This window comes from Actinopolymorpha pittospori (assembly GCF_014873875.1).
GTDB lineage: Bacteria > Actinomycetota > Actinomycetes > Propionibacteriales > Actinopolymorphaceae > Actinopolymorpha > Actinopolymorpha pittospori.
The window spans coordinates 1,086,087-1,140,540 of record NZ_JADBEM010000001.1; the positions used below are offsets into that span (position 1 = coordinate 1,086,087).

The following is a 54,454-nucleotide window of genomic DNA, read 5'->3' on the forward strand; positions in this document are numbered from 1 at the left end:
GGTTTTTGGTGTCTGGGCAGGCGTGGTCGCCGCCGGTGGTGGTCGGCGGTGTGAGGCGCTGTCGGGCCGGGGGTGGGGGTTGGGGTGGGTCAGCCGAAGCGGGTTCGTTCGGTGGTGTTCCAGGCGCTGAAGAGCCGGTCCAGGGCGGGGTTGTAGCCGATGAGTCGGATGGTGATGGCGCGGGCTCGGCGGGTCACCATGGCGGGGATGAGGATGATGGTGTTGAAGAAGCGCCGGAATTCCATGCGGATGTAGTCGCGGCGGTCAGCTTTGCGGTGCATCATCATCGCGAACCAGGACTTGATGTTCCAGGCGAGCGCGGCGATGACCATGTAGGCCCAGTTGGAGACCAGGTCGTGCAGCGGCACCCGCAGTGCGCCGACGCCGGACTTGAGGCTTGCGATGATGTTCTCCTGGTCGCAGCGCTGGTTGGCGCAGGCCACGACCTGTTCGGCGCTCAGGTCGGTGCGGGTGGTGATGTAGAAGAAGTAGCGGACCTCATCGATGAGCACCTGCTCACCGCGGCTGCGGCTGATGTTCTTGCGCAGCGCGACCACCCGGTAGGAGCGGTCGCACTTGCCGGGCTGGTAGTCAAAGCAGGCGACGTCTTCGTAGTTGAGCTCCAGGTTGAGGTAGCCGCGTTCGGCCACGATGGCCTGCTTGTGGTTGTCCCGGCGAGCCCGGATCTGGCCGGCGGCGTTCTGGGCGGTGGCGTTCTGGGCGGCGGCGTTCTGGCCGGCGGCGTTCTGGGCGGTGGCGTTCTGGGCGGTGGCGTTCTGGGCGGTGGCGTCTCGATGCAGCCGGGTCCAGCAGGTCTCGGCCAGCGCCTCGGCGCGGGTTCGTAGCGCGTGGTTGTTGTCCATGCCGAAGACGAAGTCGACCCGGGCCGCCCAGCGGTCGAAGTGGGCGGTCAGGGAGAAGTCGGTGTCACCGCGCAGACACACCCGTGGTGCGTGCGGTTGCACGAGGTCGATGGCCTTGTCGATCCAGGTCGCCGCGTCCTGGTGGCTGGGGGCGTTGCCGGGCCGGTTGACCAGGTAGAGCACTTCCTTGGTGTTGGCCAGCGACACGATCAGCGGCGCATACCCCCAGATCCGGTTGTAGGACATGTCCATGCCGGCCTTACGGCGCCCGGAGGTGGGGACGATCGTGCCATCGGCGTCGATGTAGGCGAGTGGGCCGAGCAGATCGCCTCCCCGACCCGCCCACAACTGTGGGCGGACCGCGTTGATCGCTTCCATCAACTCCACCACATCGGTCTCGGCGAAGCGGCGGCAGAAGTCCCCGGCCGTGGTGGGGTCTGGGATCAGGTCCGCGCCCAACGCGTTCATGTAGGCGGTGTCGTGCCGGAGTCGTTCGATGTCTTCCAGGCGGGTGCCGCCACACATCACGTTGTAGGTCAGGTTCAGCACATGGTCGGACTCGTGGTAGGGCAGGTGCACCTTCAACAGGTGCAGACCCTCGTTGATCTGGTCAACCAGGCCCAGCTTGGTCACCAGCCGGTGCACCGCGGCGATCCCGCCGAAACAAGTCGCGTCGAGGTTCCCACCGACCTCATAGGACACAGTCCCCGAGCCCAGCATCGGGGACGGCTGTTCGCCCCAGTGCCCCGCCAACCCGTGACGCGCCGCAACCCGGCGTCGTCGACGCGCCGCGTTCCGCCGACTCTGAACATGCGATATCTTCTTCACCACAAAGGCCTTTTCTTGCCGGACTGCGTTGTGAGCGCTAACCCAGCAAGATAAGGCCTTTGCCTATGAAAACGGCCATCCAGCCCAGCCGACACGCTTGGTCAAGGACTAGTGCGCACTACCACCACGAAAGGAAGGCGAGACCGTGGCCCAACCGGTGGCGAACACCGATCCGCCCTCCGTGCGGATCCTCACCGAGATCCGCCGCCGCATCGCCACGGGCGAGCTCCGTGCGGGCGACCGGGTCCCCTCGACCCGGCAGATCACCCAGCAGTGGGGCGTCGCGATGGCGACCGCCACGAAGGTGTTGACCGCTTTACGCGAGGAGGGCCTCGTTCGCGTGGTGCCCGGTGTCGGCACCGTGGTGGACGCGGCGGCCGGTCCCTCGCATCGGCGCACCCCCCCGCCGTCGCGATGGCGAGGGTTCCGAACGTGAGCTGTCCGTCCCTCGCATCGTGGCTACGGCAACCAGCATCGCCGACACCGAAGGGCTCGCGGCGGTGACGATGCGGCGGCTGGCAACCGAGCTCGACGTGGCCACGATGTCGATCTACCGCCACGTCCGCAGCAAGGACCAACTGGTGTTCCTGATGGCCGACGCCGCGTTCGGAGAGGACGTACTCCCAGCCGATCCGCCGCACGGTTGGCGCGCCCAGCTCGAACTCGTCTGCCGCGTCCAGTGGACGAGCTACCGCAGGCACCCGTGGCTCGCGCACATCGTCTCGCTCACCCGTCCCCTGCTGTCGGTCAACGCCCTGGCACACACCGAGTGGACCATGAGAGCACTCGACGGTCTCGGCCTCGACCCGGCCACCCAGCTGCACATGGCGACCACGGTGGCCAACTACGTTCGAGGTACGGCGACGAACCTCGAACGCGAGGCCCAGGCCGAGCAGGACACCGGAATCACCGACGACGAATGGATGCGGGCGAGGGGGCCGGCCCTCACCGAGATGCTCGCCGCGGGCGCCTTCCCGATCATGTCCAGCGTCGCCGGGCGGTCCAACGTCAACCTCGATCTCGGCTCCCTGTTCGAGTTCGGCCTTGCGCGGTTGCTCGACGGTTTTGCCGCTGTGATGCCGAAGTGACAGCGAGGTAGGCGCCCCAACCGCGAGGTCGTCAGGGAGTCGGTCTCAGGTGGCGGCTCAGCACCTCGGCCTCGGAGCGCAGTCGCTCGGCGGCGTCGCCGCGGCCGAGTCGCTCGTACTCCGCGGCCGCGGCCGTGCGCTCCCGTACCTCGTTCTCGATGATCGCCCGTACGTCAGCGTCGGTGAGCTGACGACGCTGCGCCTCTGCCGCTCCCACACCGATCGCCGCTCCCGCGACGTGTTCGTTCCCCGCGGCGCTGTCCACCCGTGACACCGTCCGCGCGGTGGTCGACGGGGACGGCCTCGGCGTTGTCGATCGCCGCCAGGGCGGAGCGGAGTGCCGTGATGGCGACGCGGTCGCGGGCCTTGATGGCCGCGGTCAGGTCGTCACGGAGGCTGGCGCGCATGTCGAGATTCCAATTCGAGTAGAAAACGTGGCTTTGGAGCCGCTGCACCGGCCGACCGACGGTAACAGCACGGCCCTGCCCCGGGCCTCTCCTTTTGTGCCCCAACGCACCGGCCAGCGGGCGAGCTGGCTGCACCCCGTGCGCTGCGCACTCCTCGTCCATGACCATCCGCAGACGATCGAGGACGAGTCGATCAAGCAGGGCGACCCGTTTCCGCAATGTGGTTGGAAGTGGCAGCTCCACCAGCTCTGGGGTACGTGTTGGCACCTGCGCCGGGCAGCCCGAACGGCGCTTCCAGAACCGGTGGGCGTCCTGTTACTTCGGTGATGACCCCGCTTGCCGCTTCGCGTAGCCGCCTCGCGTCGTTGCCGCAGTGGTCGCGCAGCCGGTCGAATGCCCTGGGCGCATCTCAGCGGTGCTGAGCCATCAGGGTGCCCATGGCCTGCTCGACAAGCGCCCGGGTGATGACAGCTCGCTCCACCCCTTCATAGACCTCGGCTTCGCTGGCGGTGCGTAGCCAAAGAGCGAGCCCCCTGGTGGCATCTCGCGCGCACGACTCTGCGCGGTGCACGTCGGCCACCGCGAACGCGTTCGGCCGCTCGCTGTAGAGATTGAGGGCTCCCACCGAGCGCCGGTCCACACCCTGCAGAGGAACGCTCAGAATCGAGTGGATGCCAGCCTCACGCACATGGTCGCGGTAACGCTCCCAACGCTTCAGCGCATCGTCGTCACCCGCGTTGACGACCACCCCGCTCGACATCGCCTCCAGGCACGGTCCTTCGCCATCGTCGTACTGCTGCTGGTCAGCCAACCTCGCACGCTCATCGCTGACGCAGACTGTCACCGGCCATCCGCCGTGCTGGAGCGAGGTGACCCACACCAAGCCGGCGGGTCCACGATCGTGGCCGCCATCCATGCCACTCGGTCGAGATAGGACTCCAGACTGGGAGGGCCGATAAGGAGTGACTGCATCGTCGCGAAAATCTCAGACTCACCCAAATCTGCCAACTTTCCCCTTCCGGAAAAAGATTGCGCAAGTTTGCTTACTGGCAACTAACTGAACCGCTCCACGCTAGCTCTGGCCGTCACCCTCTGGCGCGAGGCTTTTACGGATCTGCGCGGTTCGCGGCGTCAATCGGCATCCGAAGACGCCAGCCCTCCCTGGCCCCGCTCGCTCGTTCCGGCCCAGGTGGGGGGAGCAGCGCGGTACACGTTCGGGGCGAGCCACCCCTGCTCGCCGGCCTCGCCCCGGGGAAGTGGAAGGGGACTGCGGTCTCGTCCGACTGCTGCTCCTCAAGCCCGTTGGACCACTAGCAGGTCACTGGCCTCGTTCGTCTCATAGCCATGCGGACCCGCGGCCGCCGCAAGGTAACGGTTGAAGGGCTCGACATGAGCGACGGGATCGAAGTCTTCAGGGAAAGGCGAAGCTTTCATGTAAAAGACCAGCGACTCCAGATCGCAGAACCACGCGCGGAGGTTGACTTGTCCCTTCGCGACCACCCGACAGTTCAGCGCCTCAAAGCTCGCGGCGTAGGCGCGCGTGGCGACAGCGCCACCGTGCAGCGGGTCGGTAAGAAGTAGGCTGCCCGCCGCCTCGACGGCCGCGAGCACAACGACATGCCCCCACACAACGTGGACAAGAATGGAGTGAAGGCAACCGCATGACAGAGCAGAACACGGCCCGGCCATCAGACGACGTCGCCTCCGTCGACGGGCAGAAGTACGACGACCCGAACGAGGACACAACCGGCCTGGCCAAGAAGATGGCAGTGCACCACGCCGCCCGTGCGACGGCGTACCACGCGATCCTCAACGACCCAGACATCACTGCGCGAAGCGAGGTGTCCCGCGAGGCCGCCTCGCTGCTCCCGCTCGAGACAGAACTCGCCACTGTGTGGGCGGCCCTCGCCGGCGGCTGGTCCGGCTTCGAGGGCAAGAGCGCACCCGACCACGACGAGATGGCGGCCAGCATCGCCTTCTACCTGACCAACCGTGACGACATGTCCGCCATGTCCGCGTGGGTTCTCGACTGGGCGGGGATTCCCGAGACCCGCATCAAGGCGTACACGCCCGAGTCCAAGAAGCCGCGCATCGCAGTCCTGTGCGGCTCCACACGGTTCCGCGAGGAGTTCAGGAAGGTCAACGAGGACCTGACCAAGCTCAAGATGATCGTCGTCGCGCCGGCAGTGTTCGCCGACGACGGGGACGAGATCAGCGACGAGCTGAAGGCCGAGCTGGGTGAGCTCCACCTCCACAAGATCGACCTGGCCGACGAGGTGTACGTCATCAACCCCGGCGGCTACATCGGCGAATCGACCGCCCGCGAGATCGCGTACGCCGAGAAGGCCGGCAAGCGCATCTTCTACCCGTACAGCCCGCTCACCTTCGCCTGACACGGGGGACACATGGAGATCCAGAAGGACGCGAGGAGCCGCGACGACATCGTCGCAGGCGTCCTCAAGAGCTACGAGAACAAACGCTGGACCCCCCGATCCGACTGTGTCGCTGGTTGGCTGGGAGCCCACCTGCTCGAGGCGGAAGCTACTGTCGGCTGGGGCCGTCAGCTGAGCTGCTCGGCCAACGCGACGATGATCCCCTCGGGGCCGCGGACGTAGCAGAGCCGGTAGATGTCCTGGTACTGCTCCACCTCTCCAACGAGTTCCGCACCGCGAGCTCGCAGGCCGGCGACCGTGGCGTCGATGTCGTCGACGGCGAACATGATGCTCCGGAGGCCCAGAGTGTTCCCCAGTGCGTTCTTCGGCTCAGCGCTGACCGCCGCCGGGGAGTGGAACTTCGTCAGCTCGAGCCGGCCGTGGCCGTCCGGGGTCCGCACCATCGCGATGTTGACTCGGACGCCGTCGAGTGCGTTGACACGGTCCACCCAGGGTCCCTCGATCGGCGCCTCGCCCTCCAGCTCCATGCCGAGTTCGACAAAGAACGCGATGGCAGCCTCAAGGTCGTCGACGACGACGCTCACGTGGTGCATCTGCTGGATCGTCACGGTGGTTCTCCTTCTTCATCGCGGCCTGTCGTGGCCACTGGTGTAGCTGGGACGGAGCCGACACCACATTCTCGACACCCGGAAGCGTGCTGAATTCTGGGGACCTGCATCTGGCCGTCACCGCTCTGGGCGTCCACAGCGCCGAACGGCCTGGAGGTGCTGGAGATCCGTGAGCTGCCGGTACCAGCGGTTCGAGAGGGCTGGAGCCTGGTGCGGGTGAAGGGCGGGCCTGCGGGGACGGGTGAAGGGCGGGCCTGCGGGGACGCCGCCGCAAGCCGGCCGGCCGGCCGGCGATCAGCGTTTGAGGATGGTGTCGCGGATCGTGCGCGTGATGAAGGCCTGGTACTCCTCGTGCGACTTGCCGTCGAGGCGCACGAAGCGCACGTAACTCTCGACGCTGGTGATGACACAGCACGCCTCGACAAGATCGTCGAAGGCAACGTCGGTACGCAGCCAGCCGCGCTCACCGACCACCCGGAGGACGTTCTCGACCTGCCTCCTGATCCCGGCCAGCCTCTCGACAAGGTGATCCCGCAGCTCGCTGTCGCCGAGGGCCGCGCCGGTGACGGCAGTCCAGACACCGGCCGCCGGCTCGTTGATCGCGAGCATCGCCTCACCAACGAACGCCGCGAAGCCGTCCGCGTCACGGACCTCGATCATCGCTGTGCCGAGGTCGGTGGCGAAGAAGTCGACCTCACCCTCGACACCGAAGGACGCCACCTCTACCGCAGCCCACATGAGAGCTGTCTTTGGACCGTGCTTTTGCACCGTCTCGATCGACACGCCGGCCCGCTTCGCGATCTGAGCAAATGTCGCGGCCTGGTATCCGTTCTCGCTGAACACCCCAGCGGCGGCTTCGACAACGCGCCTTCGAGTCTCCGCCGCCTGACGCTGTCGCAGCTCAGAACGGTACGTGCGGGTGCGGCCCTCAGCTTCTGCCATATTGACTACCTTCATATGCAAATGAATACTGCTCCATGGGCCCCAATCCTATGCCGCCACCTCAAAGGGGCCACCGGGGGTCGTCATGTCTTCGATCTTGATCGCGGCCGTACCCATCCACGGGCACGTCACGCCACTGCTCGCGGTCGCGCAGCACTTCGCCGAACGAGGTGACCGGGTGCGCTTCCTCACCGGGTCCAGATTCGCCAGGGCCATCGAGGCGACCGGCGCCGAGCACCTACCTCTTCCCGCCGAAGCCGACTTCGACGACCGGCAGGACTGGAACCAGACCTTTCCCGAACGGGCCGCGCTGAAGGGCACGAAGGCGATCGCCCATGACATCGAGCAGATCTTCGTACGGCCCGGGCTGGCCCAGCACGACACCGCCATGGCGGCGCATGCCGCCGAGCCGGCCGACGCGGTACTGACCGACCCGGCGTTCATTGGCGGCGCCTTCCTACTCGGCCACCCGCCCGGGGTCCGGCGGCCACCCATCGTGATGTGCGGCATAACCCCACTGCCCATCTCCAGCCGCGACACGGCACCCTTCGGCATGGGACTCACCCCGCTCCGCGGCCCGTTCGGCCGGCTCCGCAACACCGCGCTCGCCATGATCACCGACAGGCTGGTGTTCCCACCGATCGAGCGGATCGCCGAGCAGATCTTCCACCAGCTCCACGGCCGCTCGATTCCGTTCGCGGTGCTCGACTGGCCGCGTTACGCCGAGGCCATCGTGCAGTTCACCGTGCCCGAGTTCGAGTATCCGCGGTCCGACGCACCCGCCACCCTGCACTTCGCCGGACCGATCTCAGCCTCCGGCTCGCAAGCGCCACTCCCCGCGTGGTGGCACGAACTCGACGGCTCGCGCCCCGTGGTCCACCTCACCCAGGGCACAATCGCCAACCACGACTACGGCCAGCTCATCAAGCCGGCGCTCGACGGGCTCGCCGACGACAACGTGCTGATCGCCATCGCGACCGGCGGACGCCCCGTGGAATCACTGCCGCCATTGCCCGCGAACGCCCGTGCGGCGGAGTTCCTGCCCTATGACGACCTCCTGCCAAAGACCGACGTCTTCGTCACGAACGGCGGGTACGGCGGCGTGCAGTACGCGCTGCGCTACGGCGTACCGATCGTGGCCGCTGGCAGTCATGAGGACAAGCCCGAAGTCATCGCCCGCGTCGCCTGGTCAGGTGTCGGTCGTCGCATCAGAACCGAGACCCCGACACCGGCCGCGCTCCGCCGTGCCATCCGTTCCGTGCTCGACGACCATCGATACCGAGGCGCCGCGCTCCGCGTCGCTGAGCACATGGCGGCCACGCGCGGAGTGCACCGACTCGCCGAGATCGTCGACAGCTTGATCGCCGACCTCCGACCGCCCGGCCTCATGCAACAGCCTGACCCATTCCGCGGCGCGGTTGGTTAGATGCACTCGTCTGGCTGGACACAGACGTGCTCATGCTGCTCGGCAGCGCAGAGGATTTCCCGACCGAGGTTGGACGCACCAAGTCAGAGGGACAGATCGCGCGACTCGCTGACCTCATCCCACGGATAGGACCACAGGAATACCCCTGCGAGCACGAAGAGAACAAGCGGGCCGATGCTTAGCCAGCCGACGACCAGCGCCAAGATCCCGCGCACAGCCATGGCGGCAACCACGAACAAGATCAGGGCTTTGAGCCACACCCTGACCTCTCCTCTCTGACGGATACCTGGCCACCTCCAGCTCGGCTACAGTCGCCATGTCAACCCGCTTCGTCCGAAAGAACCGTGCCGACGCCTCACGGAGGGAAGCAACCATGATCACTGGGATGCATGCGATCATCTACAGCCGCGATGCCGCTGCCGATCGGACGTTCTTCCGCGATGTGCTCGGCATTCCATTCATCGATGCGGGAGACGGATGGCTGATTTTCGCGGCGCCACCGTCGGAGCTCGCCTTTCATCCCACGGACAGCGACGGCAAGCATGAGCTTTTTCTCATGTGCGATGACGTGAATGCGGAAGTGGACCAGTTGGGCAAGAAAGGTATCGAGTGCAGCCCGATCACCGACCAGGGGTGGGGCCTCCTCACGTCGATTCGCCTGCCGGGCGGTGGCGACCTCGGCCTCTACGAGCCGCGCCACGCGACCGCTTCGGACGGGGCATGAACAATCGGCGCGTGCGAGCGACGCTGCGCGGCCTGAGTGTCGCCTTGCGAGGGCGGATTTGGCGCGCGCCCGGCAAAATTGGTTGCTACGCCGATGCTGTGCGAGTTGGGTACGTGCATGCTGATCAGCACACGGCCTGCGACGCTCGATGACATCGACGCCATCGTCCAGGTGCTCTGCATGGTCTCCGGCAACCCGGACCTGGCGGAGGACTTCCGACACGACGCGCTGGAGCAGGTTCGCGGCGAGATCGCTAACAGCATCACCTACGTGATCTGTGCCGCCGACGTGCGCGTCGGCCGGCTCCGCGTCGTCCGCACCACCGACTACATTGAAATCGCGGGTCTCCAAATCGACCCCACTTGGCAGGGCCAGAGCATCGGCACTGTCGTGATCAACGAGATCCTCGACGAGGGCCGTCGAGCCAGCCTGCCCGTCGAGCTGGACGTCGACAAGGACAACCCGAATGCCGAACGGCTCTACATGCGGCTCGGCTTCCACCGCGTCGGCGAAAACGGCAAGGACTACCGCATGCGCCGCGTCTAACTCGGCGGCCACAGCCCCGCGACGGCCCACTTGGGGGTTCCGGTCCCGGGCCGCCACAGACGGCCACCTCGTTTGATGCAACCGGCTACTAGTGCGGCCAAGGACTGCGCCCCCTGCTCGGCGGGACGTTGCCTTGCAAGGGGCGAGTCCAGGGCCGCCGTTTCTGCGTCGGGCGCAGATCAGCTCAGCATGTGCTCGATGAGGTCGGCCGCCCGCGCGGTGCCGCCCTCAGCACGCGCGTCGGACTGGAGTCGCGTCAGGCGGCTAGTGACCTCCGCATCAGTGTGCAGTTCGGTCAAGGCGGTCCGCAGGCTCTCGGCCGTGGCGTCGGCGGTGTCGATGCGGCGGGCCACACCCAGTTCGACGAGCCGATCGGCGTTCATGAACTGCTCCGCCGCCTGCGGGACGGCGATCATCGGGACACCGGACAGCAGCCCTTCACTGCAGCCGCCCATCCCGGCATGGGTGACAAAGGCATCGGCCTGCTCCAGGATCGCCCGCTGGGGCACCCACGAGTGCACCTCGACGTTGGGCGGGATGTCGCCGAGTTCCCGCACGTCGGCGTGCTTCCCGACCTGGAGTACGACATGCCAGCCGGGCAGGTTGCCGTAGGCCGCCAGACACTGGCGGTAGAACTCCGGCTGTCGCGTGTACGCCGAACCCAGGGAGACCAGAAGAACGTTCTCGGCATCGGCGGGACGCGTCCAGCCTTCCGCACCCCCACGCAGGTCGAAACAGGGACCGACGAACGTCACCGTCTCGGTGTCGACCTCGTCGGCGTGCGGTTGCATCGCTTCAGGGATCAGCGCCAGCGCCCGCGCGGGCCGTCCGGAGAAGTCGTCCATGTCGGTGGTGGACGCCCCGCAGTCGGCGAGCCACTGTGCGAACTTCGCCCGGTAGGCATCAGCACCCGGCAGGTGCCACAGGTGTGCCGCCATGTCCTCGCTGTAGCTCTTCCAACCGACAAAGGTCGGGGACAGTTGCAGGACGGGACGGTCCTGCGTCTCGGCGAGGGCGCGCGCGGCGTAGGCGCCGATGTCGTACAGGTAGAGGTCCGCGCGGTCCTGGTCGTAGGCGGCGCGCAGCTGGGGCAGAGCCTGAATCGCGTCGTCGAGGAAGAGCCCCATCGCGGCGATGGGATCCTCGGGCCAGTTGTTGTCGGCGACCGGCAGCACGGAGGTGCAGGGGACCAGTTCAGCGCTGGTGGATGCGATCAGGTCGGTCACGGCAGGGTCGTTGGCGTACGTCACCCGATGGCCGCGGGCCACCAGCTCGCGGATGATCTCGAGGCTGGGCAGGACGTGGCTGACGGCGGGAATGCCGACCATCGCGATGTGGGCACGGCGACGAGACATGGACGATCACTCATTTCGGGTCTACGGCGAAACAGATACAAGGAACCCGTGCGCTGACCGCCGCGAGAGGGAAGCCCTCCGGGGGGCGCACATGGGTACGCGGACGCGGACGGGAGCGTTGCCCCCGGGTCCGGGTCAGCCGTAGATCTGACAGAGCACCCCGGGACTCTAGCCCACCGCCGGTTCGCCGGGCACCTCAATTACGGCCCGCGACCGGTCAACCGGTTTGGATCTGCGCACGGACGGCTCGGGGCAGCTTGGCGACCACCAGCTCGTAGGAGTGGTCGATCATCCAGCCGAGCTCGCCGCTCTCGATGGAACCGTCGAGGTCGACGGTGTTCCAGTGCCGCTTGTTCTGGTGGTAACCGGGGCGGACCGACGGGTGACGGTCCCGCAGCTCCAGGGCCAGCTCCGGGTCGCACTTGAGGTTCACGCTGGCAGGGCTGCCCTCGAGCGGGACAAGGGCGAACATGCGGCCTCCCACCTTGAACACCGCGAGGCCCTCACCGAACGGGTAGTCCTCCACGGCTCCAGGTTGGGCAGCGCAATGCGCGAGCACGTCGTCTCGCGTCATCAGCCCTGCGGGTTGGAGTAGACGCGGCGGGGAGTGATGAGGACGGCGGCTCGTCGCTCCTGCGCCATCACCCGGTCGTAGGTGTCGAAGTCCTCGTGGGTACCGCCGGCGGCGCGGAAGATGTCCCGCAGCAGCAGCCTCAACGCTTCACTGTCAACGTCGGGATGCGGGTCGTCAGGGCCGATGATCTCGACGTCACCCTCGACGGTCGCCCACTGCCAGCCCGCCCGGGCGACGATCGTGGCTCGGGGGTTCGCACGCAGGTAGTCCAGCTTGCGGGAGCCGCCGATGGCGACGAGCGCGACAACCTGTCCTTGTCGCAGTGGATGGTCGAGAACGCCGGCGTTGACCACCGACGACTGGACACTTCCGTCGCCCCGCAACGCGCTGACCACACACAGCCCATGGTCGAGGGGTACCAGTTCAGCGAAGGCAGCAAGGTCACTCACGATCGGGTACGCCTCTCCCTAGCGTCGTTGTTGGCTATGCGGCACGTGGATCCAGCCTGCACCTTCCGCACCTGGGCCAGCCAACCAACTCCCGGGAAGTCCGCCTTCGATCGTCACGGCGCGTCGAGGCGGAGATTCGCGCTGCGCACCTCAGGACGTGAACTCCTTCAGAGCCTTGTCGACCTGGCGCGCGCTTGGTTCAGTGAACAGCCTCGCCTTACCGCCACCCTCCACGATCATCATCGACGGACAGATGGGAAGCTCCGCGTCGACGAGCATGGCCGATCCCACGCCCTTACCTGTGCGCGCCTCGTAGACGGTCACGTCGTAGGTCGCCGCATACATCGGAACCTTGCTGGCGTCGAAGAAGCAGGTCTCAACCTGCCTACCCACGCCGTTCCGCTCGAGACAGGCGATCAGCTGGACGGTGCTGCCCGGATTCTCCAGCGCGGGCGGCAGCTGCTGCTCACCGATCGTGCGCATGGTCAGGTGGTTGTAAGGGCCAGCGTCGCCGCTCTCCTTCTGCTTCTTGATCGCGACTTCAACCGGGTGAGGCCCTGGCCCGTCGTAGGCGGCTGCCGCCGGGAAGTATCCATGCTTGGCGCACGCGTCTGCGACGGTCGACTCGTCGGGGAGTCCCTCCATCGCCACCGGCTTCGACTGCGACCACCACGTGTAGCCGAGAACCCCGGCCACCAGGACGAGGACGATCACGACACCCCGAACTCGCCCGGACTCGTCACGACGTGGGTGTCTCATGGCTCAAGCACTCCTCCCACGGCGGGCGGCGACGAACGACGGATCCAACCTACGGCTGTCACACTTTGCCGGGCGACGGAGTCAAGGCGGTGTAAGCCACCATGACCGGCGAGGAGATCACCGTGGAAGCCCGACTGAACTTTTTCGGCAACGCCCTTGCGATGAAGGTCGCGAAGCACATCAACTCGGCAGGCGCGGTCCTGACCCAGTCGACGCTACCGGCCGCCACACAGGAACTGGTGAAGATCCGCGCCAGCCAGATCAACGGCTGCGCGCTCTGCCTCGACATGCACACCAAGGACGCCGTCCACGCCGGTGAAGACCCGGTTCGACTCGCCCTGGTCGCCGCCTGGCGCGAGGCCACGGTCTTCACCGAAGCCGAGCGCGCTGCACTCGAGCTCACCGAGCAGGGCACTCGCATCGCCGACGCAGCCGGCGGTGTCACCGACGAGGCCTGGGCCAACGCGGTCAAGCACTATGACGAGGACCAGCTCGCCGCCCTGGTATGCCTGATCGCCCTCATCAACACCTACAACCGCATCAACGTCACGCTTCAGCAGCCGGGCGGTGAGTACCAGCCCGGCCAGTTCGCATAGCTACCCCACTGCGTCAGGGGTGGGTTGGGCCACGTTCAGCAGCGCGGTCCCGCCCACCTGGGCGGCGCACTCATGTCGAGCCGAGCGCTGGGAGTTGGTCGAGGTAGTCGCGGGTGGTGCCTTCGCCTGCGAAGCGTTGGCGAAGGATGGCGGCAAGTTCGGCCGAGCACATCAGAAGCGACGGGACCGATCTCTTCGCCCCGTCGGTCAGGGCTCGGCCGCCCTGCCCCACGGCCTGCTCCAGTTCCCCCGCTCTGGCGGCGACCACTCCGAGCGTGATCCGGGCCTCCGCACGCCGCATCGGGGACCGGTCGTTCGTCGCACGGAGAACATTCCCCGACCGTACCGATGTACGGTCGGGGACAGTCATCAGTGCTCAGGCAAGCCCGCGAATGCGGTGGTAGGCGTGGGACGTGCTGTCCTCAAGAGCAGTCGCCGTCTTAGACCCGTTGTCTTTTACTCCTCCAGCAAGCGAGAGCCGACCTGAAGCCGTTGCCTTACCTGCGATCCCGTCCCATGCATGAGGGTCCCTGCTCCAATTCACGGATGAGAGCATCTGGACGAGGTCGGCGTGCGGGCGACGTGCACCAGTAGTCCACGACAGGCTCCGATGCGCGACTGCACCTAGAGAAGCAAGCACCGCAGGGGCCGCGATTACAGTAGACGTTCGGTTTGCGAACTGACTCTGGAAAGCCTGGAAGAGCACCCCAGCAACATGGACGATCTCATCCCTAGCATCCTCTTCCTTTAACCCAGTAGGGATGGCCTCCGGAGTAACAGCGGCACTAGTCATCTCAATGCCCGCACGCCCAAACAGCGCCGTAACCACGAACGAACGCAGGGTAGATAGAGTCATCCATTCGTCGTCCTTGGCACCCAACTGCCGCTTGTTGACCGAGACGAGAGTCTTCAACGGCACGTCAATTCGAGTCCGTGGATGCTCGACTACCACGCCCTCCATGATAGAGACAGCAATACCAGTCGCGATGTCTCGCGAATCCGAATTCAGGGCAACAGTCTTGTTCGGAATGACCCCTAGCAGGTTCCTATCATGGAAGATCTGTCGAGCAGCCGCCAGATCAATGCCGTGGTAGATCTCTACGGCGATGGTCCGGTTACTCACCTGCTCTTTCGTCATCCCGTATACCTGTGGAGCCTCGGCGAGCAGGACATGGGCGAGGTGCTGCGTCTCTGCATCCACGAGAACACCGTTGACATCGAAGGGAAGATACGCGATGACGTCCTCCCCGAACGGGCCTTGCGCAGCAACATGCTCAAGATCATTCGGAATCCACAGGGCGAACGGAGGCGTTGTCCACCCCGGGCCCAACTGACCACGGAGACCGCGAGCAATGTAGCGAGCATAGTCGCCGGCGTTCTCCCCCTTCTTCGTCCTGTTGATCATCCGCTGCACTTCGTTGCGAATTTCCGCCTGCTCACGGTCAGCCGCCGACGCGTACTGCAATGCCTTCGGGTCCTCAGCGCGGCGCGGATCCGGAACGATCCGGGACAGGCGACCCCACGGCATGGTCCCGATTGAGAGGTGCTCGTGCACCTTCATGACCCGAACAGGTTGACCTTTGTCCACTGCGATCTGCACAGGTGCCGCGGCGGCGGTCGATGCGTCTGTCATGGTAGTTCCCCCCAAGATGGGCTACATAGGAGCAACCGGATGGTTCCTGACAGCAGGAACCATAGCCCGCAGTTCGCCCATCCGCAACTAAGGGGGCAGAACTCACCCGATCCTCCCCCCGCAGTTCACCTCATCTGGCCCGCGGCACGGCTGTGGTCTTGCGCCTACATCACGCCGTAGGGCACCGGGTACCCGATCGACGAATCGGACTGACGTCCTGTCACTGCGTGCGTGCGAGGTGTTCGACCGCCCGCGCTGCAGGACGACCCCAGCTGCCCTCTTCCAAAAGACCCGCGAGGCTTGCTTTGGGATCTGTAGCCTCCTGGTTACCGATCAAGGTCCTGGGCGTTCATGTCATCACTTCCTTCGGTCGGATGCCGTGGGCGGAAGCTGACTCGTGAGGAGCCGTGACGTGACGACACCCACCAAGCGATCTGCCCAGTCCATGGTCAGACCGGCCCTGCAGGGCGCACTCGGCGTGGCATCCTTCGGCGCCGGCGTGGCCGCAGTCTTCATGACCGACAACGGTGGAGGAGCGGTAACCCTGCTGCTAGTGGGCAGCGTGCTCCTGTTCCTACTCCTGACGGACCTGGACATCAGGACCATGGAGTGGGGTGGAGCCAAGCTCACGCTGAGCCGAAAGGCGTCCGAATTGAACGCCAGGGCCGACGAAGCGGCTAGCCGCGGCGATCTGGTTCAGGCGAAGCACCTCCGCGAGCGTGCACAGGACCTACTCGAGGCCATGCGTCCGACGGCCTCGCTATACGGGACGATCCGCGAATCCATATCCCCCGGGCCTGAACGCACGCGGCTACTGGAGCAGGTTGCGGCGGATGCTCGCCAAGAGGCGGCGACGCGAACCTTCGAGAAGGAAGACGTACGTCAGCGACTCCTCGGGACCGCCGAAGGCGAGCGCATCACCGCACTCGCGATCATGCAGGAACGGCCAGAACTGCGTGACTTCGACGCGGTACTCGCCACCATCGACAAGTCCCGTAGCGCCTTCGAGCTGTACCACGCCCTGGATCTTGCCTCGATGATGCTCGGCGACCTCAGCCCGGATCAGCAGAAGAAGTTGCTCGAGGCCATTGATCGAGGAAGGTCTGGTGGCTTCATCCTTCAGGGCACGGACCGGTGGAGTCTAAGCGACACCATCCGCACGAGGCTGGCGCCATCGCGAGAGCGGACAGACGAGGCCGACTCGAACGGTAGGACCGTCGCGCGCGGTGACGGCCGTCCAGCTTCGTAGCTTGGTCCGAGCGCCTATACCCGGCCTGGCGGGAGGCGCACTCATCTCGAGCCGCGCGCTCGGGGTTCGTCGAGGACTGAGTCGGAGGGGACCCACCGTGTCGCCGCTTGACCAAGGCGTACGGCAGACGGTGATTCTGCGGTTCGAGGTGCTTTTCTCCTACGCCCGCCCCGAGCAGCAGGCTCCTCTTCTGATCCCTTCAGCCTCCCACCGGAAAGTTCGATCGAAGGAGGTTGTGTGGGTCGCGTCGGCGCTTGACGCTACGCAGGCGGGCGAGCGTGGCGGGGGTGAAGGCGTCGGCCAGGGTCTCGGTCGGGTTGAGGAAGGTGAGGGGCTTGCGTCCACTGACGGGAAGACTGTCGGCGAGGGCGCGCTGCTTGGCGGTGACTGCGTCGGCGGTCGCCGGGTCGCTGGGGACGCCGAACAGATAGAGCGCGTAGGGCTCGCTCAGCGGGCCGTGCGGGCTGTCGGACGGGCGGGTGAACGCGCCGCCCAGGTGCCGGATCTGCGCGCTCAGTAGCGGGGCGATCGGCTCAGCCAGCAGAGTCTTGACCGTGGCGTCGTCCAGGTCTGTGAGCAGCTCGCAGCGCGACATGCCCGGCCCAGGGTCGGTCGGTTCCGCGGTGATGGATCCGAGCTCGGCGACCGACATGGTCCGCCTGCTGTCAGACAGCGGCCGGGGCAGGTCCTCCAAGGGGCTCAGCAGGTCACGCGCCTCGCAGGCATCGCCGAGGTAGGTGGCGTCCACGGCGACCATGGGGTCGGAGCCGGGGAAGTGCAGCAGGTCCATCCAAACGGTCAGCTCGTCGGGCGCGGTGGTGGTGATCTGCCGGTAGGCCTCCATCACGTACGGGGCGTGCAGGGCGTCCCACAGCATCCGCCCGCCGAACAGGCGACGTGCGGGATGCAGGGAGACTTCCAGGTTGGTGACGATGGCGTAGTCGCCGCCACCACCGCGCAGGGCCCAGAACAGGTCGGGGTCGGTGTCGGCGGTGACGTGCCGCTGCCGGGCCTCGGCGTCGACGATGTCGAAGGCTGTGACGCTGTCGGCGACCCAGCCGTATGTGCGGCCGAACCAACTCAGGCCACCGCCGAGGGCGACGCCGGTGACACTGACGACCGGTGAACTGCCGGGCAGGCCGGTCAGTCCGTACGGTGCGGCGGCGGCCTGGACTGCGCCGGTGGGCACGCCTGCGCCGATGCGGGCACGGCAACCGTCCGGGTCGATCTGGAGGGTGTCCATCCGGCCGGTGCGCAGCAGGATGGCGCCGTTGGTGCGGCCGGTGGCTCCGTGCCCGTTCGGCTGGGTGGCGATGCCGAGCCCGGCGGAGCGGCTGTAGCGGACCAGCGCGGCGACGTCGTCGGCGTCGGCAGCCTCGACGACGGCCGCCACCGGTTGCTCCACGGCCAGGTTCCAAGGGCGGTGGGCCGCGTCGAAGCCGGTGTCTTCCGGCAACAGGACCCGACCCCGGACGACGGAGCGCAGCGTGTGCAATGCGTTCATGATCTCTTCTTTCGGTGTCAGGCGGGGATGCGCGGGCGGCGGGCCGGGGTGAAGCCGAGAGCGACCAGGGCGGTGAGGGCGATGCCGGCGGCCGCGACGAAGAAGGCGGCTCGCAGGCCGTCAGCGGTGGCGGCGCGCAACGCCGAACCTGTCATGCCATTGGTGGAGGCGCTCGCGATGGTGACCAGGATGGCCAGGCCGACGGCTCCGCCGATCTGCTGGGCGGTGGACGCCACTGCAGAGGCGACACCTTGTTGGTGCGCGGCGGTTCCGGCGGTGGCGGCGCCGAACATCAGCGTGTAGCCGGCGCCCTGGCCGATACCAAGGACCATCAGGCCTGGCAGCAGCGCCAGGTAGGAGCCGCCAGTGGACAGGCTCAAGCCCACCACGAGCGTCCCGAGGCCACCGACCACCAACCCGGCGATCATGGCGGTGCGGGTGCCGCGGGCGGTCGCCAGGCGTCCGGCGAGTTGGGATCCGGCGACGATGGCGGCCATCGGCACCAGGAAGGCCAAGCCGGTGCGCAGCGCGTCGTAGCCGTGGACCAGCTGGAAGTAGCTGGTCAGGAAGTACAGCAGGGTGCCGAACGTCGCCATGTACAAAAAGGTGACCAGCGCGCCGGTGCCCAGGTCCCGGCGGCGCAGCAGCCGCAGCGGCAGCAGCGGGTCCGTGCCGCGGGACTCGATGACCGCGAACGCCGTCAGTAGCAGCACACCGGCCACCGCCGCACCCAGTACCGACAACGCAGTCCACCCGTACTCGGGTCCTTGAACGAGGGCGAACACCATGAGCGTCGTTCCGGCGGTTACGGTGAGCGCTCCTGCCAGGTCGAACCTGCGCCCACTCCTCTGCGCGCCACCGCGCGGGACCAGCGGCAGGGCCAGCAGGGCGGCGGCGCCGGCCAGCGGCACGTTGACGAAGAAGACAGCGGACCAGCCGAAGGCACCGGTCAGTACCCCACCCAACAGCGACCCGAGGATCATGCCGCTGCCGCCGGCGGTGCCCCAAACCGCGAACGCCCGGTTCCGCGCACGGCCTTCGGCGAATCCCGTGGACACCAGCGTCAGCGTCGCGGGAAACAGCAACGCGCCGCCCAGCCCCTGCGCCGCGCGGGCCGCTACCAACGGCAGAGTCGCGGTGGCCAGCCCGCCGGCCAGCGACGACACCGCGTAGACCACCAGCCCCAACACGAACATCCGTCGTGGCCCGAGCAGGTCCACGGCTCGTCCGCCCGACAGCAGGAACCCGCCGAACGCGACCGCGTAGGCGCTCACCACCCACTGCAGCGTCTGCGCCGAGAAGCCAAGCGCCGAACCGATCTCCGGCAGAGCCACGTACACGATGTTGTAGTCGAGAGAAATGATCAACTGGGCGAACGCCAGCAACGTCAGCGCCGCGCCCGGGCGCCGAAACCGCCCCGCCTGGTTGCCGTTGCCGGTCATCGCCGCACCCCCGGGCCCTGCGGGACCGGCACCTTTCCGGTGCTCAGGGCGATGCGGTTCCAGGTGTTGATCGTGCAGATCAGAGCCAGCAGCCCGGCCAACTCGTGCTCGTCGAAGTACGCGGCAGTACGGGCATACAAGTCGTCAGGGATACCGCCCTGGGCCACCAGGGTGACGGCTTCGGTCAGGTCGAGCGCCGCGCGCTCCTTGTCGGCGAAGAAGCCCGCCGCCTCCCTCCAGACAGCGATCATGTGGAGCCGTTCCTCGCTCTCACCGGCCTTGCGCGCGTCCGAGGTGTGCATGTGCAGGAAGTACGCGCAGCCGTTGAGTTGCGAGGCGCGAATCTTGACCAGTTCGGCGAGGGCCGGGTCAAGATCCTGGCACGCTGCGGCGTCCAAGGAGATCAGTGCCTTGAACGCCGTGGGGGCGGCCTTGGCGAAATCGAGTCGGGGGGTGCGAGGGACAGTGTTCTCGTGCGTCATGATCACCACGCTAAGGCGATGAAAGACCTGAGATAGGGTGCATTTCCTGCCAGATTCATGGGTCAATCTGGCGGAGCGGCTCGGCAGTGACCTGCATCTGGAACTGGCAGGTCCCGGCAGCCGCCGCTCCGTCCTCATCCGCGCGCTGCGCAACGCCGTCCGGGACGGAAGGCTGGCCCCGGGCACCCGGCTGCCGCCGTACCGTTCCCTCGCCGCCGACCTCGGCCTCGCCCGCAACACCGTCGCCGACGCCTACGCCGAACTCGTCGCCGAGGGATGGCTGCTCTCCCGGCAAGGCTCGGGCACTCGGGTGGCACCCCGCGCCGAACCCGTCCAGCTCCCACGCGTACCGAAGAAGACCCCCGCACGCCCGGCCATGCCAGCGCACAACCTCAGGCAGGGCCAGCCAGATGTCGCCTCTTTCCCCCGCTCGGCCTGGCTGGCCGCCGCCCGCCGCGCGCTCAACGCCGCACCCAACGAGGCCTTCGGACCGGGTGATCCGCAAGGACGCCCTGAACTACGCCGGGCACTGGCCGATTACCTCGCACGTGCCCGCGGCGTCCGTACCACGCCGGACCGGATCGTTGTGTGCTCCGGCTTCGCCCATGCGCTGCGGCTACTCTTCGGCGGCCGAGTCCTGCGCGGCCCGCTGGCCGTGGAGTCCTACGGGCTCCCCTTCCACCGTTCGGTCCTGGAGGCCGCCTCCGTCCGTACGGTCCCGATCACGCTCGACGAGCACGGTGCTCGTACCAGCGAACTGGGGACCCTCAAAGGAGTACGGGCGGCACTGCTCACGCCGGCACACCAATTCCCAACCGGAGGACCCCTTCACCCCGAGAGGCGCGTCATCGCGGTGGACTGGGCCCGAACCTGCGGCGGCCTGATCCTGGAGGACGACTACGACGGCGAATTCCGCTACGACCGTGAACCGGTCGGCGCGGTCCAGGGACTCGACCCCGAGCGAGTCGTCTACATCGGCTCCATCAGCAAGAGCCTGTCGCCCGCGTTGCGGCTCGGCTGGATGGTCCTGCCCGAGCGCCTCCTCACCCCTGCCCTGACCGCCAAGGGCGAGCGGGAAGCCTGGGCAAGCGTGACGGATCAGCTCACCCTCGCCGACTTCATCGACTCGGGCAACTACGACCGCCACATTCGCCGGATGCGCCAGCGTTACCGCTCACGCCGTGACCGCCTCCTCGCCACCCTCGCCGCCCAAGCCCCGCACATCGCCCCCACCGGCATCGCCGCAGGACTGCACGCGGTGCTGCACCTGCCACCGGGAACCGAACGCTCCGCCGTCAAGGCCGCCGCCTGGCAGTCGATCGCCCTGGACGGGCTCGCCGACTTCCGCCACCCGGCCGCCACCATGCCCGGCCACGACGGCCTCGTCGTCGGCTACGCCACGCCGCCAGACCACGGCTACGGACCTGCGCTGGAAGCGCTGTGCCGAATCCTCCCTCAGGCCCCGGTCGGAGCTGGCCTGCCTTCCGTATAAGGCAGAACTGCCGCGAGGCGCCGGCTCGGTCGAAGGTTCTTCCGTCCGCACGCCGCTGCAACAGCGCACTCGTCGTAGACGCGCACACAGGGCCCCTACGGGAAAGGGCCGCACATGCGGCGGAGGGTGCCACCTGACGATGACCTGGAACTCCTCGGGAGCCTCGAGCTTGTCGATGCGGGCTGCGGATGAGGGGTGCGCTGAGGCAGTGACCAGTGCCAAGGGTCGCGTACGGTGGTGTCGGAGATGTCGGCGACGGCTGAACCGGATCCACGTCCCGGCCGTGAAGATGCATGGGCGCCGTACCCTGGCTCCCGAGTCCGTAGCCGCGGTGGTGAGGAGGCAACCCGTGAAGGGTTGGGTTTCGGTGGTCCTCGGTGTGCTGCTCCTGCTGGCCGGCCTGGTCTGGTCGTTGCAAGGCTTGGGCGTGATGGGCGGCAGCGCGATGAGCGGCAAGACGATGTGGGCGGTGATCGGGCCGATCGTGGCGGTGGTCGGCCTGGTGCTGCTGGTGCTCGGCGGCCGGTGGCTGCGCCGCGCCGGCGCGCGCGCCTGACCAGGCCCGGTGTCGTGACGGCCTGGATCGCCGCGACGAACCCCACTGCACCCACCGCGCCGTGCCCGCCGGCTCCTGTCGGTACAGGTGGGTGTGCAGTCGCAGACGCCATGTAGGGCGTTGGCGTGGAGCTGTCCTGTTTCACCGCGAGAGCCTAGGCTCGTGATCACCACTTGTCACGAGCTCCACTCGGATCGGGGTTAGATGGTGAGCGCGGCGGTGCGCAATGCCTCGGCGACCCTGATGACTGGCTCCGACGGATCGCCCGGAAGTCTGGCGAGGAGGATGCGCCGCTGTTCGCTCTGGCCGCCGCGTACGGGCAGGACACGCACTCCAGGTGGTACGGCGTCTTGGAGCACTGCAGGGATGGTTGTGAGGCCGAAGCCGGCGGCGACGAGGTGGAGCTTCGCCAGCCAGTCCCGGGCGGCGTGCGTGATCTCGGGTCGTTCGTCGAGACCGGGCCATACACCCAGCTGTGGACCTTCGGCCGGACCACCTCGAACGATCCCGCCGCGGCCGGAGATCCAGGGTTGTCCGTGCAGGTCGGTGACGTCGACATAGTCGCCGCGTGCGAGGGGGTGGGTGGCGGGAACAGCGATGCGGCAGCTGTGTTCGGTGAGGGTCTGCGTCGCCAGCGCCGGGGTCTCGGTGTCGAGCGGGTGATACGGCGGCATGGAGACCAGCAGTACGAGGTCCAACTTGAAGGTGCGTAGCGCGCGGACGAGCCTCGGTGTGCTCTCCTCGCAGCTGATGACGGTGATCGCGGGGTGCTTGTCACGGAGGGCGGAGAGTGCCCGTGGGACAAGAAGTACACCGGCACTGGGGAACCAACCCAGCCGGACCGTACCTGCCTCGTCCGGGATGCCCGCGACTTCCCGTGCGGCCGCGTCCATCTGGTCGACCGTGGCCGCCGCATGATGCAGCACGATCTGCCCAGCTTGTGTCGTGCTTACTCCGTTGTGGTGGCGCTCCAGCAAGGGAGTGCCGGCGGCGCGTTCGAGTGAGGCGATCTGGCGTGACACCCCGGACTCGGTATAGCCGAGCGCAGCAGCTGCGGCGGTGAGCGTGCCGCGCTCCGCCACTTCGCGGAAGACGCGAAGGGAAACGAGGGAGGCGTCACCGAGCGCCATGACTACTACGCATACCCGGTCTGACGAACTCTTGCTGGCCAGCAGTGCCGGGCCTTCCTAGTCTGAGGACGAGGCCGCGCTTCCGGTAGGTCAAGGTCGCCTCGGCCGCCCGCGAAGCCCCGGGCGCGCGTTCTCATACCGATACGTTACGTCGGCGCGGGCGAGTGTGTCCCCAAGTGCATTGCCGCCGGCACCGGCGCAAACGTACACGCCTGCGGCCTCTCCCGTCTCGGGCTATTCGGTCCGACAAGTTTCGGCAGCTCTCAAATGTCTATCTATGCGATGGGATGAAATGCCCGACGATATAAGCAATGAGCTCTTTGCGTCGCTTCAGTGCCTCGTCATCGCACTGCCATCTCTGCGGCCGTATCTCGACCGACTGGCATGGGCCGCAGGTACCATCGTAGACCCTCCCGCTTGGTGCGGCATCACATCGACGCACGGCGGGTGGCCCGTGACCCTCAGCGTCAGCGACGACCGCGCAAGGCTCGCCGACCAAGAGCAGTACAACCTGGGCCAAGGTCCGTGTCTGGATGCTATGCGGGACGGCAAGGTTGTAGAGGTGGTGGACCAAGAAATGGATGGAAGGTGGACGCAGTTCCACGGCACGGCATTGGGCCTCGGCATCCGGTCAATGCTGAGCCTTCCGATAAGTGGCGTGTCTCGGCGCCCCTTGATAACGCTCAACTTGTACAGCGAGAGGCCGCGGGCTTTCACGGGAGTGGAGCGGCAGCAGGCCGAGTCCTACGCCAACTTTGCGTCCAGGACGCTGGTCAAGTGGGTTCGCGACTGCACCCAGGATCGCCTGGCTCGGGAGGTCGAGCAAGCCATCAGGACGCGGACGCTTGTCGAGGAATCGCTCGGGATTCTGATGGTCCAGCACCAATGGGACGCACCCATGGCTTTTCGTCGGCTGCGCACCCGTGCCGGAAATGACGCGAGGTACCTGGGCGTCACAGCATCTGAGGTCATCGCGGAAGCCACCGGGCGCCAGCCCATCGAGCCATACCCGTTCGGACTGTGCCCAAGGCAATAGGAACTGGTGTCTCCCTCCCCGTCGGCGGGCGTTGCTCACGCGTCCCGCCTCATTCCCGGAGCCAAGGCCCGACGACGGCGGTCGGATGAGGCCAATGGTCAAGGAGATCAACCGGTACCCCCGGCAACCCCTTCGGTCGGCGCGTCGAGACCGTACCCACAAGTAAACGGCCACCGGTCCCTTTAGAGGGGATGGTGGCCGTTCGCTGAGCTAGAACTAAGCCGCGGGGCTGATCGGTATGTAGAGCCCGCACTCACGTAACAAAGAGCCGCGCCCTCAGGTGCGTCGCCCGGATCGCATGAGTGCCCTCACGATGAGCCACGCTCCTACCCCAACGACAGCAACGACGACCACGCCGATGATGAGCAGTTCGATCGGGCCAAGGCTGAACATAGGCGCACTCCTTCTGAGTTTGTGAATCACGTGAGAGACAGACGCCCAGCCGTCCACCCTGGCGGGCGACCTTCAGGCATCACGTCGATGTGCGGGCTCGTGATCCGGAGCAGGTCGGGCTGGCAGTCGAGCGCGTCACACACCGCGGTGAGGGTCAAGAACCGGATCCCTCGGGCCCGGCTGTTCTTCAGCACCGAGACGGGTTGACCACGATGACGCCGACCCGCTCAGCGAGCCCGGTACGGCGGTCCGTTCGTCCCGTCCGCTCGGTCGGTTTTTGCACGAGCCGTCAATATTGGTAGGCCCAGCTGGATACCAGGCAGTAGTCGGGCAGGTCGTCTCCCCTGCGGCAACCCTCAACGCGAATGGCCTGCACGCCCGCATCGTCATGGACGTAGGTGGAGAAACGGTTCACCGCGCCATTGCCGATGGCTTTGTGCCAGGGGAACCAGTGCAGCCGGCCGTCGGCTGTGAGCTCCTGCACCCGCGCCTCGGCGTGGTCTCCGTCGGCGGCCGTGTCCTTGACGTAGAAGTCGAAGTCGACCCGGTAGATGTTCCAGCGCATGTGCTCGGCGACGGACAGCATGCCGGGCCCGTCCACCTCGGTACCCCTGTCGGAGCTGGTTTTCGACGTCGGCGTGGTGGATGTGTCCGCAGCAGATGCGATCCCGGGTGAGGCAACGATGGTCATAGCGGCCGCGCAGAGTGCGACCAGCGTCGCACCTACCTTCTTGGGCATGGTCGGTTCACCTTCCAGTGAGTTCGCGAAGTGGTCGTTGCCATGCTGGTGAACACCGACGCCGAAGTCCTTGTCCAGGACACGCACAACCTTGACCGTCAGTGACCTTCCACGGCGGGAGGAACGGCGTTACGTCGACCGTCGGGCAAGCTAACTTTCCGAACATGCAATATTGCGCATCGCGCAAAATCTCGTATGCTTGCTCCATGGCTGCGTTCCGGGCTGATGCGGAGCGCGCCGGCATCCTCTGAGCCGAGCGGCGAGGTGATCACACGGTGGGCCGTACCAGACTCCCGGACGACAGCCCCAACGTCTTCGTAAGATCTCCCACACTGGAATCCGGGACGTACAGCACCGCGTTCAGTACGGACGATTTTCCCCGCGCGGAGCGGCTTGCGCGTTTCGACGAACTGCAGACGACCAGCGACCACCCGATGCGCGCGTTCGGCTGCCCCGACGACACCGGCGACTTCGACGCATCGGTCGAGTCACTGGATCTCGCCACCGCGAACGTTGTGCGCCTCACGTCCTCGCGTGTCGACATCGTCCGCACCCCTCGGCAGGTGCGGGAGTTCGATCCCGAGTTCTACTCGATCGTGCTACCCGTGTCCGGACGGGTCCTGCTGGAGCAGGGAGGCCGGCAGGCGCTGCTCGAGGAGGGCCTCCTGGCGCTGTACACGAGCTCACAGCCATTCCGAGTACACGTTGACGTCCCGGAAGGTGCGACGTCCAGGGCATCCGAGGCATCCACGGCATCCCTGCTGCGCGTGCAGGTGCCTCGCGCGCTGCTTCCATTACCGGCCGCCCGGCTGGACGAGATGGTCGCAGCTCCCTTGCCGGGTAACACTGGGGTCGGTGCGCTGTTGACCGGCTTCCTAGACCGACTCTCCGCTGACGCCTGCGAATACACCCCCGCCGACCTGTCCCGGCTCGGCAACGTGCTGGTCGACCTGCTGAACGCGACCTTGGCGCACAGGCTCGACGCGGACGGTCCGCGAGACGTCGCCCAGTCGTCCCTGCCGCTTCGCATCACCGCGTTCGTCGACCAGACCCTCGAGGAACCCGGCCTGTCGCCGGCCTCGATCGCCGCGGCTCACCACATCTCCGTCAGCTATCTACACCGGCTCTTCCACGCGCACCACACCACGACCGTAGGCGCGTACATCCGCGACCAACGCCTTGAGCGTGCGCGCCGGGACCTGACCGATCCGCAGCTACGCGGCCTACCGATCCATCGCATCGCGGCACGGTGGGGCTTCGCAGACCACGCGACCTTCACCCGTGCGTTCCGGGCCCGCTTCGGAAGCCCACCGAGCGAGTACAGGACCGCCGCTGATCCGGTCGCGGCCGACCGTGCGGGTCGGGTCCTGGAAGCGGTCAGTCGGCGCGGGTGAACGTCCCGGCCGCTCCGGCCGGCAGGCGGTATCGGTAGGTCGTGTCCGCCCACCGACGGCGAACCCAGTAGCGCGCCGTCCTCGATCGGCGCCACACGACGGCCAGGTCTCCGCGCCGAGGCCGCTGTCATGATCGACACTAGCGAGACGTCGTCAAAGCCGGCCTGCAGCGCGCACGGGCAACATTCGATGCATACCGCCTTTGCCACCCGAGCCAACGGCCAACGCCACAGGCCAGCATCGCGCCGAGTCTGACGATGCCTGCTACCGATTGGGTAAGCAGGCATTGCACTCCTCGTCGCTCGGCGGGTCAGGCCTTGATGAATTCGGCGATATCGGCGTTGATCGTCTCGGCGTGCGTGATATACAGGCCGTGGCCGGCCGTCGGGTACTCGCGATAGACGGCACCCGGAACGATGGCGGCGGTGCGCCTGCCGGTGATCTGCACCAGCGCGGACGCGTCAGCCGCGCCGTGCAGGACGAGGACGGGGAGGTCGAGCTCGGCGAGCTCGACCTCGTGCGCGGCCGCGAGGTTCGTCTCCTGGACAGCCAGGGCCGCCATCGGCGCGACGTTGAGGCACTGCCGGATCGCGTCGTCGATCAGGGCGGGTGAGACGTCGTTGCCGAGATGGGTGGCGAAGAACGCCTGGCTGCCGTCGTGGAGCCACTTCTGGCGGTCCGCGCGCAACGCGGCCATGGTGGCGTCGATCACCTCCTGCGGCAGACCGTCCGGGTTGGCCTCGCTGCGCCGCATGGACGGCAGGCAGGCGGCCAGGAACACGGCACGCGCGACGCGTCCCGAGCCGTGCCGGCTGAGGTGGTGCGCCACCTCCACGCCGCCGAACGAGTGGCCGACCAGCGTGACGTCGCGGAGGTCCAGCTGGTCCAACAGCGCCGCGATGTCGTCGCTCAACGTGTCGAGGTCGTACCCGGTGGACGGACGCTGCGAGCGGGCGTGCCCGCGCCGATCCAGCAGGACACACCGGTGCCCCGCCGAGACGAACCACGGCACCTGGTGCTCCCACATGTCGGCGGACAGGGCCCAGCCCGCGATGAAGACGACGGTGGGGCCGCTCCCGTAGTCCTCGTAGGCCAGCAGCGTGCCGTCGGCGGCGGTGATGAAGGGCATGTCGGTTCTCCTCACGTGGCTGTACTCAGCTGGGCTCGAGCCGGTGCTGCCGCACTCATCGGCGGGCGCGACCAGCGGCTCGTCGATTACCTGACAGGTGATACTTCTGGTGCGGCGCCGGCCCGGTCCGCCCTCGCGGCCCGGTCGAGCCGCGCCGCGGTGACCGCGATCAGCGCCACCGCGCCGAGCCCGAAGACGACGTGGCTCGTCAGCACGATCACGGGCGACGCGGGCAGGAGCACGTGCGGCGCCGCGAAGGCCAGCCACACATAGGTAAGCAGCGCACCGGACGCGAGCGCGAGCTCGTGCCGGGCGTTCCAGGCACGGAACCGGGTCCAGTACCGGGCGAGCGACAGCACCACGGCGTAGGTGAGCACCACCAGCCCGACGTAGAGCCAGGCCGGCACGACGTCCTTGCCCAGGTACCAGATGCCGAGCTCGACGGACGAGACGGCGAACGCGACGGCGCCAAGCAGCCACGCCGAGGGCACCCGCCCCTCACGCCGGGTGGCCGGACCGCGGCTGCGGCCGAGGAACACGGCAAGCAGGATGAGGACCGCCATGGCCACGACGCAGCCGGCGTACTGCGCGACCGACGCGCGGAAGTCGGACTGGGAATAGCCGCCCACGGTGACCACGACAGCGCCGGCCACGAAGATCACCGAAGTGACGACGAGCCCGATGCGGCCCAGCCACGGCGTCCTACGCCGATCGCGGGTGAGCAGCTCGACGAACAGGATCGGGATGGTTGTGCTCCACAGCATGTGCAGGCTGAGCACGAACACCGTCCACGGCCCACCCATGCCGAGCGCCGGGATGTTGCCGTACGCGTGCAGGTGGTGCCCCGCCCAACCGGGGTTGAACAGGGTCTGCGTGGTGATCCCCTCCTCGAGCACCCCGTAGGCGAGTGCGAGCGCGACCAAGCTCGGCCAGCCCCAGCCGGCTCGGCGGCAGACCTCGCGGATGAGCAGCGCTCCCCCGCCGTACATCGGGGCGAGGATCACGAGTTCGGCGAACGCGTTGATCGGGAGATCGCCGAGCAGGAACTCCCCCACGAGCGGGGCCAGCAGGAACAGTCCGATGGCAGGCAAGACACGACGCATGTCATCCCCCGGAGTTGGCGACACCGGACCGTCCGGTGCCGAAAGAACAGCTGGTGGTGGCCGAGGGGCTACTCGGGTACCGGCAGCCCAGCGGCGAGCTGGCGCAACGCCTCGCGCAGCAGCGAATGGATCGGCGTAGTCGTGTCGACGCTCAACCAGTGCGTCGTCGCGACCTGGATGGCGACGCCGACCGAGCCGGCGACCAGCCGCGGGTACATGTCCCGCTCCGGATCGGTGCCCGTGCGAGCAGCGATGGCGGCGGCGAGCGTGGTGACCCCGACGGCGCTGGCTCTGAGCAGCTCACCCTGCAGGGCGGGTTCGCTCGTCATCAGCCGGATGCCCTCGGTCCACTCCTCATCGAGTGTGCTCTTGCCCTCGCTGTCCCGCGCCGGCGGGACCTGACCTACCACGGCCGCGGTGATCGAGTCCCAGAGTGGTTCGCCTTCGGGTCGCTCGCGAAGCGCGGCACCGATCCTGCGGGTGCGGTCGAGGTGCCGCGCCGCGATGGCCTCCCCCTTGCTGGAGAAGTAGTTATTGAACGTGCGGGGTGAGACCCCGACCTCGGCGGCGATGTCCTCGACGCGGACGTTGTCCCAGCCCTTCTCGATCGTGAGCCGGATCGCCGCCCAGCTCAACGCCGCGCGCGTCTGCTCCTTCTTGCGCTCCCGCAGGCCGCCTCGACCGCTCGCTGCCGTGTCCACGGACGCCACGATACAGGTACTTTTCCGAGTGAGCAATTTTTCTGGTCACGCAATTTTATTGCTACTGGACGCACTCCTCGAGGGCGACTGAGAGAGTGCTCCCGCGCGTCGGTCGCCGGGCTCGCTCGTCGAGCGCTTGCGGCTCGGCCTCGCGACCCAGCCAGGTTTCGAGTGCGCCTGGCTCGAGGTCGGAAGCGTCTCGCTGGTGACGGCCGCGGCTGCCGCCCCGCCCATGTGACCCGACCCCGCTCGACTTGGAGGCACCCAAGCGGCGACGTGACCGGCTCGCTCGCGGCTTCGAGCATCCCATTGACCGCCAGTGGGGATGCGTCGCCCTGTGGGGGACCACTGGGTGGGACGCATCCCGTCCGAGAAGACCTCGGGGTTCTTCCGGCAGCAACCGGTCATGCTGGTCGACGACTTCACGAGCACGTAGACGGCCGCGCTCGACGTGCTCGCGACAGTGGCACCACCCCGCCGTCATCCGCGTCCACCCGTCACGAGCCCATCGGGAGCCCAGCCGATACTTCAGGCCGGAAGCGCGAGAACGGAGCTGGCAAGGCCGGGTCGGACTCGCCGTAGTGCTTGTTGTGGGTTGCGTGTGGTCAGACGTGTTCGTGGATATGAGGCAGCGCGGTGGCGAGTTCCTCGAACAGTGCTGGCCATCCGCGGCATGGCCAGGTGATGCCGCCGCGCGTCGTAACGCACCTTCGTTGGCTCTGAGCGAACGAAGCGGTGCACCACCCCAGGAGGGCCCAGGCATGAGCACGCTCCACTACGCAGGCGTCGACGCCGATGGGAAACCCCGCACCGGACAGGCGATCATTTCGACCGGCAACGCCGCGGCGCTGATCGAGCTTCGCCTTCACCAGGGCTGGCAGAGCCTCACCGTGTCTGAGGGCGACCGCTGCGTCGGAGGAATCGCCACCACCGAGGACGGGATCCGCACCGTCTGGAGCAGCGACGAACCCCAGCCAGTCGACCAGACCGCCTGCCAACACGAGGACCTGCAGCAGGACAGCCCGGGGCAGTGGAGCTGCGAGCGCTGCGGCAGCCCGCGGCATGTCGTCTACCCCGGCCAGCTCCACCGGCAGTGGCCGGTCCTCACTGGCCGCGCCGCTCAGGGCGCGGCGTGCGTCATCTGCGGTGACGACTTCACCGGACAGCCAGGCAAGCCCCGGTGCACTGTGGGCCGGCACGGCCCCACATGGGTGTTCGCCTGCGAGGGCGCCTGTTACGCAGAGGCGGTCAAGGCGCAGCGGGCTCGGTGAGCATCGGCCGGATACCGGCGACCCAGTCTTCGTCGAGCGCGTTCTGCCCGCTGCTCTCCCGGCCTAGTGTTCCCCGCCGGAAATTCGTATGTTAAATCGGTATGATGGTGTCCGTGGCTCGTACTGGGCGGCCGAAGGCCGAGTTGGTGTTGTCTGCTGGTGAGCGGGAGCAGTTGGTTCGTTGGTCGCGTCGGGCGAAGTCGTCGCAGGCGTTGGCGTTGCGGTCGCGGATCGTGTTGGCGTGTGCGGTGCCGGGGGCGGTGAACAAGCAGGTGGCGGCCGACTTGGGGGTGTCGCCGAACACGGTGAACAAGTGGCGTCGGCGGTTTGTGGCCAAGCGGTTGGACGGTTTGGTCGATGAGCCGCGGCCGGGTCGTCCACCGTCGATCTTGTTGGACAAGGTGGAGGAGGTGGTGGTTGCGACGCTGGAGGAGACGCCGGTGAGTGCGACGCACTGGTCGCGGAGGTCGATGGCGGCGCGTTCGGGTTTGTCTGAGTCGACGATTGGGCGGATCTGGGCGAAGTTCGAGTTGAAACCGCATCGCAGTGATGGGTTCAAGCTCTCCACGGATCCGTTGTTCGTGGAGAAGGTGGTCGATGTGGTCGGGCTGTACCACAACCCGCCGGAGCGGGCGGTGGTGTTGTGTGTGGATGAGAAGTCGGGCATGCAGGCGTTGGACCGCTCCCAGCCGGTGCTGCCGGCCATGCCCGGGATGCCGGAGCGGCGCAGCCACGATTACGTCCGCCACGGTGTGACCAGCCTGTTCGCCGCGTTCAACATTGCCGATGGCACGGTGATCTCCCAGACCCACCGACGACGCCGCGCCCTGGAGTTCAAGAAGTTCCTGATCGCGATCGACAAAGCGGTCCCTGCCCAACTCGACGTCTACCTCGTCTGCGACAACCTTTCCACTCACAAGACCCCCGCCATCAACGACTGGCTCGCCCGCCATCCGCGCTTCCACATGCACTTCACCCCGACCGGGGCCTCCTGGCTCAACCAGGTGGAACGCTGGTTCGCCTTCCTCACCGACCAACTCCTACGCCGCGGCGTCCACAAAAGCGTCCAGGCGTTGGAGAAAGACGTCCGCGAATGGATCAAGAACTGGAACACCGACCCGAAACCGTTCGTCTGGAAGAAGACAGCCGAAGAAATCCTCGACTCCCTCGCCCGATATATCGCACGAATTTCCGGCGGGGAACACTAGCGCGAGCTGTGTCAAGTCTGCGTTGACAAACGCGTCCCACAACGACTCGGCCGCCGGTCGGGACCGCAGCTCCACCGCGATCAGCTGGACCCGGTCGAGATGCCCGGTGGCGATCGCCTCGGCCTTGCTGGAGAAGTAGCCATCCTCCGTAGCCATTGGGAGCAAGCCACCTAGTTTTTGCTGGTCGCGCAATATTGCCGAGCAGGAAAGAAGGTGGCACGATGGCGCCCATGTCCGAGACGAGCGTCCACATCGTTGAGTACGATCCCGCGTGGCCGACGCTGGCCGGCGATGCCGTCGCCGAACTTCGCGCCACCTTGCCCCAGGAGATAGTCGAGATAGAGCACATCGGCTCGACTGCCGTGCCCGGCCTGGCTGCCAAGCCCGTCATCGACCTGATGGCGGCGACTCCGGACCTCGAGACGGTCAGCCGGCGCGAGGATGCCCTGCAGGATCTGGGTTACCGCCCTCACACCAATGGCATGGTCGATCGTCTGCTGTACTTCCGCACGGCGGGAGGGGTGCGTACCCACATCCTGCATGTAGTGACGCTGGCATCCTGGCCCACCCGTAACCAACGGATCTTTCGAGACTATCTACGGAACCATCCGCTGGATGCCCAGCGGTATGGCCAACTGAAACGGGCGATCGCCACCGCCGGGACCCCTGGCGATGACTACACAAAGGCAAAGACCGCCCTGATCCAGGAGATCGTCGACCGGGCCCGGACGGAACTGGGCCTGCTTCCAGAGCCAGTCTGGGAGAAGCCTGCATCGACAGGTAGCTGAGGCGCTGTGAGCCCGGACGAGACGAAGAACCGGCGCCACCACCCCCCTGAACATCAGCACAGCCCGTAGGCCTGCGCTCAGACCCGCCGGTTCCGGTGTTCCTGACCGTGGACTGTTCCCTGTAGGTGTGGGTGATTGATGGCTGGTGAGGGTGGCTCGGAGCGCATTGTTCAAGCGGGGGACGCTCTGACCGGAACCCATATGATCTCCGGGGTGATACGCAGCCACGAACCCGAGGGGTACGACTGTCCGATCTGCCGCTTGATGCACGGCGAGAACACGTCGCTGACAACACCGGACAACATCGTTCACCGTGACGAGCACAGTGCAGTGATCGTGTCTCCCCACTGGTGGGTGGGCAACATCGGTAACCTGCTCGTCGTTCCGGTCGCACACGTTGAGAACCTCTACCACCTGCCGGACGAGCTTGGTGGACCACTGCTCGCGATGTCTCGCCGCGCTGCGAACGCGCTGCTCGAAGTGCTCGGCTGTGATGGGATCTCGCTGCGTCAGCACAATGGACCGGCCGGTGGTCAGGACATGTGGCATCTCCATATCCACGTTGTCCCGCGGTGGAGCGGTGACTCGTTCCATCGCGGGGAGCACACCATGCGGGCGGTCGATTTGGCCGAGCAGCATGAGCACGCCGCGAGGCTTCGGTCGGCGGGCAACTGGTCGGCCTAGAAACCCTCACAGGTCGCTCCCCTCGCGCCGAGATCAGGATCAGGTCTCCATCCCGTCTCACCTCGATCACGCGGACGCCCCTACACCCGCATGCCGCCTAGCCTCGGCTATTCACGTGGGTCGGCGGCACGGGGTCTAAATGCGGCGGAGTGCCTTGCCTGTAAGGAAGAATCGGTGTTTGAGGACAACGATCTTTCTCGCAGAAAGGCACTCCGTAGGTGAAGCGTAGCAAGGGTTCGTCGGGTGGGAAGAAGGCACGCCGAGGCAAGGATGGTTCGGCTGGCGGCAGGGGTGGCGTGGCTGGGCCGCGGCTTCGGGTCAGCTCGGATGGGCACGGGTTGGCCTCGCATGCGGGTGTGTCGATGCTGCGCGAGCTCGCTGAGTTCGTGGGTCTGACCAGGTTCGTCACCCAGGCGTTGGCTGACACGTATCGGGGCCCGTGGCTTCACTCCCCGGGGCAGGTGTTCGCTGATCAGGCGTGTGCGATCGCCGATGGGGCGACGTCGACGTCGGGGATCGCGGTGTTGCGGGACCGCCCGCAACTGCACGGGGCGGTGGCCAGTCAGCCGACCGTGTGGCGGCTGGTCGACAGGATCGATGAACAGCATCTGGGGCTGGTGCGCCAGGCGCGGGCGAAGGCGCGTGAGCGGGCCTGGCAGGCGGGAGCGGCCCCGGACCTGGAGGCCACCGGTGGGTATCTGCACATCGACTTCGATGCCACGATCACCATCGCTCACAGCGAGAAGTCCGGCGCTGCACCGACCTGGAAGAAGAGCTTCGGGTTCCATCCGCTGCACTCCTATCTGGACCGGCCCGAGATCTCCGGCGGGGAGTCGCTGGCTGGGATCCTTCGGCCCGGAAACGCCGGGTCGAACACCATCGCCGACCACAAGACACTGCTGGACCTGACCCTTGAAGCGCTCCCGGAGTCCTACCGGCCTGGCGTCGACGGTGCGCCGGAGATCCTGATCCGGGCCGATGCGGCCGGGGCGACCTACGACTTCGCCGCCTACTGCCGGCAGAAACACTGCGAGTTCAGCTTCTCCACCGAGTCGACCCCCACCTATGTGGGGATCGCCGACGCGGTGGACGAGCAGCTGTGGGCGACCGCGATCGAAGACGACGGGATCCGTGACGGTGCCATGGTGTTCGAAGCCACACACTGTGTGGATCTGTCGAAGTGGCCGCAAGGCACCCGGCTGATCCTAGGCAAGGAACGCCCGCATCCGGGCGCCCAACTCCAACTGCACAACACCACCAGTGACGGGATGCGGCTGACCGCGTTCATCACCGACACCCCGGCCCGTGTAGTCCCCCACCAGATCCAGGGACTGGAGCTACGACACCGCCAGCACGCCCACGTCGAAGCACGGATCAAAGACTCCGGCCACCTCGGCCTGGGCAACCTGCCGCTGGACGCGTTCTGCCACAACCAGGCCTGGTTCGAGATAGCGCTCGCCGCCGCGGATCTGATCAGCTGGGCGAAACTGCTCGGCTTCAAAGACCACCCCGGGATCGCCAAAGCCACACCCGAAACCTTCCGCTACAAAGTCCTACACGTCGCCGGAAAAATCGTCTCCACCGCCCGACAGCTGTATCTGAAACTGGACTCTTCCTGGACCCCCAGCCCCGCGATCGAGAAAGGCTGGACGCGCATCCGTACGGCCTTCGGCTAACACCCGCCGTCCCTGACCACCTCGCGAGCCGCAGAAACGGAGACCCGCAAACCCCCACTGAACAACAACAACCGGCGCCCAGCCGCCGGGCGCGCCAGCCTACCCGCAAGCAGCTTTCACAACCACGCAAGCCCAAACAAGAATCCATCACCACTAGATCAATTTCCGTGAATAGCTAGCATGCGTTTCGAGGGGAGATCGCCCATGAGGACGCTATTCGGCACCGTCGTGGTCGTACTCGCCGTCGCGCTCGGGAGCACTGGCTGTCTACCGAAGAACATCGACATTCAACCGTTCACGAGCCACATCATGACTGCCGACCACGACTGGTGGGAGGCCGTACACGAGATTGGCTCCGACTGCCCTTCTGGACGAGTCTTGCCCTGCGAGAGCGACTACGCCAAGGCGGGCGTCCAGGCGCAGCGCCTCGCCCGGACGATCCACTGCTCCTACACCCCGAGTTGTACGGGATACCTCGGGAAACCGCCGGCCAGGATCTGGCCACTGCTGACCGACACGGAGGCGGCGGCCAACGAGTACACGAGGGCGTACAGCGCGTGGAAAGCCCAAGGCTGCACCGATCCCGTGGACGACGTGTGCGGCCGGCGAGAGAACGCGGAGGTCAGGGCGGCACTCAAGAAGGTAACGGATCTGTTCTACGACTGGCAGCAATACCTGCGCTAGCCAGCCGGTCACGAACGTGCCGAGCGCATGGCATGCTCCCGGACGGGTTCGTGGATCATCCACGCCCTCGCAGTGTTACCCGCCCCGGAGCGTGGTTGCGATGATCTCCGAACTGTCGGCGTGCAGTGCCTGCGCCGCCGTCTGCCCGGTCGCCTCCAGGTAGGTGTCGACCAGCCGGTTGCCCGCGGCGTACCCGGCGCCCATCGGCAGTCCCACCGGGGTAAGGCCGAAGCGCTCGGCGCTGGGGTCGCCGTGCACCCAGGCAGTGAAGTTCTGCATGCCTGTCACGTCGAGCCCGGTGAGGACCTTGGCGAAGACCTCGTCGTCGTGCAGGTGCGGCACGCCGATGCGGGCGGGCCCGAGCTCGTCGCCGTAGAGCTGGCAGGCGAAGGCGTCGGCCAGGCCCTCGCCGACGATGTGCTCGCCGACCGTGACGGTCATCGGGTTCCACACCACCCCGCCCGGGCTGTAGCGCAGGTTGTGGTTGAGTTCGTGCACGGCGGTGGCCTCCAGCCGTTCCACGTTCTCGGGGAAGGGCCAGAACGTGATGGCGATGTTGCCCGAGATGCCGCCGAACCCGATCAGTCCTTTGCAGGGACCCATGAAGTGCTCGTCACCCGGATCGCCGAGGACGAACAACACAGTGATGTCCGGGGCTTCCAGCCCCGGCGTCGCCTCCAGCAGTACGGAGAGGGCATCGTCGAGCGCGCGTTGCATCCGCTCCCAGGCCCCGGCCGCCGCCAGGGTTTCGAGCGCATCGAGGCAACGCTCCTCGTCGCGGTCGATGGGGAACCCGCACGTTTGCAGGTGTACGGCCACCAGGTCGACCTCGCCGGGGTGGTAGCGATACATGCCCTGGTTGGGCTCCAGCATCGAACGCAGCAGGTCAACGCGGTCCGCGACCGGGGCCAGCAGGACCCGCCGCATGGCGGAGTAGGTGTCAAGAACGGTGATGGACATGGCCCCGATGCTAAAAGTTGACGCAGCGTCAAGGTCAAACCAGCGACGCACGGTCTCCGAGTTCGGTGGCGTACGTAGCGCGGTGGAGGTTCGGCCACTGATGGGCGCACAGCCCGATACCCTCGACAGGCGACGTCGTCGGTGCCGTCGTTCTCGACATCCCCTCTCGGCTGGTGGCCACAGCCGAGACGACGTGTGGCTGGAGTGTGCACCGTGCGCGACCTCGACGAGAAGCTTCACGACATCTACACCGAAGTGCTCCGCCGCAACCCGGCCGAGCTGGAGTTCCATCAGGCTGTCCGGGAGGTCCTGAGCAGCCTCGGACCCGTGGTCGCCAAGCATCCGGAATACGCCGATGCGGCCGTCATCCGCCGCCTGTGCGAGCCGGAACGGCAGGTCATCTTCCGTGTGCCCTGGGTCGATGACGCCGGCCAGGTACAGCTCAACCGCGGTTTCCGGGTGCAGTTCAACTCGGCGCTCGGCCCGTTCAAGGGCGGCCTGCGCTTCCACCCGAGCGTCTACCTCGGAATCGTCAAGTTCCTCGGCTTCGAGCAGATCTTCAAGAATGCCCTCACCGGGATGCCTATCGGCGGTGGCAAGGGTGGCTCCGACTTCGACCCGAAGGGTCGTTCGGAGGCGGAGATCATGCGCTTCTGCCAGTCGTTCATGACCGAGCTGTCCCGACACATCGGCGAGTACGTCGACGTCCCGGCGGGCGACATTGGCGTCGGCAGACGCGAGATCGGTTACCTCTTCGGCCAGTACAAGCGGCTGACCAACCGGTACGAGTCCGGCGTTCTCACCGGGAAGGGCCTGGCCTGGGGTGGCTCGCAGGTACGCCAGGAGGCCACCGGCTACGGGACGGTCTTCTTCGTCAACGAGATGCTCAAAGCACGCGGCGAGACGTTCGACGGAAAGCGTGTCGTCGTGTCCGGGTCCGGCAACGTCGCGATCCACGCGATCGAGAAGGTGCACCAACTCGGGGGCACCGTGATCGCGTGCTCGGACTCCGACGGCTACGTCGTCGACGAGAAGGGCATCGACGCCGAGTTGCTCAAACAGATCAAGGAGGTGCGCCGCGGCCGCGGCCGCGACTACGCCGAGGCGCGCGGCAGCATGGCTGACCACGTGACGGGCGGGACGATCTGGGACGTTCCCTGTGACATCGCGCTGCCGTCGGCGACGCAGAACGAGCTCAACGGCGCCGACGCACTCACCCTCGTCAAGAACGGCTGCCGGGTCGTGGGTGAGGGTGCGAACATGCCCAGCACGCCGGAGGCGATCAAGATCTTCGACGACGCCGGTGTCGGGTTCGCTCCGGGGAAGGCAGCCAACGCGGGCGGAGTCGCCACCAGCGCGCTGGAGATGCAGCAGAACGCCTCCCGCGACAGCTGGAGCTTCGATCACACCGAGCAGCGGCTCGAGGAGATCATGCGAGCCATCCACGATCGCTGTGCCGAGACCGCCGACGAGTACGGCAGTCCCGGAAACTACATCGCCGGTGCGAACATCGCTGGGTTCATTCGGGTCGCCGACGCCATGCTCGCCCTCGGCATCATCTGATCCCCTCATCGGGGCCGTGGAGATAGCCCACAGGCCTGCAGCCTGGCCCACCGACAAGCGGTGAAAGCAGCCGTGCCCGTCAACGGGACTGCGCAAGCCAGCCTTGCGGAGTCGCTGGAGGTACGCGGCACCCGACCGGTGTCAGGACCGCAGTGGCTTCGAGCCTGTCGACGTCGGCGGCGCCTTCGGTCGGCGCGTCGAGAAGGTGCCCAAAAGTAAACGGCCACCGGTCCCTTTAGAGGGGATGGTGGCCGTTTCGCTGAGACAAAGCTATGCCGTGACCGTGAACGGGGGTCGAAGAGACGGCGGCCAGTGTGGTGTCGTCCGTCGACGGCTCCACGAACGAAGCGCTGCAGCGGTTCGTCCGTTCGACGGGGATGGTCGCGAGCCCGACACATCGGTGTCCCCGGTTGCCCTAGCGCGAGCCAAGCGCCATCATGCGCTGGCTACCAGAAAGCTTCTTGGAGAAAATCCGGGAGGCGTGTCGGATCGGGGCAGAGGTGTTCGTAGTGGGGGTGGGCGGCCGCGCATGAGGGCGCTCGCCCCCGCTTCTGACAGGCTGTGAGCACGGCGTGATGCCGGACGACGGCGTTGGCGTCGTGCTCGCCGGACAACCAAGGAAAGGCACCATGAGGCTTCTTCTCACTTCCTCCGGCATCACGAACGCGAGCATCCAGGACGCGCTGGTCGACCTCCTGGGCAAACCGATCGCCGAGTCCAACGCCCTCTTCATCCCCACCGCCCTCTACCCGTTCCCCGGCGGGCCCGGCATGGCGTGGCGGGCGCTCAGCGGCCAGTCCCGGTCGCCGTTGGCCGGGTTGGGGTGGAAGTCGTTGGGGATCCTGGAGCTGTCGGTGCTGCCGAGCATCGAGGAGGCTACGTGGGTGCCGACGGTCCGCGACGCCGATGCGCTGCTGTTCGGGGGCGGCGACCCCCTGTTCCTCGCCAACTGGATGCGGCGCTCCGGCCTGACCGATCTCCTGCCGACGCTGCGCTCCGAGGCGGTCTACGTGGGGGTGAGCGCCGGAAGCATCGCTGCTACCTCTACCTTCGTCGAGACCTATACCGAGCCGCCCCGCGGGAGCGATGGACCGCTGAAGACCGAGAACACCGTCTTCTCCTCACCCGAGGGTGACGTCGACCGGATCCTGGTCACCGGACAGGGAGCGGGACTCGTCGACTTCGCGGTGATCCCGCACCTGGAGCACCCGCACCATCTCGACGCTTCCCTGCCCAACGCGGAGAAGTGGGCGGCGCGGATCCCCGCACCGACGTACGCGATCGACGACGACACCGCCATCAAGGTGACCGAGGACGGCACCGTCGACGTCGTCTCCGAGGGGCGCTGGAAGCTGTTCACCCCCTGATACACGAAGGGACCGCGATACCAAACGATTCCTAGACAACGTCGAATTCGTTGCCTTCCGGGTCCTGCAGCAGGACGGCGTACTGCCCCGTGTCCGGCTCATCCGTGACCCGAAGCACGCTGGCACCGGATTTGACCAGTTCTTCCAATCTGGCGCAGCCTCAGCAGCTTGAGGATGCGCCGGCGGTTCTCCTGGCCGTAGGTGTGCCGGTCACCTTCACAATCAGCATGCCGGCCAAAAGCAGGTAACCGGTGTTGGATTGACATCCTCTCTGCCCTAAAGGGCGGAGATTCCCTCCACGCTACGCGTGGAACGCGTAGCGTCTGGGTGGGTTACCGCTTCGCCGCGCGGTGCCAGCACACGTGCTGGTCTTACCTGCGCTCCACGGTCGTTGAAGTCCGCCTGTCCAGCGGCCTTGATGTTCTTCGCGGCGTTGACGTCCCTGTCATGGGCCGCTCCACAGGCGCAGTCCCACGCCCGGAGGTTCAACGCCATCTTGGTGTTGACCAGCCCGCAGGCCGAGCACAGGCGAGTAGATGGGAAGAACCGGTCCACCCGGGCGAACCTCCGCCCGTACCGGCCTGCCTTGTACTCCAACATGGCGGTGAAACTGGCCCACCCGGCATCGTGCACCGATTTGGCGAGCCGGGTCCGGCCCAGACCGACCACGCACAGGTCCTCGACGTAGACCGCTTGGTTCTCGCGGATGATCTGGGTCGAGAGCTTGTGTTGCCAGTCACGCCGGGTGTCGCCAACCCGCGCATGAGCACGAGCGAGTTTGGTCACGGCCTTCTTCTGGTTGGCCGAACCCTTCTTCTTACGGGAGAGCCCCTGCTGCAACCGGCGCAGCTTGCGGGCCGCGCGGCGCAGGAACTTCGGGGCGGCGACCTTCCGGCCATCTGAGAGGACCGCGAAGTGTGTCAACCCCAGGTCGATCCCCACCTCGGAGTCGACCTGCGGCAGCGTCTCCTCCTGGCCGGTCGTGACGACGAACGACGCGAAGTACCTCCCGGCCGCGTCCGCGATGATCGTCACCGACGACGGCTCCGAGGGCAGGGCACGCGACCAGGCCACCTCGACGTCGCCGATCTTCGGCAACCTGAGCCGGCCGTTGGCCAGGACCTTGAACCGGGCGTTCCTGGTGAAACGGACGGCTTGGCGGTTGTCCTTACGCGAACGGAACCTCGGCGGGGCGACCCTACGGCCTCACGCTTGCCGGACGCCGAGTTGAAGAAGTTGCGGTAGGCGGTGTTCAGGTCCGCCAGTGCCTGCTGCAACACCACGGCCGAGACCTCCCCCAGCCACGCCCGTTGCGGGGTTCGCTTCGCCTCGGTGATCACACGGGCCGACAGCTCGGCGTCGCAGATGTACTTCTCGCCTGCCTCACGGGCCTGCTGACGCAGGCGCAGCCCGTCGTTGAACACCACCCGCGCGCACCCGAACGCCTTGGCCAACCCGATCCGCTGGCCGGGCGTCGGGTAGACGCGGAAGTTGTACCGGAGCTGCACCACCCAACCCTACAAATGGTTTACGGATGAACTCCAAGACATCCGCACCGGCCGACACCGTGTTCTCGCGACACACGTCCTGGTCTTCGTCACGAAGGTCCGGCACAAAGTCTTCGGTGACCGGCACCCGTCCCGGATCGAACAGATCATGGGGGACGTGTGCGCCGACTTCCAGGCCGAACTGGTCGAGTTCAACGGGCAGAGCAACCACGTACACCTGCGAGTCAACCACCCGCCCAAGACGGCAATGGCCCGGCCGGTCAACAGCCTGAAAGGCGTCTCCTCCCGCCAGCTGCGACAGGAGTTCCCCGACCTCCTACGCCACAACTACCAGGCCAACAAACCCTGGTCCAGATCCTACTTCGCCGGCTCCATGGACGGCACACCGCTGAACGCCGTGAAGCAACACATCCAGCAGCAGAACCATCCGGCCTAACACACTGCTCGTGCCCTGACGGCCCTCCTAGCGCAAGCCTCAACCCCCCATGCAAGGGCGAAGCACTAGCCCGCGCTCCGGCAGCGTGTGGCTGGTGCCCGGTTTTCGGTTTGAAGGTCGGGGTGGACGAGCGGGTCCTCCAGGACTTCCTCCAGACTGAGGTAGTTGAGACAGTCGGGGATGGGATGCCTCTGGTGTGCTGGAGCAACCGGCGGACGATGATCACCCAGCCGTCGTTGCCGTGCCCACGAACGACGCCGGGCAGGTAGCGCTCCACCGGTGCGTCGAGGACGACGCGACGCTCTCCCACCAACTGGAGCACGGTCGTCGCCACGAACATCTTGGTCAGGGTGTTCGACGCGCGTCGCCCTGCAGTGCCACCTGCCGCGTCACCCCAGGGAGCCAGCAGCCAGCGAGGGCGGGGCTGGTCTCATGTCGACCCGATCTCATGTCGAGCCGAGCGCTCGGAGTTGGTCGAGGTAGTCGCGGGTGGTGCCTTCACCCGCGAAGCGTTGCTGAAGGATGGCGGCGAGTTCGGCCGAGCACATCAGAAGCGACGGGACCGATCGCTTCGCCCCGTCGGTCAGGGCTCGGCCGCCCTGCCCCACGGCCTGCTCCAGTTCGCCCGCTCTGGCGGCGACCACTGCGAGGGTGATCCGGGCCTCCGCACGCCGCATCGGGGACCGGTCGTTCGTCGCGCGGAGGACCTCCTCGGCGAGGTCCTGCGCCATCGCGTCCTCGCCCAGGATGCGGTAGCAGTCCATGGCGTAGAAGTCCCACTTGGAGGGGTCGACGACGAAGTGATGGGCCACGTTGTCGGGGTAGGGCAACGCGTTGAGGATCTCGACGCCGCGGTCGAGGGTGACGCCGACCTGACGGCGGTCACCCAGCCGGGCCCACGCCTTGGCCTCCTGTGCTGCGAGCTGGACCGCGACGCCGTGACCCTTCGCGACCTCCGCGCCTGCCCGGGCCGCTGTGATCGCTCCGCGGTAGTCGCCCGAGGTGAGCGCGAACCACGCCCTCATCTCGTGCGCCCATCCCTGGATCTCGCCGTTGCCGGCTTCCCGGCCGAGGCTGAACGCCGCTCGCCTGGTCGCCTCCGCACTGAGCTGGTCGCCGGCGTCGTACTCCACACATCCGACCAGGAGAGCCAGCCACCCCGCGAGCGTGAGGACCTCGCGATGCTGGGCCAGGGTGAGCCGACCGTTTCGCAGATCGGCGACCCGACCAAGCCACTCCCGACCCTCCACGACCAACTGTTCGGACGGTACGTAGGCGTACTCCGAACACAGCCGGTCGACGGTGATCCGCAAGGCGTCCAGGGTCGCGCCGTCAAGGTCGGAGGCGCGGATACGCCCGATGACCTCAAGGGTGTCCATGCCGGTGGCGGCGAGAAGTTCTGCGTGGCTGTTCCGCCGCCCGGCCGCGGGGAACATCGCATGCTTGGCCGTACCGAACGTTCGCGCGATCAGGCTCTGGTAGCGGTCATCAGGCTTGTGTTCGCCGGCCTCCCACGCCTTCCAACGGCGAAGTATGTGCGTCCGGTCCGGGAGCGCCTCGTCGGCGTGGGCGGCCATGGCACGAACCGCGTCGACCTGTGACCAGCCGCGCAGCTCACGCTCGCGGCGGATTCGTTGCGCCCACGCGGGCAGTTCCTGGTGGCCCATGCGCGCGAGTCTCACAGAGCCCAAGTGATACGCAGGGTGACCACGCCGTATCACCTGGGTGACACCTTTTACGTCCGCCCCAATGCGGTCACACTGAGCCCAGTGTCGCGGTGGTCGGCAGTCTCCGCCCCTCTTCCCTCCGCAGCCCGGGACCTGGCCTCCGCGACACTCCCCCAACCTGGGCGGCCACCCGACTGGCCGCGAGCAGAGTCGCCCGCCCTCACTTCACGGACGGTGTCTCGGGTGTGGTGGAAGGTCGCCTCGTTCGTCGCGAGCGCGCTGGTCGGCTTCGTCCTGGCCATGCTGGCCCGATGACACTGCCCTGGACGCCGACCACCGTTGGACACCTCGTCGACGGTGGAGACCGCCGGTCCTAGGCCCTACGTCGTAGCTCGATCCGGGCGCCGGCCCGATGGAAGCGGCCGCGCCCGTCCCTAGCCTTGGGACGTGGGCGACCTGCCGACTCTCCTGTCCGCAGCGGTCCGCGGTGCGCCCGGAGACCCGGAATCATCTCTGCGTCCAGGAGGCTGACCATGTCCGATCCGCAGCAGTCCGCATCCGGAAGCTCGCCCGTCCTGGACGAGGCGTTGCACCGGCTGTCCCAGACCGGCCCGGAGTTTCGTGGCGGGCTGAGCAACCACGGCCCGATGGTGGTCGAGGCACTGGTCCGCCTGGGCCGGCAAGACGAAGTCGAGCGATGGGTCGACGGCTACCTCCCGCAGCTCGCGGAACGGCCCACGCCGAGCGCGCGGATCAGCGAGGCCGACGAGCGGGAGGCGCTCGGCGACTACCGACGGGTGGGTGACTGGCTCGCGTACTTCACCGAACAGCTGGAGGAGGCGCCCTAGCGTGAGGTTCTCGCCCTGTGGTGGCCCCGGCTTCTGCCCGGCGTAGCCGCGGGCGCGACCCACGGCGTCATCCGTACCGCGCAGGCAATCCGCGCGCTCGCCGACGACCCGCACAATCCGCAGCGGCGAGCCGAGCTCGCGGCGGGCCTCGCCTACTGGGCGGCCCGCTACGTCGAGCTCCCCGGCGCCGCCAGAACCCAGGGGCGACGCTCAATGGCACAGGCACTCGCGGCCATGCCGTCGGTCCAGATCCCCGACCGCGGTCTGATCGTCGAACAGCTGGCACCGGTCGGAGCGGCACCCGAGTTCGCGGCCGGTGTCGCCGCACTTCAGGCCCCGGCCGAGACACCCGCCGCGCTCAACGCGGCGTTCGAGGAACTCACCCGTACCTTCGCCGACATCTACGTCACCTACGGGCGAGGCAACCCGATCGGCCTAGTGCACGCGGTCACCGCACCGACGGCGGTGCATTCGATCCTGGACCACCTCCCACCGACGGTGTGGCGCGCGAGCCATGACGCGCTGTGGCACGTCTGCGCGGCGCTGTACACCGCCTACGCCCACGGCAAACCCCGCGACGACGCACCGACCGGGCCGGGTCAGGATCCCGACGTCTCCGTCGCCAAGGCCGTGGCCAGCGGCGACGAACACGCCATCAAACTCGCCGAAGCATGCCTACGCCAGTACCGCGCGACATCGGCCCCGGCCTACCTGTACGCCGCGAGCCGCGGCATGTACGCCGCCGCCTGACACCCCCTGACCGACGAGGCGCCAGCTACAGTCCGGCGGCATCCAGCTCCCTGAGGAGCGCCGGCCTCCGCCTGTGCCGGAGCCGTAGGTCGGCCACGTAGGCCGGGAACGCCTCCTGGTCTCCGGCCGACTGACACGCCGACCGCAGCGAATGGAGGAGCGCCACGGCGCGCTGATAGCGGTACGTGTCGTAGGAGTCGAGGATGTGCCGTTCCACTTCTTCCTGGTACAGCCCGATCACTTCGCCCGGGTGGTGCACGCCGCGCCGCTCCAACAGGGTGAGCCACAGCGACTCGCCGACCCACCGTCGGTGCTGCAGACTGAGACGCCACGCGTCCTCGTCCCGGCCGACCGTCAGCAACAGCCCGATCAGCTCCGATGCGTACACCGGCTGCTCCGCCACCCGCTCGTACAGCACAGCAAGCGCCCAGGGAACGAGATCATCCGCGCCAACAGCGGCGGCTGCGTTCGCCAGTGACCGGTACGCCGCCACGGTCGGCTTCCGTTCGAACTCGGCCCGGCGTACGTCCAGTGCCGCTACGGTGTCGCCTTCGTCGAGCAGCATGCCGACCAAGGTGTCGCGGAGCTGGTCGGCGTGTGGCCAGTCCATCTTGTCGGCCAGGCCGCGCCGCGCCCACTCGATCGCCTCCTGCCGACGACCGGCTTCCCGGAGAGCGAGGACGATACGTTCGTACTGCACGGCGCTGACCAAATCCTCGGCCAGGACGGCGACGTGCCGGTCGACGTCTCCGGACACCTCCGCCAGCTGCTCCCGCAGGTCACGTACGGCGAGGATGCTCCCCAACGACTCAGGAGCCACGGCGAGAATGTCCACCGGCGGCGCGTAACCGACGGTTTCCGCGCGCTGCGCCACCAACCGCTCGACCTCGGCAATGCCCCGTTCGCCCAACGCGGGGGCGAAGTCGCACAGAACGACGTTCGGCCAGCCAGGGCCGTCGCATCGGAGCTTGACGAGCCAGGCGGCGAGGCTCCTCGGGGTCGGCGGCGCCGCCGCGCAGGCCCGCGCATACAGACCCATCATCCTGTCGAGCTGGTCGCCGACGATCCCGGACGAGTCGTCCATGGACAACATGGCGTTGGTGATGCGGTCGACTGCCTTGCGCAGCACCGACACCGTCTGCTTCGCCTCGCCGCAGGCGAGCAGCTGTTCGCACGCCTGCGCCAGGTCGCGCGCCGCCCTCGCATACTCCTGGCGGCCCCGGTAGGGATCACGCCGCCGGTCCCTGCGCAGCCGGTCCACCAGGACTGTCAAGTCTTCGCTGCTCATAGGAGCATTCCAGCAGAGCCTTGTCGCGGCGAGCAGCGGAGCCGCTTAGCATCGGCGGATGAAACAGCGCCCCGACCTCGAGAACGCTCTTGAGTCAATCCTCGTCGACGCCTACGGAGACGCCGAGCATTACACCGCCTTCCTCACCGTCATCGAGGACGAAGCGCAGCTGCCCGTTTCCGCGAAACTACTGGGCACGCCGGTCACCGTCACCGGCTTCGACTATCTGGACGACGCCCGTGGCGTGATCGCCACCTGCAAGGGACCCGACGGGGTCGGCGAGGTCGCCCTCGCTGACCTGGCGTTCCCACCAGAGACCGTCATCGCGTGGATCCACGCCGCGTATCGCTTTCACCTGGGGCTGCGGCCGTTCCCGGTGAAGCCCCGCCCGGACTGGTCCTGGCCGAACTGAGTGGTCCTCATCCACCGTCGACGTAGGGCACAAGCCGCTCACTGATCGGGCTGAACCGGGGACGCCGTGGCCGATCGAAGTACGCGACCTTACTGGTGCGCAGCAGATCCTCGCCGTGACGCGCCCAGTCGAAGGATGGACGTTTCAACAGCTTCCGGAACACGATGGTGGCCTTGGCCGGGTCGCGTTCGGCCAGTCGACGCAACACCATCGGCTCGACGGTGTCGTCGTCGAGATAGGCCAAAACAGTTTCTCGGTAACGTCGGCGCCGGATCAGATCGGGGTCGGCGAACGCCGCTTCGGCCAGGTCGAAGTCCGCGTAGAAGCCGAGTCCGTCGTCCTCGTCGTAGATCAACGCCACGGACTCGGAGTCGACGATCTCGGCGGGGAGTTCCGCCATCGGCGCAGGGATATGAGGTGCAACCTTCGGTTGCGTGCGTTCGATCTGGTCGTGACAGAACGCGTGGAACTCCTCCATTCGAGGACGCACCTGGTCGCCCGGGACGACCAGCAGGTCTGTGCCGAAGAACCGCAGGAACCGCTGCCTGTCCTCTCGCTGCATGTCCCATGCCCGGGCGAGCTTGTCAGGGTTCCGGTACACCGCCTCCGGGAACCCCATCGCCACGTTGGCCGCGGCCTGGAGTACGACGTCGCGCTGGTCGGTGCGGTACACCTCTGCCGGCCCGCTGATCATCCATGTGTCGCCGATCGGCACCAGCCGCGTGATCAGGAACGACCGGTTCGGCATCTGCCGGAACACCGAGGGCCCCATGTTGGAGTACACCTCGTATGTCAGGTCGTCCACGAGGTTGAGCACCATCTCTCGCTCCTGCTGCGACAACTCCCGATGTGCGGCGAGGAACTGCTCGAGCACTGTGCGGCCGTTTCGTAGCCGGTGCTGCAGGACGAAGTGGTCCGTCAGCGTCATCACCTGCCGCTCGTCCAGTACGGTCGACCTGTCGACGTGGCGCGCCACCAGGTCAGTGAAGGCCCGGCCGTACTGCGGATGCTCCGCGAACTCGACCAGCGCCTGCTTCAGCTCACCGGCCCGATCAAGAAGAGCGGCATCAACGCCCATCCACACAGCTCCGTTCACGGATCGTCCGTACGCGGTCCTGCCACTGTAAGCCGCCCGGCCATGTAGGTGGCTCACCTCGTGATTCCACCGCGAGTCTTCGGCTATGACTCGGCCTGGCGACGGAACAGGCACTACCAGTACACGGCACGGGACTCCGGGGCGGGAGAACCCGTTGAGCCGTGTACTGGCAGTACCTTTCTCGGCGTGGTGGGCGGCCCGTAGCGTCAAGGTATGGACCGTCAAGCCGTGCACGACTTCTTGGCCAGCCGCCGGGCCCGGATCAGGCCCGAGCAGGCCGGGATGCCGACCTTCGGACAGAAGCGGCGGGTTCCAGGGCTGCGGCGCGAGGAGGTCGCCTCACTGGCCGGAGTGAGTTTCGACTACTACGCCCGGCTTGAGCGTGGCAATCTCTCGGGAGTCTCGGACTCGGTTCTGGAGGCCCTGGCACGAGCGCTGCAGCTGGACGAGGCGGAGCGCCAGCACCTGTTCGACCTCGCCAGGTCGGCATCGGCCCCAGCTTCCCGGGCGCGTCCGAGCAGGCAGGCGGTGACCCAGGTCCGGCAGGCCCTGCTCAGCATCCTGAACGGGATGACCGGCACACCGGCTTACATCCGAAACACGCGCATGGACGTCCTGGCCGCCAACGACCTGTGCCTGGCCCTCTATGACGGCGTCCTGACCCGGGACGGGCTGCCGCTCAACCTGGCCCGGTTCGTGTTCCTCGACCCGTACGCCAAGGCGTTCTTCCTGGACTGGGACACGATCGCCCGCGACATGGTTGGTTCGCTGCGCAGCCAGGCCGGCCGGGACCCCTCCGACCGCGGGCTGAGTGACCTGATCGGGGAGCTGACCACCCGCAGTGATCTTTTCGCCCGGCAGTGGGCACGGCACGACGTGCGCCTGCACCGCACGGCCCGCAAACGGCTGGGGAACCGGGTGGTCGGAGAGATCGAGCTGACCGGTGACGCCCTCGAACTGCCCGGCGACAAGCTGACCACGGTTGCCTACTCCGCCGAGCCCGGAAGCCAGGCCGAGGATCAACTCAAGCTGCTGGCCACCTGGAGCGCCACGGCGCACCCCCATGCCTGGACCGAGCAGCGCTCATCAACCGCGGATCACGGCCCCGGTGCGGGTCGTCAGAAAGGGATGTGACGAATGGAATACCTACGACTCGGAACCTCAGGGCTGAAAGTCAGCCGGATCGCCCTCGGCTGCATGAGCTTCGGTGACGGTTCGCGGATGCCATGGGCGCAGGACGACGAGCACGGGGCACCGATCTTTCGGCAGGCCGTCGAACTCGGCATCACGTTCTGGGACACCGCCAACATCTACGGCTACGGCAGCTCGGAGGAGATCGTCGGCCGGGCCATCAAGTCCTACACCCGCCGTGAGGACGTCGTCCTGGCGACCAAGCTGTTCCAGAAGATGAGTGAGGGCCCGGGCGGCTCAGGCCTGTCCCGCCGCGCCGTGATGGAACAGGTCGACGCGTCCCTGACCCGGCTGGGCACCGACTACATCGACCTGTACCAGATCCATCGCTTCGACCCCGAGACCCCGGTCGAGGAGACGATGGAGGCGCTGCACGACGTGGTGAAGGCCGGAAAGGTCCGCTACCTCGGCGCGTCGTCGATGTGGGCGTGGCGGTTCGCCACCATGCAGCACGCCGCTGACCTGCACGGATGGACCCGGTTCGTGTCGATGCAGGACCAGTACAGCCTGCTGCACCGGGAGGAAGAACGCGAGATGTTCGGGCTGCTCGCCCACCAAGGCGTGGCCAGCATCCCCTGGAGCCCTCTCGCCGCCGGACGGGTGACCCGACCCTGGGGCGAGAAGGGCACGAACCGATCGGCGACCAACCCCGACGTCGACATGTACGGGCGGCCGCTGTTCCTCCCCAGCGACCAAGCCATCGTCGACGCGGTTCAACGCATCGCGAAGGCACGAGAAGTCTCCATGGCACAGGTCGCCATGGCGTGGGTGCTGAAGAACCCCGTCGTCACCGCGCCGATCGTCGGGCCCACCAAACCCCACCACCTCTCCGACGCCGTTGCCGCCCTCGACATCGAACTCACCGACGACGAAGTGAACGCCCTCGAACAGCCCTACGTACCGCGCATGCCCACCTACTTCTGAGCCTGCGGGCCTACTTCTGACACCTGCAGGCCGACACACGCCCCCTCGGCAGCTGCAGCAGGTGATCTCCGAGTGATCGACGGCGCGAACGACCCGACATGGCGGTCCTCGTCCACCGCCGGCTGACACCCCGACAGCGAGGAGTCGGCAGCCCGCAGCTCGGCGACTGGAGCACCTGTCCGAAACCTCGACCGATGTGTACGCCCGACGTGGAGCGGACATCAACAGCTACGAGCGTTCCGTCTTCGACCGCCAGGAGTAGGTCGGTTGCGGGCGGCGTCGAGCGGAGGTGGGACCTGTGCGCGGGCGAATCGTGATCGCCGCCGCGATCATCGCGGTCGGTGTGGGGGTGGCCGGGGCGATCGTCGCCTTCGCGTTCGCGGACACTCACACGCCAGAGACGTGCGCGGAGATGCTGGCGGATCCGCCGGAGGGTGGCTGGACGTGCTACGGCCCGATGCCTGAGCACAGCGTCGTGGTGCGCGAGTAGGGCGCTCTGGCCCGGCCGCCGGGCGGGGGTTCGTTCAGGGCGTTGCCGCCTACCCCGGTGACGATCTCGTTCCTGAACACCGCACCCGCCGCCTGCAACCGTTTGACGGTGGCCTCCAGGTCCTCGACCACGACCAGGATCCGGTTCCAGCCACCGGGTTCGGGTACACGCCCGTCCGGCATGGCCGCCCCGCCACCACCGGGGCCACCCGGCGCGGACAGCAGCAGGCGCAGGTCGCCGGAGGAGACGGCAGCGAAGGTGGGAGCCGGGTGCATGTCGAGGTCGAAGCCGAGCTGGGTGGTGTAGAAGGAGATCGCGGCGTCAACGTCGTCGACGATGTAGCGCACGGAGACAGTGCTCACGACGTGCCTCTTTCAGCCGAAGGTGCGCCGACGTCGGACGTTGTTCGTGGCGCCTCGCACCAGTGCGGGTGCATCGCTGATCCGGGCCGACTCTATGCCGACCACTGACAAATGCCGGCTCGAATCGCCCATAGCCAGCACGGCAATGACCCACGACGCACTCGGGGACCGCTGGTCAGGTGCCTGCGGTCAGGGCTCTGAGCTCCTCGAACGACTCCCGGATGAGTTCGGCCAGGTCCCGCTGGCCCGTGTCGTTGACCCAGCGTTCGAACGCGACCCGGAAGACGGCCATACCCGCTTGAACGGTCAGGCTGGCGGCTGACTCGGAGACGCCGCGTTCGCGCAGGGCGCCGGCGAGCGCCGTGGCGAGCGTCTCGAGCTTGATCAGTTCGCGTTCCTGGAGCTCCGGGTTGGCCTCGATGATGGCCTGGCGCTTCCGTGCGTGGTCGTGGCGCTCCTTGAAGAAGTCGCCGACGGATTCCAGGGCCGCGACTACGACGTCGATCGGGGCCGTGGCTTCGGGAGCCTCGGCGACGGCGCCGACGAGGAACTCCTGGAGCGTGTTGGATCCCCCGAACAGGACCTCGCGCTTGTCGGCGTAGTGCCGGAAGAAGGTCCGCTCGGTGAGTCCGGCCCGCTCGGCGATCTCGGCCACCGTGACGTGTTCGAACCCGCGCTCGCCGTAGAGCGCGAGGGCGGCCTGTTCCAGGCGGCCTCGCGCGTTCGGCTCCCATCGACCCACGCCCCCGATCATAGTGATGACAGCCACTGACATCATCGTGCTAGTGTGATGACAGTGACTGACATTGGTTCGTCGGTACGGCGCACATTCGGTGCCGTACGGCGGACTGGCACCTGGAGGTACTTCTCATGCGTGTTTTCGTGACCGGCGCGTCCGGTTGGATCGGCTCCGTCGTCGTCCCCGAGCTCATCGGCGCGGGTCACCAGGTCGTGGGCCTCGCCCGTTCCGATGCCTCGGCCGCCGCGCTCACCGCCGCCGGCGCGCAGGTGCGGCGTGGCACCCTCGACGACCTGGACGTCCTGCGCGACGCGGCCACCGACTCCGACGGCGTGATCCACCTCGCGTTCAAGCACGACATCGCCTTCTCGGGCGGCTTCACCAGCGCCGCCGAGGCCGACCGCCGTGCCGTCGAGACCTTCGGAGAGGTGCTGGCGGGCTCCGACCGGCCGTTCGTCCTCGCCTCCGGCCTGGCCGGGCTCGTACCCGGGCGGGTGTCGACCGAACGGGACGGGCTCATTTCCGACGCGGAGGCGGACGCGGCGCGGCAGATCGACGGGCCACAGGCCCGGCTGGCCACCGCGCACCTGACGCTGTCCCTCGCCGCGGCCGGCGTGCGCTCCTCCGTCCTGCGACTGCCCCCGACCGTCTACGGCGACGGCGATCCCGGCTTCATGACAAGCATCGTCGGCGTCGCCCGCGCGAAGGGCGTCTCGGGATACCTCGGCGACGGGTCCAACCGCTGGCCCGCCGTGCACCGCCTCGACGCCGCGCACCTGTTCCGCCTGGCACTGGAGAAGGCTCCGGCGGGGTCGGTGCTACACGCGATCGGCGACGAGGGCGTGCCGATCCGCGCCGTTGCCGAGGTGATCGGACGACACCTCGACCTGCCCGTGGCCGCCATCCCCGCCGACGACGCGGCCGAACACTTCGGCTGGATCGCCGGTTTCCTCGGGATCGACTGCCCCGCCTCCGCCGCGCTGACCGGCGAGCTGCTGGGCTGGCAGCCGTCCCAGCCGGGGCTGCTGGACGACCTCGACAAGGGCCACTACTTCCGTACGACCTGATCGACCGCGCCGGGCCCTACGCCGCCTCGACGTAGGGGCCCGGCGCATCCCACCATTCGGTGATCTCGCGCTGTCGCGACGGGCGGGTGCTCCGCCCGGTGTCCACCGACTGGTGGACACGAGGTTCAACCGGTCGAGGCTGTCGAGCACACCCCCGCTACGACCAGCATTTTCGGCATGACAAATCTTCCTGTTCGGATAGCTCGTTGGAGCGCCTGGCACCCCTGGCGCGCGATCGGGGGCTGGTTCCTGCTCGTCGCCGTGTGCCTCGGCGCCGGCATCCTGGTGGGCGGCAACCCCGCCACCGCCGACGACTTCCAGGTCGGTGAGGCCGGCCGGGCCGAGGCGATGGCCAGCGAGGGTGGCCTGCAGCAGAAGCCGCTGGAGCGGGTGCTCATCACCGCGAAGCCGGGGACGGGACGCCTGGACCGCGCCGCGGCCGACGCCGCCGCCCGCGACGTCGCCGAGGCGATGAGGAGACTGCCCGAAGCCCGATCCGTGGCCGCGCCGGTCTACGCCTCGAACGGTACGGCGGTCCGGGTCGACATCACCCTCAAGGGCGCCGAACTCGACGGCAAGAAGCACGTCGACCCACTACTGGCCCAGACCGCGAAGGTACAGGCCGCCCATCCGGACCTGCGGGTGGAGGAGACCGGGAGCCCGTCCATCAGCAAGGGCGTGGACGAGCTGCGGGGCAAGGACCTTCAGCGCACCGAGGTGATCGCGTTGCCGGTCACGCTGGTCACCCTGCTGGTCGTGTTCAGCTCGATCGCGCTGGCCATCGTGCCGATGCTGCTCGCGTTGTCGTCCATCGCCGCGGCCGTGGGGCTGTCGATGCTGGCCTCGCACGTCTTCCCAGACGCCGGGGTCGGCACCAACATCATCCTGCTGATCGGGTTGGCGGTCGGTGTCGACTACACCCTCTTCTACCTCAAGCGGGAACGCGAGGAACGCGCCCGCGCCGGTGGCCGGCTGACCCCGCAGGCCGTGGTCGAAGTGGCCGCCGCCACCTCCGGACGCGCCGTCGTGATCTCCGGACTCGCGGTCGCCCTGTCCAGCGCCACCCTCTACCTCGCCGACGACGTCATCTTCTCCTCCATCGCCACCGGCGCGATCGTGGTCACCCTGGTCGCCGTCGTCAGCTCGCTGACCGTCCTTCCCGCGCTGCTCGCCAAGCTCGGCGTCCGGGCGGAACGGCGGGCGCAACGCCGAGCCGCCCGCGCCACCAGGCGTGGCACGCCGGTCGCACCGAAGCAGCCCAGGCGGACCAGGACGGGTCCGGGCCGGATCACCGCGGCGATTCTGCGTCCCACCAGCCGCCACCCCGCCATCACCCTGGTCGTCGCGACGCTGGCCATGCTCGCCCTTGCCGCTCCGGTGCTGAGCCTCAGGCTCACCGACATGGGCCGCGAGACCCACCCTCGCGTCATCCCCGCCATGCAGACCTACGACCGGCTCAACCAGGCGTTCCCGGAACTCAAGGCCGTGCACCAGGTCGTCGTACGCGCCAACCCCGACCAGACCGCGGAGGTGACCAGCGCGCTGCGCGACCTCGCCCGGCGCGCGAAGACCGACCCGGACCTCGCCGGTACGGCGGAGGTGCGTACCTCAGCCGACCACCGGATCAGCATGCTGGAACTGGCCGTCCCCCACTACGTCAGCACCGAGGCGGCGCTGACGTCCCTGCAGCGGGTCCGCGACACCTACGTGCCGGCGACCCTCGGCAAGGTGCCCGGCGCGCAGATCGCCGTCACCGGGGACGTCGCCCGCTACGCCGACTACCCCGAACACCAGAAGCAGAAGCTGCCCCTGATCATCGGGGCGCTGCTGCTGGCCACCTTCGCCATGACGGTGTGGGCGTTCCGGTCGGTGGTCCTGGGCCTGGTCGGCGTGGTGTTGAACCTGCTCTCGGCCGCCGCGTCTCTTGGTCTGCT

At 67.3% G+C, this 54,454-nt stretch carries 60 protein-coding genes and 3 pseudogenes (1 of these 63 running past the window's edge); 30 read left to right on the forward strand and 33 right to left on the reverse strand.

Features of this window, described 5'->3' with window-relative positions:
* Positions 1–89: 89 nt before the first annotated feature.
* A complete protein-coding gene (locus HEB94_RS05030) occupies positions 90–1,682 on the reverse strand; it encodes an IS1380 family transposase (protein ID WP_420481578.1) in 1,593 nt (530 codons plus the stop codon).
* A 154-nt stretch (positions 1,683–1,836) separates the two neighbouring features.
* On the opposite strand from HEB94_RS05030, the gene HEB94_RS50235 reads away from it, so the two are divergent.
* Positions 1,837–2,127, forward strand: a complete 291-nt coding sequence (locus tag HEB94_RS50235; RefSeq protein WP_337917474.1) for a GntR family transcriptional regulator — start codon at positions 1,837–1,839, stop codon at positions 2,125–2,127.
* A 19-nt stretch (positions 2,128–2,146) separates the two neighbouring features.
* Positions 2,147–2,779 (forward strand): TetR/AcrR family transcriptional regulator, encoded by a 633-nt coding sequence (locus tag HEB94_RS05035; RefSeq protein WP_337917475.1) that lies wholly within the window; start codon positions 2,147–2,149, stop codon positions 2,777–2,779.
* A gap of 31 nt (positions 2,780–2,810) precedes the next feature.
* On the opposite strand, the gene HEB94_RS50240 is transcribed toward HEB94_RS05035, so the two are convergent.
* Positions 2,811–3,044, reverse strand: a complete 234-nt coding sequence (locus HEB94_RS50240) for a GatB/YqeY domain-containing protein (RefSeq protein ID WP_202896138.1) — start codon at positions 3,042–3,044, stop codon at positions 2,811–2,813.
* Positions 3,045–3,063: 19 nt separating this feature from the next.
* Between HEB94_RS50240 and HEB94_RS05045 the strand changes: the two genes are divergently transcribed.
* Positions 3,064–3,513: a hypothetical protein gene (locus HEB94_RS05045; RefSeq protein WP_202896139.1), complete on the forward strand. Its 450-nt coding sequence runs from the start codon at positions 3,064–3,066 to the stop codon at positions 3,511–3,513.
* Between the two features lie 82 nt (positions 3,514–3,595).
* Here HEB94_RS05045 and HEB94_RS05050 read toward each other — a convergent pair whose 3' ends face one another.
* Together HEB94_RS05050 and HEB94_RS05055 are read right to left on the reverse strand one after the other, a co-directional pair.
* The gene (locus HEB94_RS05050; protein ID WP_273374911.1) at positions 3,596–4,102 is read right to left on the reverse strand and encodes a GAF domain-containing protein; all 507 of its coding nucleotides are present in this window, start codon (positions 4,100–4,102) and stop codon (positions 3,596–3,598) included.
* 377 nt (positions 4,103–4,479) lie between these two features.
* Positions 4,480–4,797: a hypothetical protein gene (locus tag HEB94_RS05055; RefSeq protein WP_192748838.1), complete on the reverse strand. Its 318-nt coding sequence runs from the start codon at positions 4,795–4,797 to the stop codon at positions 4,480–4,482.
* Between the two features lie 50 nt (positions 4,798–4,847).
* Between HEB94_RS05055 and HEB94_RS50245 the strand changes: the two genes are divergently transcribed.
* Positions 4,848–5,579 carry a hypothetical protein gene (locus tag HEB94_RS50245; protein ID WP_238361426.1) on the forward strand — a complete coding sequence of 244 codons (732 nt, stop codon included), beginning with the start codon at positions 4,848–4,850 and terminating at the stop codon, positions 5,577–5,579.
* A 167-nt stretch (positions 5,580–5,746) separates the two neighbouring features.
* Here HEB94_RS50245 and HEB94_RS05065 read toward each other — a convergent pair whose 3' ends face one another.
* The 3 genes and pseudogenes from HEB94_RS05065 to HEB94_RS54360 form a co-directional block, all read right to left on the reverse strand.
* Positions 5,747–6,187, reverse strand: a complete 441-nt coding sequence (locus tag HEB94_RS05065; RefSeq protein ID WP_337917476.1) for a VOC family protein — start codon at positions 6,185–6,187, stop codon at positions 5,747–5,749.
* 294 nt (positions 6,188–6,481) lie between these two features.
* Positions 6,482–6,925 (reverse strand): hypothetical protein, encoded by a 444-nt coding sequence (locus HEB94_RS05070; RefSeq protein WP_238361427.1) that lies wholly within the window; start codon positions 6,923–6,925, stop codon positions 6,482–6,484.
* A gap of 39 nt (positions 6,926–6,964) precedes the next feature.
* Positions 6,965–7,144 (reverse strand): annotated as a pseudogene (locus tag HEB94_RS54360) (TetR family transcriptional regulator); the annotation flags it as partial.
* 70 nt (positions 7,145–7,214) lie between these two features.
* Between HEB94_RS54360 and HEB94_RS05075 the strand changes: the two are divergent.
* The gene (locus tag HEB94_RS05075; RefSeq protein WP_192748840.1) at positions 7,215–8,555 is read left to right on the forward strand and encodes a glycosyltransferase; all 1,341 of its coding nucleotides are present in this window, start codon (positions 7,215–7,217) and stop codon (positions 8,553–8,555) included.
* Between the two features lie 83 nt (positions 8,556–8,638).
* Here HEB94_RS05075 and HEB94_RS05080 read toward each other — a convergent pair whose 3' ends face one another.
* Positions 8,639–8,815 carry a hypothetical protein gene (locus HEB94_RS05080; protein ID WP_192748841.1) on the reverse strand — a complete coding sequence of 59 codons (177 nt, stop codon included), beginning with the start codon at positions 8,813–8,815 and terminating at the stop codon, positions 8,639–8,641.
* A gap of 125 nt (positions 8,816–8,940) precedes the next feature.
* Here HEB94_RS05080 and HEB94_RS05085 point away from each other — a divergent pair, with 125 nt between their 5' ends.
* Both HEB94_RS05085 and HEB94_RS05090 read left to right on the forward strand, forming a co-directional pair.
* Positions 8,941–9,279, forward strand: a complete 339-nt coding sequence (locus HEB94_RS05085) for a VOC family protein (protein WP_238361428.1) — start codon at positions 8,941–8,943, stop codon at positions 9,277–9,279.
* Positions 9,280–9,396: 117 nt separating this feature from the next.
* A complete protein-coding gene (locus HEB94_RS05090; RefSeq protein ID WP_192748843.1) occupies positions 9,397–9,825 on the forward strand; it encodes a GNAT family N-acetyltransferase in 429 nt (142 codons plus the stop codon).
* A gap of 179 nt (positions 9,826–10,004) precedes the next feature.
* On the opposite strand, the gene HEB94_RS05095 is transcribed toward HEB94_RS05090, so the two are convergent.
* The 4 genes from HEB94_RS05095 to HEB94_RS05110 all read right to left on the reverse strand — a co-directional run bounded on the left by HEB94_RS05095 (position 10,005) and on the right by HEB94_RS05110 (position 12,962).
* A complete protein-coding gene (locus HEB94_RS05095) occupies positions 10,005–11,180 on the reverse strand; it encodes a macrolide family glycosyltransferase (protein WP_202896140.1) in 1,176 nt (391 codons plus the stop codon).
* A gap of 217 nt (positions 11,181–11,397) precedes the next feature.
* Positions 11,398–11,754 carry an MmcQ/YjbR family DNA-binding protein gene (locus HEB94_RS05100; RefSeq protein ID WP_192748844.1) on the reverse strand — a complete coding sequence of 119 codons (357 nt, stop codon included), beginning with the start codon at positions 11,752–11,754 and terminating at the stop codon, positions 11,398–11,400.
* Positions 11,754–12,203 (reverse strand): TIGR03618 family F420-dependent PPOX class oxidoreductase, encoded by a 450-nt coding sequence (locus HEB94_RS05105; protein ID WP_192748845.1) that lies wholly within the window; start codon positions 12,201–12,203, stop codon positions 11,754–11,756. Before HEB94_RS05105 ends, HEB94_RS05100 begins: the two co-directional genes overlap by 1 nt.
* A gap of 150 nt (positions 12,204–12,353) precedes the next feature.
* On the reverse strand, positions 12,354–12,962 hold the full coding sequence (locus tag HEB94_RS05110; protein WP_192748846.1) for a hypothetical protein: 609 nt from the start codon (positions 12,960–12,962) through the stop codon (positions 12,354–12,356).
* 101 nt (positions 12,963–13,063) lie between these two features.
* Between HEB94_RS05110 and HEB94_RS05115 the strand changes: the two genes are divergently transcribed.
* On the forward strand, positions 13,064–13,558 hold the full coding sequence (locus HEB94_RS05115) for a carboxymuconolactone decarboxylase family protein (protein ID WP_202896142.1): 495 nt from the start codon (positions 13,064–13,066) through the stop codon (positions 13,556–13,558).
* Positions 13,559–13,628: 70 nt separating this feature from the next.
* Here HEB94_RS05115 and HEB94_RS05120 read toward each other — a convergent pair whose 3' ends face one another.
* Positions 13,629–13,859 (reverse strand): hypothetical protein, encoded by a 231-nt coding sequence (locus HEB94_RS05120; RefSeq protein ID WP_192748847.1) that lies wholly within the window; start codon positions 13,857–13,859, stop codon positions 13,629–13,631.
* Between the two features lie 75 nt (positions 13,860–13,934).
* Positions 13,935–15,191, reverse strand: coding sequence for a DNA sulfur modification protein DndB (locus HEB94_RS05125; protein WP_192748848.1), 1,257 nt, complete (start codon positions 15,189–15,191; stop codon positions 13,935–13,937).
* Positions 15,192–15,603: 412 nt separating this feature from the next.
* Here HEB94_RS05125 and HEB94_RS05130 point away from each other — a divergent pair, with 412 nt between their 5' ends.
* On the forward strand, positions 15,604–16,440 hold the full coding sequence (locus tag HEB94_RS05130; protein WP_192748849.1) for a hypothetical protein: 837 nt from the start codon (positions 15,604–15,606) through the stop codon (positions 16,438–16,440).
* 199 nt (positions 16,441–16,639) lie between these two features.
* Here the strand turns inward: HEB94_RS05130 and HEB94_RS05135 are convergent, their stop codons facing one another.
* Genes HEB94_RS05135 through HEB94_RS05145 form a run of 3 tightly spaced genes read right to left on the reverse strand, consistent with a single transcriptional unit; the run spans position 16,640 to position 19,868 of the window.
* Positions 16,640–17,944, reverse strand: coding sequence for an FAD-binding oxidoreductase (locus HEB94_RS05135; protein WP_192748850.1), 1,305 nt, complete (start codon positions 17,942–17,944; stop codon positions 16,640–16,642).
* Positions 17,945–17,961: 17 nt separating this feature from the next.
* Positions 17,962–19,386 carry an MFS transporter gene (locus HEB94_RS05140; protein ID WP_192748851.1) on the reverse strand — a complete coding sequence of 475 codons (1,425 nt, stop codon included), beginning with the start codon at positions 19,384–19,386 and terminating at the stop codon, positions 17,962–17,964.
* Positions 19,383–19,868 (reverse strand): carboxymuconolactone decarboxylase family protein, encoded by a 486-nt coding sequence (locus HEB94_RS05145; protein WP_192748852.1) that lies wholly within the window; start codon positions 19,866–19,868, stop codon positions 19,383–19,385. Before HEB94_RS05145 ends, HEB94_RS05140 begins: the two co-directional genes overlap by 4 nt.
* Positions 19,869–19,905: 37 nt before the next feature.
* Here HEB94_RS05145 and pdxR point away from each other — a divergent pair, with 37 nt between their 5' ends.
* On the forward strand, positions 19,906–21,360 hold the full coding sequence (pdxR, locus tag HEB94_RS05150) for a MocR-like pyridoxine biosynthesis transcription factor PdxR (protein ID WP_337917477.1): 1,455 nt from the start codon (positions 19,906–19,908) through the stop codon (positions 21,358–21,360).
* 349 nt (positions 21,361–21,709) lie between these two features.
* Positions 21,710–21,916, forward strand: coding sequence for a hypothetical protein (locus HEB94_RS05155; protein ID WP_192748853.1), 207 nt, complete (start codon positions 21,710–21,712; stop codon positions 21,914–21,916).
* A gap of 200 nt (positions 21,917–22,116) precedes the next feature.
* On the opposite strand, the gene HEB94_RS05160 is transcribed toward HEB94_RS05155, so the two are convergent.
* The gene (locus tag HEB94_RS05160; protein ID WP_192748854.1) at positions 22,117–23,046 is read right to left on the reverse strand and encodes a LysR family transcriptional regulator; all 930 of its coding nucleotides are present in this window, start codon (positions 23,044–23,046) and stop codon (positions 22,117–22,119) included.
* A 292-nt stretch (positions 23,047–23,338) separates the two neighbouring features.
* Here HEB94_RS05160 and HEB94_RS05165 point away from each other — a divergent pair, with 292 nt between their 5' ends.
* Positions 23,339–24,082, forward strand: coding sequence for a GAF and ANTAR domain-containing protein (locus HEB94_RS05165; RefSeq protein ID WP_192748855.1), 744 nt, complete (start codon positions 23,339–23,341; stop codon positions 24,080–24,082).
* Between the two features lie 419 nt (positions 24,083–24,501).
* On the opposite strand, the gene HEB94_RS54365 is transcribed toward HEB94_RS05165, so the two are convergent.
* Together HEB94_RS54365 and HEB94_RS05175 are read right to left on the reverse strand one after the other, a co-directional pair.
* A complete protein-coding gene (locus HEB94_RS54365; protein WP_192748856.1) occupies positions 24,502–24,669 on the reverse strand; it encodes a helix-turn-helix domain-containing protein in 168 nt (55 codons plus the stop codon).
* Between the two features lie 95 nt (positions 24,670–24,764).
* Positions 24,765–25,301: a hypothetical protein gene (locus tag HEB94_RS05175; RefSeq protein WP_192748857.1), complete on the reverse strand. Its 537-nt coding sequence runs from the start codon at positions 25,299–25,301 to the stop codon at positions 24,765–24,767.
* A 188-nt stretch (positions 25,302–25,489) separates the two neighbouring features.
* Between HEB94_RS05175 and HEB94_RS05180 the strand changes: the two genes are divergently transcribed.
* A complete protein-coding gene (locus HEB94_RS05180; RefSeq protein WP_192748858.1) occupies positions 25,490–26,608 on the forward strand; it encodes a helix-turn-helix domain-containing protein in 1,119 nt (372 codons plus the stop codon).
* A gap of 310 nt (positions 26,609–26,918) precedes the next feature.
* Here HEB94_RS05180 and HEB94_RS05185 read toward each other — a convergent pair whose 3' ends face one another.
* From HEB94_RS05185 to HEB94_RS05195, 3 genes are all read right to left on the reverse strand, one after another.
* Positions 26,919–27,737 (reverse strand): alpha/beta fold hydrolase, encoded by an 819-nt coding sequence (locus HEB94_RS05185; protein ID WP_192748859.1) that lies wholly within the window; start codon positions 27,735–27,737, stop codon positions 26,919–26,921.
* Between the two features lie 86 nt (positions 27,738–27,823).
* A complete protein-coding gene (locus tag HEB94_RS05190) occupies positions 27,824–28,840 on the reverse strand; it encodes a hypothetical protein (RefSeq protein WP_192748860.1) in 1,017 nt (338 codons plus the stop codon).
* 68 nt (positions 28,841–28,908) lie between these two features.
* A complete protein-coding gene (locus tag HEB94_RS05195; RefSeq protein ID WP_337917478.1) occupies positions 28,909–29,541 on the reverse strand; it encodes an acyl-CoA-like ligand-binding transcription factor in 633 nt (210 codons plus the stop codon).
* Positions 29,542–30,302: 761 nt separating this feature from the next.
* On the opposite strand from HEB94_RS05195, the gene HEB94_RS05200 reads away from it, so the two are divergent.
* The 6 genes from HEB94_RS05200 (at position 30,303) to HEB94_RS05225 (ending at position 35,852) form a co-directional block, all read left to right on the forward strand.
* Positions 30,303–30,812 (forward strand): hypothetical protein, encoded by a 510-nt coding sequence (locus tag HEB94_RS05200; protein ID WP_192748861.1) that lies wholly within the window; start codon positions 30,303–30,305, stop codon positions 30,810–30,812.
* Between the two features lie 104 nt (positions 30,813–30,916).
* Positions 30,917–32,020 (forward strand): IS630 family transposase, encoded by a 1,104-nt coding sequence (locus HEB94_RS05205; RefSeq protein WP_192756249.1) that lies wholly within the window; start codon positions 30,917–30,919, stop codon positions 32,018–32,020.
* A gap of 230 nt (positions 32,021–32,250) precedes the next feature.
* Positions 32,251–32,808 carry a GrpB family protein gene (locus HEB94_RS05210; protein WP_202896144.1) on the forward strand — a complete coding sequence of 186 codons (558 nt, stop codon included), beginning with the start codon at positions 32,251–32,253 and terminating at the stop codon, positions 32,806–32,808.
* 138 nt (positions 32,809–32,946) lie between these two features.
* Complete coding sequence (locus HEB94_RS05215) at positions 32,947–33,492, forward strand: HIT family protein (protein WP_202896145.1); 546 nt, start codon at positions 32,947–32,949, stop codon at positions 33,490–33,492.
* A 296-nt stretch (positions 33,493–33,788) separates the two neighbouring features.
* Complete coding sequence (locus HEB94_RS05220; RefSeq protein ID WP_192756251.1) at positions 33,789–35,168, forward strand: IS1380 family transposase; 1,380 nt, start codon at positions 33,789–33,791, stop codon at positions 35,166–35,168.
* A gap of 204 nt (positions 35,169–35,372) precedes the next feature.
* The gene (locus HEB94_RS05225) at positions 35,373–35,852 is read left to right on the forward strand and encodes a hypothetical protein (RefSeq protein WP_192748863.1); all 480 of its coding nucleotides are present in this window, start codon (positions 35,373–35,375) and stop codon (positions 35,850–35,852) included.
* Positions 35,853–35,927: 75 nt separating this feature from the next.
* Here the strand turns inward: HEB94_RS05225 and HEB94_RS05230 are convergent, their stop codons facing one another.
* Complete coding sequence (locus tag HEB94_RS05230) at positions 35,928–36,812, reverse strand: DUF2268 domain-containing putative Zn-dependent protease (protein WP_192748864.1); 885 nt, start codon at positions 36,810–36,812, stop codon at positions 35,928–35,930.
* A 213-nt stretch (positions 36,813–37,025) separates the two neighbouring features.
* Between HEB94_RS05230 and gdhA the strand changes: the two genes are divergently transcribed.
* On the forward strand, positions 37,026–38,375 hold the full coding sequence (gene gdhA / locus HEB94_RS05235; RefSeq protein ID WP_192748865.1) for an NADP-specific glutamate dehydrogenase: 1,350 nt from the start codon (positions 37,026–37,028) through the stop codon (positions 38,373–38,375).
* 629 nt (positions 38,376–39,004) lie between these two features.
* Complete coding sequence (locus HEB94_RS05240; RefSeq protein ID WP_192748866.1) at positions 39,005–39,742, forward strand: Type 1 glutamine amidotransferase-like domain-containing protein; 738 nt, start codon at positions 39,005–39,007, stop codon at positions 39,740–39,742.
* A 31-nt stretch (positions 39,743–39,773) separates the two neighbouring features.
* Here the strand turns inward: HEB94_RS05240 and HEB94_RS54370 are convergent, their stop codons facing one another.
* The 3 genes and pseudogenes from HEB94_RS54370 to HEB94_RS49015 form a co-directional block, all read right to left on the reverse strand.
* Complete coding sequence (locus tag HEB94_RS54370; protein ID WP_192748867.1) at positions 39,774–39,890, reverse strand: VOC family protein; 117 nt, start codon at positions 39,888–39,890, stop codon at positions 39,774–39,776.
* Positions 39,891–40,018: 128 nt separating this feature from the next.
* Positions 40,019–40,873, reverse strand: a pseudogene (locus HEB94_RS49010) (RNA-guided endonuclease InsQ/TnpB family protein); the annotation flags it as partial.
* Entirely contained in the window at positions 40,774–41,253 is a 480-nt protein-coding gene (locus HEB94_RS49015; RefSeq protein WP_337917480.1) for a transposase, read from the reverse strand. The gene HEB94_RS49015 and the pseudogene HEB94_RS49010, both read right to left, overlap by 100 nt.
* On the opposite strand from HEB94_RS49015, the gene tnpA reads away from it, so the two are divergent.
* Positions 41,234–41,686 carry an IS200/IS605 family transposase gene (gene tnpA / locus HEB94_RS05255; protein ID WP_202896148.1) on the forward strand — a complete coding sequence of 151 codons (453 nt, stop codon included), beginning with the start codon at positions 41,234–41,236 and terminating at the stop codon, positions 41,684–41,686. The two genes, HEB94_RS49015 and tnpA, sit on opposite strands and share 20 nt — an antisense overlap.
* A gap of 103 nt (positions 41,687–41,789) precedes the next feature.
* Here the strand turns inward: tnpA and HEB94_RS05260 are convergent.
* Positions 41,790–42,026: pseudogene (locus tag HEB94_RS05260) on the reverse strand (serine hydrolase); the annotation flags it as partial.
* A 106-nt stretch (positions 42,027–42,132) separates the two neighbouring features.
* The gene (locus HEB94_RS05265; RefSeq protein ID WP_202896149.1) at positions 42,133–43,353 is read right to left on the reverse strand and encodes a helix-turn-helix domain-containing protein; all 1,221 of its coding nucleotides are present in this window, start codon (positions 43,351–43,353) and stop codon (positions 42,133–42,135) included.
* A gap of 533 nt (positions 43,354–43,886) precedes the next feature.
* On the opposite strand from HEB94_RS05265, the gene HEB94_RS05270 reads away from it, so the two are divergent.
* Positions 43,887–44,201 (forward strand): hypothetical protein, encoded by a 315-nt coding sequence (locus tag HEB94_RS05270; protein ID WP_192748868.1) that lies wholly within the window; start codon positions 43,887–43,889, stop codon positions 44,199–44,201.
* Between the two features lie 213 nt (positions 44,202–44,414).
* A complete protein-coding gene (locus tag HEB94_RS05275; protein WP_337917481.1) occupies positions 44,415–44,951 on the forward strand; it encodes a hypothetical protein in 537 nt (178 codons plus the stop codon).
* Between the two features lie 25 nt (positions 44,952–44,976).
* Here HEB94_RS05275 and HEB94_RS05280 read toward each other — a convergent pair whose 3' ends face one another.
* On the reverse strand, positions 44,977–46,239 hold the full coding sequence (locus HEB94_RS05280; protein ID WP_192748869.1) for a hypothetical protein: 1,263 nt from the start codon (positions 46,237–46,239) through the stop codon (positions 44,977–44,979).
* A 58-nt stretch (positions 46,240–46,297) separates the two neighbouring features.
* Here HEB94_RS05280 and HEB94_RS05285 point away from each other — a divergent pair, with 58 nt between their 5' ends.
* Positions 46,298–46,651 carry a hypothetical protein gene (locus tag HEB94_RS05285; RefSeq protein WP_192748870.1) on the forward strand — a complete coding sequence of 118 codons (354 nt, stop codon included), beginning with the start codon at positions 46,298–46,300 and terminating at the stop codon, positions 46,649–46,651.
* Between the two features lie 7 nt (positions 46,652–46,658).
* Here HEB94_RS05285 and HEB94_RS05290 read toward each other — a convergent pair whose 3' ends face one another.
* On the reverse strand, positions 46,659–47,747 hold the full coding sequence (locus HEB94_RS05290) for a hypothetical protein (RefSeq protein ID WP_192748871.1): 1,089 nt from the start codon (positions 47,745–47,747) through the stop codon (positions 46,659–46,661).
* A gap of 213 nt (positions 47,748–47,960) precedes the next feature.
* On the opposite strand from HEB94_RS05290, the gene HEB94_RS05295 reads away from it, so the two are divergent.
* The 3 genes from HEB94_RS05295 (at position 47,961) to HEB94_RS05305 (ending at position 50,352) form a co-directional block, all read left to right on the forward strand.
* Complete coding sequence (locus tag HEB94_RS05295; protein ID WP_192748872.1) at positions 47,961–48,881, forward strand: helix-turn-helix transcriptional regulator; 921 nt, start codon at positions 47,961–47,963, stop codon at positions 48,879–48,881.
* Between the two features lie 3 nt (positions 48,882–48,884).
* Complete coding sequence (locus tag HEB94_RS05300; RefSeq protein ID WP_192748873.1) at positions 48,885–49,862, forward strand: aldo/keto reductase; 978 nt, start codon at positions 48,885–48,887, stop codon at positions 49,860–49,862.
* Positions 49,863–50,160: 298 nt separating this feature from the next.
* Complete coding sequence (locus tag HEB94_RS05305; RefSeq protein ID WP_192748874.1) at positions 50,161–50,352, forward strand: hypothetical protein; 192 nt, start codon at positions 50,161–50,163, stop codon at positions 50,350–50,352.
* Here the strand turns inward: HEB94_RS05305 and HEB94_RS05310 are convergent.
* Both HEB94_RS05310 and HEB94_RS05315 read right to left on the reverse strand, forming a co-directional pair.
* Entirely contained in the window at positions 50,310–50,714 is a 405-nt protein-coding gene (locus HEB94_RS05310) for a VOC family protein (protein ID WP_192748875.1), read from the reverse strand. The genes HEB94_RS05305 and HEB94_RS05310 overlap by 43 nt on opposite strands.
* 175 nt (positions 50,715–50,889) lie before the next feature.
* Complete coding sequence (locus tag HEB94_RS05315) at positions 50,890–51,456, reverse strand: TetR family transcriptional regulator (RefSeq protein WP_192748876.1); 567 nt, start codon at positions 51,454–51,456, stop codon at positions 50,890–50,892.
* A 128-nt stretch (positions 51,457–51,584) separates the two neighbouring features.
* On the opposite strand from HEB94_RS05315, the gene HEB94_RS05320 reads away from it, so the two are divergent.
* Both HEB94_RS05320 and HEB94_RS05325 read left to right on the forward strand, forming a co-directional pair.
* Positions 51,585–52,520 carry an SDR family oxidoreductase gene (locus HEB94_RS05320; protein ID WP_192748877.1) on the forward strand — a complete coding sequence of 312 codons (936 nt, stop codon included), beginning with the start codon at positions 51,585–51,587 and terminating at the stop codon, positions 52,518–52,520.
* 177 nt (positions 52,521–52,697) lie between these two features.
* Positions 52,698–54,454, forward strand: the 5' portion of a protein-coding gene (locus HEB94_RS05325; RefSeq protein WP_192748878.1) for an MMPL family transporter. 466 nt of this gene lie beyond the right edge of the window; 1,757 of the gene's 2,223 nt are visible here — the first part of the coding sequence; it begins with the start codon at positions 52,698–52,700; its stop codon lies off the right edge, out of view.

What these genes read in the sequence shown, in the direction of transcription:
- HEB94_RS05215 (WP_202896145.1), top strand. Translation starts at nt 32,947, where the DNA reads ATGGCTGGTGAGGGTGGCTCGGAGCGCATTGTTCAAGCGGGGGACGCT.
- HEB94_RS05210 (WP_202896144.1), top strand. Translation starts at nt 32,251, where the DNA reads ATGTCCGAGACGAGCGTCCACATCGTTGAGTACGATCCCGCGTGGCCG.
- HEB94_RS05190 (WP_192748860.1), bottom strand. Translation starts at nt 28,840, where the DNA reads ATGCGTCGTGTCTTGCCTGCCATCGGACTGTTCCTGCTGGCCCCGCTC.
- HEB94_RS05165 (WP_192748855.1), top strand. Translation starts at nt 23,339, where the DNA reads ATGCCCGACGATATAAGCAATGAGCTCTTTGCGTCGCTTCAGTGCCTC.
- HEB94_RS05145 (WP_192748852.1), bottom strand. Translation starts at nt 19,868, where the DNA reads ATGACGCACGAGAACACTGTCCCTCGCACCCCCCGACTCGATTTCGCC.
- HEB94_RS05070 (WP_238361427.1), bottom strand. Translation starts at nt 6,925, where the DNA reads ATGTGGGCTGCGGTAGAGGTGGCGTCCTTCGGTGTCGAGGGTGAGGTC.
- HEB94_RS05050 (WP_273374911.1), bottom strand. Translation starts at nt 4,102, where the DNA reads ATGGATGGCGGCCACGATCGTGGACCCGCCGGCTTGGTGTGGGTCACC.
- HEB94_RS05075 (WP_192748840.1), top strand. Translation starts at nt 7,215, where the DNA reads ATGTCTTCGATCTTGATCGCGGCCGTACCCATCCACGGGCACGTCACG.
- HEB94_RS05200 (WP_192748861.1), top strand. Translation starts at nt 30,303, where the DNA reads ATGAGCACGCTCCACTACGCAGGCGTCGACGCCGATGGGAAACCCCGC.
- HEB94_RS05320 (WP_192748877.1), top strand. Translation starts at nt 51,585, where the DNA reads ATGCGTGTTTTCGTGACCGGCGCGTCCGGTTGGATCGGCTCCGTCGTC.
- HEB94_RS05265 (WP_202896149.1), bottom strand. Translation starts at nt 43,353, where the DNA reads ATGGGCCACCAGGAACTGCCCGCGTGGGCGCAACGAATCCGCCGCGAG.
- HEB94_RS05185 (WP_192748859.1), bottom strand. Translation starts at nt 27,737, where the DNA reads ATGCCCTTCATCACCGCCGCCGACGGCACGCTGCTGGCCTACGAGGAC.
- HEB94_RS05090 (WP_192748843.1), top strand. Translation starts at nt 9,397, where the DNA reads ATGCTGATCAGCACACGGCCTGCGACGCTCGATGACATCGACGCCATC.
- HEB94_RS05085 (WP_238361428.1), top strand. Translation starts at nt 8,941, where the DNA reads ATGCATGCGATCATCTACAGCCGCGATGCCGCTGCCGATCGGACGTTC.
- HEB94_RS05095 (WP_202896140.1), bottom strand. Translation starts at nt 11,180, where the DNA reads ATGTCTCGTCGCCGTGCCCACATCGCGATGGTCGGCATTCCCGCCGTC.
- HEB94_RS05300 (WP_192748873.1), top strand. Translation starts at nt 48,885, where the DNA reads ATGGAATACCTACGACTCGGAACCTCAGGGCTGAAAGTCAGCCGGATC.
- HEB94_RS05285 (WP_192748870.1), top strand. Translation starts at nt 46,298, where the DNA reads ATGAAACAGCGCCCCGACCTCGAGAACGCTCTTGAGTCAATCCTCGTC.
- HEB94_RS05295 (WP_192748872.1), top strand. Translation starts at nt 47,961, where the DNA reads ATGGACCGTCAAGCCGTGCACGACTTCTTGGCCAGCCGCCGGGCCCGG.
- HEB94_RS05230 (WP_192748864.1), bottom strand. Translation starts at nt 36,812, where the DNA reads ATGTCCATCACCGTTCTTGACACCTACTCCGCCATGCGGCGGGTCCTG.
- HEB94_RS05110 (WP_192748846.1), bottom strand. Translation starts at nt 12,962, where the DNA reads ATGAGACACCCACGTCGTGACGAGTCCGGGCGAGTTCGGGGTGTCGTG.
- HEB94_RS05100 (WP_192748844.1), bottom strand. Translation starts at nt 11,754, where the DNA reads ATGACGCGAGACGACGTGCTCGCGCATTGCGCTGCCCAACCTGGAGCC.
- HEB94_RS05240 (WP_192748866.1), top strand. Translation starts at nt 39,005, where the DNA reads ATGAGGCTTCTTCTCACTTCCTCCGGCATCACGAACGCGAGCATCCAG.
- HEB94_RS50245 (WP_238361426.1), top strand. Translation starts at nt 4,848, where the DNA reads ATGACAGAGCAGAACACGGCCCGGCCATCAGACGACGTCGCCTCCGTC.
- HEB94_RS05275 (WP_337917481.1), top strand. Translation starts at nt 44,415, where the DNA reads ATGGCACAGGCACTCGCGGCCATGCCGTCGGTCCAGATCCCCGACCGC.
- HEB94_RS05270 (WP_192748868.1), top strand. Translation starts at nt 43,887, where the DNA reads ATGTCCGATCCGCAGCAGTCCGCATCCGGAAGCTCGCCCGTCCTGGAC.
- HEB94_RS05225 (WP_192748863.1), top strand. Translation starts at nt 35,373, where the DNA reads ATGAGGACGCTATTCGGCACCGTCGTGGTCGTACTCGCCGTCGCGCTC.
- HEB94_RS05125 (WP_192748848.1), bottom strand. Translation starts at nt 15,191, where the DNA reads ATGACAGACGCATCGACCGCCGCCGCGGCACCTGTGCAGATCGCAGTG.
- HEB94_RS05135 (WP_192748850.1), bottom strand. Translation starts at nt 17,944, where the DNA reads ATGAACGCATTGCACACGCTGCGCTCCGTCGTCCGGGGTCGGGTCCTG.
- HEB94_RS05280 (WP_192748869.1), bottom strand. Translation starts at nt 46,239, where the DNA reads ATGAGCAGCGAAGACTTGACAGTCCTGGTGGACCGGCTGCGCAGGGAC.
- HEB94_RS05205 (WP_192756249.1), top strand. Translation starts at nt 30,917, where the DNA reads ATGGTGTCCGTGGCTCGTACTGGGCGGCCGAAGGCCGAGTTGGTGTTG.
- HEB94_RS05140 (WP_192748851.1), bottom strand. Translation starts at nt 19,386, where the DNA reads ATGACCGGCAACGGCAACCAGGCGGGGCGGTTTCGGCGCCCGGGCGCG.
- HEB94_RS05160 (WP_192748854.1), bottom strand. Translation starts at nt 23,046, where the DNA reads ATGGCGCTCGGTGACGCCTCCCTCGTTTCCCTTCGCGTCTTCCGCGAA.
- HEB94_RS05115 (WP_202896142.1), top strand. Translation starts at nt 13,064, where the DNA reads ATGACCGGCGAGGAGATCACCGTGGAAGCCCGACTGAACTTTTTCGGC.
- HEB94_RS05120 (WP_192748847.1), bottom strand. Translation starts at nt 13,859, where the DNA reads ATGCGGCGTGCGGAGGCCCGGATCACGCTCGGAGTGGTCGCCGCCAGA.